This window comes from Congregibacter sp. (genome assembly GCF_965660375.1).
In the GTDB taxonomy this organism is placed as follows: domain Bacteria; phylum Pseudomonadota; class Gammaproteobacteria; order Pseudomonadales; family Halieaceae; genus Congregibacter.
In genome coordinates this window covers 1-44,412 of sequence record NZ_CBFHZO010000048.1, presented here as the reverse complement: position 1 = coordinate 44,412, position 44,412 = coordinate 1, and the positions used below count along the sequence as shown (strand labels likewise).

At 58.7% G+C, this 44,412-nt stretch carries 35 protein-coding genes, 3 tRNA genes and 1 pseudogene; 34 read left to right on the top strand and 5 right to left on the bottom strand.

All coding sequences use genetic code 11. From position 1 onward, the window contains the following. The 3 genes from ACTG3T_RS03900 to ACTG3T_RS03890 all read left to right on the top strand — a co-directional run. Nucleotides 1–1,065: autotransporter assembly complex protein TamA (locus tag ACTG3T_RS03900; protein WP_439100949.1), on the top strand; the 1,065-nt coding region annotated here is incomplete at its 5' end. Then, nucleotides 1,062–4,292 carry a translocation/assembly module TamB domain-containing protein gene (locus tag ACTG3T_RS03895; RefSeq protein ID WP_439100948.1) on the top strand — a complete coding sequence of 1,077 codons (3,231 nt, stop codon included), beginning with the start codon at nucleotides 1,062–1,064 and terminating at the stop codon, nucleotides 4,290–4,292. The genes ACTG3T_RS03900 and ACTG3T_RS03895, both read left to right, overlap by 4 nt. Before the next feature lie 51 nt (nucleotides 4,293–4,343). Further along, the gene (locus ACTG3T_RS03890) at nucleotides 4,344–5,399 is read left to right on the top strand and encodes a metal-dependent hydrolase (RefSeq protein WP_439100947.1); all 1,056 of its coding nucleotides are present in this window, start codon (nucleotides 4,344–4,346) and stop codon (nucleotides 5,397–5,399) included. On the opposite strand, the gene ACTG3T_RS03885 is transcribed toward ACTG3T_RS03890, so the two are convergent. After that, nucleotides 5,378–6,532 (bottom strand): pyridoxal-phosphate-dependent aminotransferase family protein, encoded by a 1,155-nt coding sequence (locus ACTG3T_RS03885; RefSeq protein WP_439100952.1) that lies wholly within the window; start codon nucleotides 6,530–6,532, stop codon nucleotides 5,378–5,380. The genes ACTG3T_RS03890 and ACTG3T_RS03885 overlap by 22 nt on opposite strands. A gap of 222 nt (nucleotides 6,533–6,754) precedes the next feature. Here ACTG3T_RS03885 and ACTG3T_RS03880 point away from each other — a divergent pair, with 222 nt between their 5' ends. The 6 genes from ACTG3T_RS03880 (at nucleotide 6,755) to ACTG3T_RS03855 (ending at nucleotide 12,887) form a co-directional block, all read left to right on the top strand. Continuing rightward, nucleotides 6,755–7,444 (top strand): hypothetical protein, encoded by a 690-nt coding sequence (locus ACTG3T_RS03880; RefSeq protein WP_439100946.1) that lies wholly within the window; start codon nucleotides 6,755–6,757, stop codon nucleotides 7,442–7,444. After that, nucleotides 7,444–8,568, top strand: a complete 1,125-nt coding sequence (locus ACTG3T_RS03875; protein WP_439100945.1) for a hypothetical protein — start codon at nucleotides 7,444–7,446, stop codon at nucleotides 8,566–8,568. Before ACTG3T_RS03880 ends, ACTG3T_RS03875 begins: the two co-directional genes overlap by 1 nt. A 32-nt stretch (nucleotides 8,569–8,600) precedes the next feature. Further along, entirely contained in the window at nucleotides 8,601–9,449 is an 849-nt protein-coding gene (locus ACTG3T_RS03870) for a helix-turn-helix domain-containing protein (protein ID WP_439100944.1), read from the top strand. Beyond that, nucleotides 9,439–11,640 carry a bifunctional 23S rRNA (guanine(2069)-N(7))-methyltransferase RlmK/23S rRNA (guanine(2445)-N(2))-methyltransferase RlmL gene (gene rlmKL / locus ACTG3T_RS03865; protein WP_439100943.1) on the top strand — a complete coding sequence of 734 codons (2,202 nt, stop codon included), beginning with the start codon at nucleotides 9,439–9,441 and terminating at the stop codon, nucleotides 11,638–11,640. The genes ACTG3T_RS03870 and rlmKL overlap by 11 nt, the downstream gene beginning before the upstream one ends. 259 nt (nucleotides 11,641–11,899) lie before the next feature. Further along, nucleotides 11,900–12,343, top strand: coding sequence for a flavodoxin (locus ACTG3T_RS03860; protein WP_439100942.1), 444 nt, complete (start codon nucleotides 11,900–11,902; stop codon nucleotides 12,341–12,343). Nucleotides 12,344–12,380: 37 nt separating this feature from the next. Beyond that, the gene (locus tag ACTG3T_RS03855; protein ID WP_439100941.1) at nucleotides 12,381–12,887 is read left to right on the top strand and encodes a PaaI family thioesterase; all 507 of its coding nucleotides are present in this window, start codon (nucleotides 12,381–12,383) and stop codon (nucleotides 12,885–12,887) included. Here the strand turns inward: ACTG3T_RS03855 and ACTG3T_RS03850 are convergent. Continuing rightward, nucleotides 12,856–13,755 (bottom strand): LysR family transcriptional regulator, encoded by a 900-nt coding sequence (locus ACTG3T_RS03850; RefSeq protein ID WP_439100940.1) that lies wholly within the window; start codon nucleotides 13,753–13,755, stop codon nucleotides 12,856–12,858. The two genes, ACTG3T_RS03855 and ACTG3T_RS03850, sit on opposite strands and share 32 nt — an antisense overlap. Nucleotides 13,756–13,892: 137 nt before the next feature. Between ACTG3T_RS03850 and leuC the strand changes: the two genes are divergently transcribed. The 18 genes and pseudogenes from leuC (at nucleotide 13,893) to ACTG3T_RS03760 (ending at nucleotide 34,989) form a co-directional block, all read left to right on the top strand. Further along, nucleotides 13,893–15,338 carry a 3-isopropylmalate dehydratase large subunit gene (leuC, locus tag ACTG3T_RS03845; protein WP_439100939.1) on the top strand — a complete coding sequence of 482 codons (1,446 nt, stop codon included), beginning with the start codon at nucleotides 13,893–13,895 and terminating at the stop codon, nucleotides 15,336–15,338. Further along, nucleotides 15,335–15,988 carry a 3-isopropylmalate dehydratase small subunit gene (gene leuD / locus ACTG3T_RS03840; protein WP_439100938.1) on the top strand — a complete coding sequence of 218 codons (654 nt, stop codon included), beginning with the start codon at nucleotides 15,335–15,337 and terminating at the stop codon, nucleotides 15,986–15,988. Before leuC ends, leuD begins: the two co-directional genes overlap by 4 nt. Then, nucleotides 15,985–17,094, top strand: coding sequence for a 3-isopropylmalate dehydrogenase (leuB, locus tag ACTG3T_RS03835; RefSeq protein WP_439100937.1), 1,110 nt, complete (start codon nucleotides 15,985–15,987; stop codon nucleotides 17,092–17,094). The genes leuD and leuB overlap by 4 nt, the downstream gene beginning before the upstream one ends. Beyond that, a complete protein-coding gene (locus ACTG3T_RS03830; RefSeq protein ID WP_439100936.1) occupies nucleotides 17,091–18,119 on the top strand; it encodes an aspartate-semialdehyde dehydrogenase in 1,029 nt (342 codons plus the stop codon). The genes leuB and ACTG3T_RS03830 overlap by 4 nt, the downstream gene beginning before the upstream one ends. Nucleotides 18,120–18,453: 334 nt before the next feature. Beyond that, nucleotides 18,454–20,877 carry a FimV/HubP family polar landmark protein gene (locus ACTG3T_RS03825; RefSeq protein WP_439100935.1) on the top strand — a complete coding sequence of 808 codons (2,424 nt, stop codon included), beginning with the start codon at nucleotides 18,454–18,456 and terminating at the stop codon, nucleotides 20,875–20,877. Further along, nucleotides 20,870–21,724 carry a tRNA pseudouridine(38-40) synthase TruA gene (gene truA / locus ACTG3T_RS03820; protein WP_439100934.1) on the top strand — a complete coding sequence of 285 codons (855 nt, stop codon included), beginning with the start codon at nucleotides 20,870–20,872 and terminating at the stop codon, nucleotides 21,722–21,724. The genes ACTG3T_RS03825 and truA overlap by 8 nt, the downstream gene beginning before the upstream one ends. A gap of 61 nt (nucleotides 21,725–21,785) precedes the next feature. Beyond that, nucleotides 21,786–22,427, top strand: coding sequence for a phosphoribosylanthranilate isomerase (locus ACTG3T_RS03815; protein ID WP_439100933.1), 642 nt, complete (start codon nucleotides 21,786–21,788; stop codon nucleotides 22,425–22,427). Then, nucleotides 22,424–23,644 carry a tryptophan synthase subunit beta gene (trpB, locus tag ACTG3T_RS03810; RefSeq protein WP_439100932.1) on the top strand — a complete coding sequence of 407 codons (1,221 nt, stop codon included), beginning with the start codon at nucleotides 22,424–22,426 and terminating at the stop codon, nucleotides 23,642–23,644. Before ACTG3T_RS03815 ends, trpB begins: the two co-directional genes overlap by 4 nt. A 7-nt stretch (nucleotides 23,645–23,651) precedes the next feature. Continuing rightward, entirely contained in the window at nucleotides 23,652–24,482 is an 831-nt protein-coding gene (gene trpA / locus ACTG3T_RS03805) for a tryptophan synthase subunit alpha (RefSeq protein ID WP_439100931.1), read from the top strand. A 51-nt stretch (nucleotides 24,483–24,533) separates the two neighbouring features. After that, nucleotides 24,534–25,376: pseudogene (gene accD / locus ACTG3T_RS03800) on the top strand (acetyl-CoA carboxylase, carboxyltransferase subunit beta); the annotation flags it as partial. A gap of 460 nt (nucleotides 25,377–25,836) precedes the next feature. Then, nucleotides 25,837–27,114: a bifunctional folylpolyglutamate synthase/dihydrofolate synthase gene (locus ACTG3T_RS03795; RefSeq protein WP_439100930.1), complete on the top strand. Its 1,278-nt coding sequence runs from the start codon at nucleotides 25,837–25,839 to the stop codon at nucleotides 27,112–27,114. 13 nt (nucleotides 27,115–27,127) lie between these two features. Further along, entirely contained in the window at nucleotides 27,128–27,730 is a 603-nt protein-coding gene (locus ACTG3T_RS03790) for an SPOR domain-containing protein (RefSeq protein WP_439100929.1), read from the top strand. Then, nucleotides 27,727–28,254, top strand: coding sequence for a CvpA family protein (locus ACTG3T_RS03785; protein ID WP_439100928.1), 528 nt, complete (start codon nucleotides 27,727–27,729; stop codon nucleotides 28,252–28,254). The genes ACTG3T_RS03790 and ACTG3T_RS03785 overlap by 4 nt, the downstream gene beginning before the upstream one ends. A gap of 49 nt (nucleotides 28,255–28,303) precedes the next feature. Next, complete coding sequence (purF, locus tag ACTG3T_RS03780) at nucleotides 28,304–29,824, top strand: amidophosphoribosyltransferase (protein WP_439100927.1); 1,521 nt, start codon at nucleotides 28,304–28,306, stop codon at nucleotides 29,822–29,824. 37 nt (nucleotides 29,825–29,861) lie between these two features. Beyond that, nucleotides 29,862–31,037 carry an O-succinylhomoserine sulfhydrylase gene (locus ACTG3T_RS03775; protein WP_439100951.1) on the top strand — a complete coding sequence of 392 codons (1,176 nt, stop codon included), beginning with the start codon at nucleotides 29,862–29,864 and terminating at the stop codon, nucleotides 31,035–31,037. 4 nt (nucleotides 31,038–31,041) lie between these two features. Next, nucleotides 31,042–31,968: an AAA family ATPase gene (locus tag ACTG3T_RS03770; RefSeq protein WP_439100926.1), complete on the top strand. Its 927-nt coding sequence runs from the start codon at nucleotides 31,042–31,044 to the stop codon at nucleotides 31,966–31,968. After that, the gene (locus ACTG3T_RS03765) at nucleotides 31,949–32,989 is read left to right on the top strand and encodes a DUF58 domain-containing protein (protein WP_439100925.1); all 1,041 of its coding nucleotides are present in this window, start codon (nucleotides 31,949–31,951) and stop codon (nucleotides 32,987–32,989) included. Before ACTG3T_RS03770 ends, ACTG3T_RS03765 begins: the two co-directional genes overlap by 20 nt. Beyond that, nucleotides 32,986–34,989, top strand: coding sequence for a transglutaminase TgpA family protein (locus tag ACTG3T_RS03760; RefSeq protein WP_439100924.1), 2,004 nt, complete (start codon nucleotides 32,986–32,988; stop codon nucleotides 34,987–34,989). The genes ACTG3T_RS03765 and ACTG3T_RS03760 overlap by 4 nt, the downstream gene beginning before the upstream one ends. 63 nt (nucleotides 34,990–35,052) lie before the next feature. Here ACTG3T_RS03760 and acnB read toward each other — a convergent pair whose 3' ends face one another. After that, nucleotides 35,053–37,665, bottom strand: a complete 2,613-nt coding sequence (gene acnB / locus ACTG3T_RS03755) for a bifunctional aconitate hydratase 2/2-methylisocitrate dehydratase (RefSeq protein ID WP_439100923.1) — start codon at nucleotides 37,663–37,665, stop codon at nucleotides 35,053–35,055. Nucleotides 37,666–37,987: 322 nt separating this feature from the next. On the opposite strand from acnB, the gene ACTG3T_RS03750 reads away from it, so the two are divergent. Both ACTG3T_RS03750 and ACTG3T_RS03745 read left to right on the top strand, forming a co-directional pair. Further along, nucleotides 37,988–38,464, top strand: a complete 477-nt coding sequence (locus ACTG3T_RS03750) for a DUF1289 domain-containing protein (protein WP_439100922.1) — start codon at nucleotides 37,988–37,990, stop codon at nucleotides 38,462–38,464. A gap of 5 nt (nucleotides 38,465–38,469) precedes the next feature. Then, nucleotides 38,470–39,102 (top strand): tRNA-(ms[2]io[6]A)-hydroxylase, encoded by a 633-nt coding sequence (locus ACTG3T_RS03745; protein ID WP_439100950.1) that lies wholly within the window; start codon nucleotides 38,470–38,472, stop codon nucleotides 39,100–39,102. 54 nt (nucleotides 39,103–39,156) lie between these two features. Here ACTG3T_RS03745 and ACTG3T_RS03740 read toward each other — a convergent pair whose 3' ends face one another. Both ACTG3T_RS03740 and ACTG3T_RS03735 read right to left on the bottom strand, forming a co-directional pair. Beyond that, nucleotides 39,157–39,876: a UDP-2,3-diacylglucosamine diphosphatase gene (locus tag ACTG3T_RS03740; RefSeq protein ID WP_439100921.1), complete on the bottom strand. Its 720-nt coding sequence runs from the start codon at nucleotides 39,874–39,876 to the stop codon at nucleotides 39,157–39,159. Between the two features lie 57 nt (nucleotides 39,877–39,933). Beyond that, nucleotides 39,934–40,437, bottom strand: a complete 504-nt coding sequence (locus ACTG3T_RS03735; RefSeq protein ID WP_439100920.1) for a peptidylprolyl isomerase — start codon at nucleotides 40,435–40,437, stop codon at nucleotides 39,934–39,936. Between the two features lie 198 nt (nucleotides 40,438–40,635). Here ACTG3T_RS03735 and ACTG3T_RS03730 point away from each other — a divergent pair, with 198 nt between their 5' ends. The 5 genes from ACTG3T_RS03730 to ACTG3T_RS03710 all read left to right on the top strand — a co-directional run bounded on the left by ACTG3T_RS03730 (nucleotide 40,636) and on the right by ACTG3T_RS03710 (nucleotide 44,410). Next, on the top strand, nucleotides 40,636–42,300 hold the full coding sequence (locus ACTG3T_RS03730; RefSeq protein ID WP_439100919.1) for a glutamine--tRNA ligase/YqeY domain fusion protein: 1,665 nt from the start codon (nucleotides 40,636–40,638) through the stop codon (nucleotides 42,298–42,300). Between the two features lie 24 nt (nucleotides 42,301–42,324). Then, nucleotides 42,325–43,713, top strand: coding sequence for a cysteine--tRNA ligase (gene cysS / locus ACTG3T_RS03725; RefSeq protein ID WP_439100918.1), 1,389 nt, complete (start codon nucleotides 42,325–42,327; stop codon nucleotides 43,711–43,713). A gap of 191 nt (nucleotides 43,714–43,904) precedes the next feature. Then, nucleotides 43,905–43,981 (top strand) — tRNA-Pro (locus tag ACTG3T_RS03720). 114 nt (nucleotides 43,982–44,095) lie between these two features. Next, nucleotides 44,096–44,171, top strand: a tRNA-His gene (locus ACTG3T_RS03715). A 162-nt stretch (nucleotides 44,172–44,333) separates the two neighbouring features. Beyond that, nucleotides 44,334–44,410, top strand: a tRNA-Arg gene (locus ACTG3T_RS03710). The last annotated feature ends 2 nt before the right edge of the window (nucleotides 44,411–44,412 follow it).

Below are 44,412 nucleotides of genomic sequence, written 5' to 3'. Positions count from 1 at the left end.
CTGCGCCTGGGATACTTTGGCAGCGTCACGGTGCTGCCCGATCTCCCTAAGCGCAGCTTTCCCGGGGTCCCCATCAACGTTGCGCTGACGACCGCGCCCAGGCATAGCTATGAGGTGGGTGTGGGTTTCAGTACCGATACGCGGCAGCGTCTATCCCTGATCTGGCAGAGTCCCCGCCTTAACCGCTGGGGGCACAGCCAGGAGACGGCGCTTCGCTGGTCGCCGATCAACCCCCAGGCACGGATTACCTACAGTATCCCTCTGGATGACCCGGCAAATGATGTTTTGCAGCTCATCGGCCGCCTCGAAGACAATGAGTTTGGCGATCTTGAGAGCGAGCAACAGGAGTTCCGCCTGCGTCGCGAGCGCACCAGAGAGGGCACGGTGCGCAGCCTGCAGGTTCGCGCCCTCAACGAAAGCTGGGGGGTGTTTGATGATAGTTTCGACGCCCGCTTTTTCCTCGCGGGCGCGAGCATCTCATCCCGCTATCGACGCGGCGATGCGGTAGACCCTAATAGCGGCGTGAGTCAGTTTTACAGTCTCGAGGGCGCCTCGGCCGATGTTGGCTCAGACGAGGATCTTCTGCGTCTCTACGGCAGTGTGCACGGCGTACGGCGTTTTAATGAGCGTTGGCGCGCGGTGGGCCGTCTGGAAGCAGGCACCCTCTGGACCAGCTCTGATCAGGCTGTAGATCTTCCGCCATCCCTCGCTTTTTTTGCCGGTGGTGACAATAGTATCCGGGGGTTTGCCTATCAATCCCTGGGTCGGGAAGTCAGTGTCGGCCGCCGGGATGAGCCGGAGGAGGACCGCTTGGTGGTCGGGGGCACCCGTCTGCTAACGGGATCCCTTGAGTTGCAGCGCTACTTCTCCGACAGCTGGCGCGGCGCTGTGTTTGTGGACGCGGGGGATGCTTTCGATAGCGGTGACTTTGAGGCCAACGTGGGTGTGGGTATTGGTGTGCACTATCTGTCCCCCGTGGGCGCTTTGCGCCTCGAGCTGGCAAATCCCGTGTCCGACAGTAACGGGTCCTGGCGAATCCACGTCAATATTGGAGCGGAGTTTTGAGGCGCCGGATTCTGCGTTATCTTGCCCTGGGCCTGCTGCTGGCCATTCCTCTGCTGCCCCTGTGGCTGGCAGGCAGCGCTTCGGGGCTGCGCTGGGCAATCGATCTTGCCGAGGCGCGACTGCCGGTCACCATGGAAAACCCCGAGGGCTCTTTATGGCGCGGCGTGGTCCTGGGTAAATTTCACTACGAAAGTGATGGTCTGGATTTGAGGATTGAGGGCGCCAGACTCCGTGTGCGGTGGGGCTGTGTGCTGCGCAGCACCGTGTGCATCGAAGAGGCCGCAGCCGACAGGGTAACGGTGATTATCAGCGCCTCGGGGAGCAATTTGTCGGCACAGCCCCCTGAGGCGCCTCTGCCCTGGGTTCCGGTGCTGTTGGACGTGGACCGACTGGCGGTGGAGGAACTGCGCATAGGCCGCGGCGCTGACGATGAGGAGGTCATCAAAAAGCTGCTCCTTTCTGGAGAGGTCAGTGAGCGTCGTGCCCTCGTGGCGCAATTCTCCGGTGAGCACCCCCTGTTGCGCTGGGATGGTGGCGGTACCCTGGGCCGAAACGGTAGCTGGGAGATCGCCGTTGAGACGACGCTGGAGTCGCACGCTATGGAGGGCTGGCCCAACGGGCTTACATCGCGCTACGTCGTTAAGGCCAACGGCGATTTGAGTTCCCTTGATGGGACGCTTCGTGCCGCAGACGATTCCGTGGCACTGGCACTGGCACTGGAACTTGATCGTGATACCGGTGGGGACATGGTGTTTGCGGGGTCGCTGGAGGGCGCGACTGCAATGGTGCCTCAGTTAAATGTCTATCCCGGTGTCAAAGTCGTCGGTCCCCTGAGCTTTCAGGGGCAGCTCAGCGACCCTAAAAACCTCATTCTTGACCTTCACCAGCAGGTAGCAGGGTTATCGCAGTCGCCCATGGATTTGCGGGTCAATCTGGAGCAGTCTGCGGGACTATGGGTATTGGAGGAGGCTGCGCTGCGCGGTGACGCGGATCCTGTGCTACGACTGTCCGGCGCTTTGGGAGCGCTGTCTTCGCTGACGCCCGTTCTTGCCTTCGAAGCTGATGAGTTGCTGCTGCCTCTGGGGCCGGAGAAGCCTCGAATCGTGCTCAGCGGGTCGGGGCAGGGCCAATTTACCCTGGATAATCCCCTGGGCAGTTTCGCCCTCAGTACGCCATCGCTGACTGTTCTCGAAGGGGACACGCGCTGGTCCCTCGCAGGGGACGTTCGTGCCAGTGATTTCCCCCTACTCCCCGTCGGCAAGATTAGGGGCAGCCGGGCGGGACTGCCATTTTCCTACGCACGATCGGACACCCCCGGTGCAGCGGCCATAGTGAATCTTCCCCAAGGGCTCCCCGGGGAGGAGTTCACCGTATCGGTGCTTCAGGCGCGACTGATCCCCGGGGATGTGGCGCAGCTAAGTGTCAGCGCCGAAGGGGATCTCCGTGGGGATCTGAATATCGCTTTTGAGCAGACGGACGGCGGTGCAGAGTTTGAAATAGAACCCTTTGCGCTCTACTTGCGGGATGAGGCGATCAGCTCCAAGGAATCCCTTGTCGGTGCCTGGGACGCCCAACGTTCGGCGATAGCCTTGCAGGGTTTTTGCCTGCAGTGGCGAGCCAACAGGGCCTGCACGGAGCGGGCCTCGCTGGGGCAAAGTGGTGATCTTGATGTGACGGTACAGATTGATGAGGAACTCCAGGGGGCGATTTCAGAGAAGCCCTTTTTTCTGGAAGCCAAAGGCGCGGGAACTACCAAGGTCGCCTGGCGTGACGGCGCTCTGGAGCAAGCCCTCTTTGATGTGAATTTTGACCGCCTCTCTATTGATCCCTATATGTATGAGGGGACGGCCATTCCCATCCGGTGGGAGGAGGCGCGGGCTTTTGGCGCAATTCGTCCCAAGCTGAAGGAAGTGACGCTCGATCTTCAGTCCCAGCGTTTGGGTTCGGTCTTTCTCACATTAAAGGAAGCCGGGTCTGAACTGACCGGCGCGCTGCGCACCCGGGCGCTGGATCTGGCCTCGCTGGGTGACCTGTTGCCCGAGTGGACGCTGGGCAGTGGCAGTATTGAGGCGGATATGACCGTGAGTGGGTCGGGGCAGGATCCTCTGCTCACAGGCCAGCTGGTGTTGAACGACGCCGCTGCGCGCCATCCTGATATTGATACGGCGCTGTCCGATGTGCGCCTGGTGTTGGATGCCCGGGGGAGGGAGTTCACTGTCCATGGCAACGCCCTGTTGGGTGGGGCGCCGCTGACTCTTGCGGGCAGCTGCTGTAATGAGGATACCTTTGAGGCCGTGTTGCAGGGCGTGAGAAATCAGCTACGGATGCCACCCCTGGGTGTGGAGGCTACCCTTTCTCCGGACCTCAATCTGCGACTCACGACGGATAGCGTCATTGTCGGAGGGCAGGTCACGGTGCATGAGGGCGTTTTTGAACATGCCGGGCCCGCAGACGAAGCGATAGAGGTGTCGGATGATTTCTATCGCATTGATGTTCCCCGGAAACCGCCACGCCGTTTTGATGTATCGGTGGATTTGCGGGCGCTTATCGAACCTGGGTTTTCTCTGCGATCCAAGGAGTTGGAAGCAACACTCTCCGGAGATCTCAAGGTCAATCTACAGCCCCGTCAGCCGCCAGCACTGTATGGAGATTTGCAGGTTCTGGGAGGTGAGCTGCGAGCCTACGGTCAGTTGTTGCGACTGACCGAGGGCAGCGTAGGATTTGTGGGGGATCCCGTGAATCCGGCGCTCAACGTCAGTGCCGAACGACGCATCCGCGCCGAGGATTTGCGTGTCGGGTTTCATGTGCGTGGTAGCCTCGAAGAGCCGACCCTCGAGATGTTTTCGGACCCCGTGCGCTCCGAGCGCGAGACGCTGTCCTATCTGCTTCGGGGCCGAGGGCCCGATGCGGGGGCCTCCATGGACGGTACGGCCATGGCCCTATCCCTGGGAACATCAGCGATCAACCAGTCCGGTGCGCTGGAATCCCTGAACTCGATTCCGGGACTGTCGGGAGTGTCGCTGGGAGCGGAGGGAAGCGACGATGATATGGCGGCCACCATCAGCGCCTACGTGGGGGAGCGCCTTTATTTGAGCTACGGCGTCGGGATCTATGAGCCGGTGAATGCCCTGACGGCTCGTCTCTATCTCCGTTCCCGCCTGTGGTTGGAGGTCGTGAGCCGCCTCGAAAGCTCCTTTGATCTGTACTATCGCTTCGATATCGAATGAGGATTTACCGCAAGCAATGAATAGATTCGTGAAGTTGGCTGTGAGTTGTTTATGGATCCGGTAACCCAGGGTACGCTCGGCGCCGCCTTGCCTCAGTCCCTCGCGCGGGCTGAGCGCACAGGGCTTGCCATGCTCTGTGGCATCGCCGGCGGTATGGCGCCGGATCTTGATGTGCTGATCCGCTCCAGCGATGACCCCCTGCTTTTCCTTGAGTACCATCGTCAGTTTACCCATTCCCTGGTTTTCATCCCCTTGGGTGCCTTGCTGGTGACGTTCACGCTGTGGGCGGTTTTCGGACGCCGACGATCCTGGGCATTTCGGGAGATCTATGTTTTTACGGTGCTCGGCTACGCCACCCATGCGCTACTGGACGCCTGCACCAGTTACGGCACCTTGCTGTTTTGGCCGTTCTCGGATCAGCGTTTTGCCTGGAACAATGTGTCCATCATCGATCCCCTGCTAACACTGCCGCTCATAGCGCTGATTATCCTGTCGCGACTTCGGCGTCGCCGCTGGCCCGCAGTTCTCGGCATGCTCTGGGTGGTGAGCTATCTGTCGGCGGGCGTTGTAGCAAGAGACGCCGCTGAAAATGTGGGCCGGCAGATTGCCCTAAGCCGCGGGCATGATCCTCTCGTGGTTGAGGCGAAGCCCAGCTTCGCCAACCTTGTTTTGTGGAAAACAATCTACCGGCAGGGAGATGACTACTATGTTGATGCGGTACGCCTGGGCAGCGAGCCGGTGATTTATTCGGGCTCTACGGTGCCAGCACTTGATCTGCGTAGAGATCTTCCCTGGTTGCAGACGAACTCCTTACAGGCCAGAGACGTGGAGCGCTTCCGCTGGTTCAGCATGGATTATCTGGCGGTAGATCCGCGCTATCCGGATAGAGTGATGGACATTCGTTATTCAATGCTGCCCAATGAGATTCGGCCTCTGTGGAGTATCCAGCTGGATCCTCAGTCGCAGGACAGCGAACATGTGCACTATCGCGTGAGCCGCGAGCGAGGCTCCGATACGTTTCAGCGTTTGTGGCGCATGATCAAGGGGCTGCCTGTAACCGCAAGCCCGCCTGGTTTACTGGACGTTCATTTGCCGGCCAACGATTGATAACAGTCCTTGGCTGCCTGCACGCCGGCACCGCTTTCCAGGGTATAACCCTCCGCCTTTAATGCATTCTCCAGAGCGTTGAGACAGAGAATGACGTTACGCTCACGGCTGGCGTGTCCCATGAGGCCGATGCGCCAGGTCTTGCCGGCCAGGGCGCCGAGACCTGCACCGATTTCCAGATCAAAGTCGCGAAGGAGCCGGCTTCGCACGCGCGCATCATCGACATCTTCGGGAATGCCCACCAGGTTTAACTGCGGCAGACGCCAGGCTTCCTCCACGGCCATGGACAGACCCATAGCCTCCAACCCGGCCACCAGCGCCTGGTGATTCCGCTGGTGTCGGCTGATAGCGTTTTCCAGGCCCTCTTCCTTGAGAATCACCAGAGTTTCGTGAAGGGCATAGAGCGCATTGACCGGCGCGGTGTGGTGATAAGCGCGTTTGCTGTCGCCGCCCCAGTAGCCCATCACCAGCTGCATATCCAGAAACCAGCTCTGGACCTTGTGGGTGCGCGCCTGGATGCGCTCCACGGCGCGGGGACTGAAGGTGACAGGGGAAATGCCCGGAACACAGGACAGACATTTTTGCGATCCCGAATAGACGGCGTCGGCACCCCAGTCGTCGACCTTGAGTTCTATGCCACCCAGGGATGTAACGGTATCCATGATCACCAACACGTCATGTTCCCGGGCTAGCTTGCAGAGGGCCTGGGCGTCGCTGCGCGTTCCCGTAGACGTCTCCGCATGAACAAAGGCCAGTACCGATGCTTCCGGGTGGCTCTCAAGCGCCGCCGCTACTTTCTCGGGATCCACCGGCTTGCCCCAGTCATCCTCAACCATGATTGCAGTGGCACCACAGCGCTCAACGTTTTCCCGCATGCGACCACCAAAGACACCGTTCTGGCAGACGATCGCCGTGTCTCCACAGGACAACAGGTTGACGAAACAGGCTTCCATGCCCGCAGAGCCCGGTGCCGAAATAGGCAGGGTCAGCTCGTTGCTGGTTTGGAAGGCGTACTGAAGAAGCTCCTTGATCTCGTCCATGAGTGAGACAAACAGGGGATCGAGATGACCGATGGTAGGGCGGGCCAGGGAAGCCAGTACGCGGGGTGACACATCCGAGGGACCGGGTCCCATAAGCGTTCGTTGCGGTGGAAAAAAACTCGTGGTCACGGTGTGGCTCCCTGTTTTGGTATTGTCCTGTTGTGGCCAGGGGCGGTTGTCCCTGGCGGGGCGGAAGTATACCGCCGTGAGCTCCCGGGGGCATCGTCACACTTGTTGCTGGCCGGTGCCTGTGTCAGCATCTCTTCCTCCTGCACGGTGTGTGGGAGTTTTTGCCCGTCGATGCTCCGGATATTCATGTTTTCTTCGATTAGTCTCCGTCCACGGCGCCTCTGTGCCTTGCCACTGCTGGTGCTCATGCTCACTGCCTGTGCCGATCAGCCGGTGCAGCAGGAGGTGGCCGCTGATCCCGTCGATATGTCCGGCAACTGGGAACTCGATTACGCGCGCAGCGATAATCTTCAGGCGCAGTTCAATTCCACCATGCGCGGACTTCGCGCCCAGGCAGCGCGCAATGGCAATGACCGGAGTCGCAACACCGTCGGGACACCGCCGACCTCGTCGCAGGAAAGAGTGCTCGCGATGGCGCGCATGGCGGAGATGATCACCGAGTCCCAGCTCCTGGAAATTGAGCAAAGCCGCATTGCCATACGGGTAGAGCGCGAGGGGAATTTTTCCCTGAGCTGTGATTATGGGCCGGACGCGCCGGTGCAGGTGGACTATGGCCTGGGAAGCGAACGCTGCTTCTGGGATGGCCAGCAATTGGTTTTTCAGATTCGCCTGCCCGACGGGCTGGATATCGTGCATCGCCTGTCGGTCTCCCGAACCGGTGAAACTCTGGCGATCGTCACCAGTCTGTTTTCCCGGGGTGTCTCCGATCCTTTTTCCATACGGCGGGTCTATCGACGTTTTGTGCCCGGGAGTAACGGCTACCGTTGTGTGGAAACGCTGACCCGGGGCCGGGTCTGCACCACGGAGGCTCCATAATGTCCCGTCTCCTCAGTCTGACTCTTTTTGCCCTGCTGCTTATCCAGGGCTGCAGCAACAACCGCGGTGTACCAGAAGCGCCCCCGGAGCCTGAGCCCCTCGCACCTCCCGTGGGCTCCGTGGCTCTGGAAACCACAGGAATGTCAGCGGTGCCTCTGGATGTGGGTATCGCGGTATTCGATCAGGGTTTGGATAATCGTCAGGAGGGAACGCGGGTTTTTCCCACGGTGCGTAAGGCGGAGTCTCTGCTCATACCCGTGACGTTGTCGACCTATCTGGAAAATAGCGGTGCCTGGGGGGCCGTGCGCGTCGTGCACTCCGCTGATGTGTTTATGCCCTTGCTGGTGGAGGGGGAGATTCTCCGGGCCGATGGCGCGGTATTGGAGCTGCAGGTGCGTCTTCGCGCTGCCGATGGAGAGCTGCTCCTCGATCGCATTTATCGCGACGAGGCAAATAGCGCAGACTACCCGGTGAAAGCCGGCGGCGAGCCCTTTGAGGATATCTATCGGGCAATCAGTAATGATCTGCTGGCTATGGGACAGTCTTTGAGTGACAACCGGCGGCAGACGCTTCAGCGCCTGGCGCTCATGCGCTTCGCGGCGGGTTTGTCCCCTGCCAGCTTTGATCGTTTTGTGGCAGTGACGGAGCAGGGAAGGTACGCCCTGCTGAGCTTCCCGGCGGAGGGCGACCCCATGCTCCAGCGTCTGGCGCGTGTGCGCCGCCAGGATGATCTGTTTATTGATGCCGTGGATGAGCAATACAGCGACCTGCGCGGCGAAGTCGAAGACAGCTACGCCCTGTGGAGGGAATATAACTACGAGTTACAGCGCTTCGGCGACGATTACCGCAGCACCGCCGCCGAGCGAAAGCTCAACGCCCGCCGGGGCTCCTACGCCGCCATGCAGCAGGTCTACGCCAGCTATCGCAAGGTCAAAATCCAGGAAGAGGATCTTCGGCAGCTGGTAAAGGGCTTTTCCGGTGAGTCCCTGGAGACGGTGCTGGAGGTGGATGACGGGGTGTTTCGCTTGAGTGGCAGCGTGCAGGATCGCTATCTTCAGTGGCGACAGATACTCACCCGCATCAATGCGCTGGAAACGGGAGGTCAACTCCCTAACGCTCCCTAGGGTGGTGGGCCGCCCTGCGTTATGCTCTTACTGTGAAAAACGATCCGAAAAACACGTTCTCCGATGCCGACGATGCTGCCGCATCTTTTGAGTCCTCGCGATCTTCGATCCTGGACACACTGATCAAGCGCGCGGGGAAAGTTGCCGGTGGCACTCTGGACCTTGCCGTGGATGTTGCCACTATGAGTGCCATGTTTGGCGACTCCTGGGTGCGCGATCTGCTTTTCAATGGCGCTTCACCCGAGCGTCTGGAGGCGATGGCGGAGGCGGGGCACTTTCTTCGCGATGCCCGCGAGACCGCTGGCCTGACCATCTCCGAATTGTCGGACCGTCTTGATCTAAAAGACGACGCGGTCCTGGCCGATGTGGAGCGAGGGGAATCTATTTTGCCCCTGGAGGTCATGCTGCGCACGGCTTCGTTGTTGGCTCGGCACGACCCCGTTCCCTTCCTCATCAAGTTCCTGCGAAGTTACAACCCTCAGTTGGAGGCGACCCTGGAGCAATGGGGTATGATGGCTTTGCCGCGCAATTATGAGCGGGAACGTCGCTTCGTTAATCTTTACCGGCAGCACGATTTTCTCAGAGACCTCAGTGACGACGGTTACCAGCGATTTATTGAGTACATGGACTCCTCCACCCAGCTGGTGGTGGAGGTCATGGAGCGCGAAGCGGAAGCCAACAAATCCAAAGGCGGGGCGACCACGGCCAAACCCCGTCGAAAAGCGGCGCCAAAGCCTAAACCCAAAAGCCCAACAGCAAAGCCCCGTCCCGCGGCAAAGAAACCCGCGGCCGCTAAAAACCAAAGCGCAGCGAAAGACAAAGCTGCGCCGGCGGCAAAGCCTGTTGTCCGCAAAGTGAAGCCCCGCAACAGTGATCGCTGACACGCCCCGCGAGTGGCTGGCCACCTGCCCGCGGGCACTGCCGCCGATTCTGGCTGCGGAGCTGGAGGCGCTGGGCGCCGCAGATATTCGGGAGCAGCAGGCGGGTGTGGCCTTCACGGGCACCCGTGCGGTCATGTACCGGGCCTGTCTCTGGTCGCGCATTGCTACCCGGGTGCTGTTACCGGTGGGCGAGGGCGCTGCGAAGAATCCGGATGCCCTCTACGCAACGCTCCTGGAGATACCGTGGTCCGACCACTTGGCTGAAGGCGCGAGTATCGCGGTCAATTTTAACGGTACAAACAGCGAGATCCGCAACACTCGCTTTGGCGCCCAGCGCAGCAAGGATGCCATCCTGGATGCCTATCGCGCCGCGGGCGGGCCACCCCCCAGGGTCAATCCAGAATCCCCGGATATTCAAATTGTGGTGCGCTTGCATCGAGACCATATCGATGTGGCCGTTGATATGGTGGGCGAAAGTCTGCATCGACGCGGTTACCGCCGCGCGGCGGGGGATGCGCCTTTAAAAGAAAATCTCGCGGCGGCGCTTTTGCTTCGCACGGACTGGCCTCGTTTGGCCAAAGAGGGGGCGGCACTGGTGGACCCCATGTGCGGGTCGGCAACCCTGTTGTTGGAGGGCGCGCAGATAGCCGCGGATCAAGCGCCGGCTTTGGGGCGGACGCGTTTTAATTTTATGGCCTGGCAGGGTCATGACCACGAGCAGTGGTCGGCGATTCACAGCGAAGCAAAGGGTCGGGCGGAGCGGGGGCTCGATGCAGGGCTTCCGGAGATACGTGGCTATGATGCGGACCCCAAAGTTATCCGTCGTGCAGAGGAAAATATCCGTGCTGCCGGCATGGCAAAATGGGTTCGTGTGAGCGTAAAGGCCCTGGGGGAAGTGCGTAAACCGACCCACGTGGCCCTGCCAAAGGGCCTGCTTATCACCAACCCGCCTTATGGCGAACGCATCGGGCGCAAAGACAGCCTGCCGCAACTTTATCGCCACCTGGGCGAACTGCTGCATAGAGAGTTTGCTGGCTGGCAGGCCGCAATCCTCGCCGGTGATCGGGAGCATGGCCGGTCCCTGGGGCTGCGCAGCCATAAACAATACCAGCTGTTTAACGGCCGTTTACCGGTCACGCTATTGCTTTTAAACCTTGAGGGAAACCGGCTCATTGACGGTGATGACGGTATCCGCGGCAATGAAACAGTACCCGTGCCTCGCGTGGCGGAGCAGGTTTCCCCGCTCAGCGAAGGAGCGGAGATGTTTGCCAATCGCCTACGCAAAAATCAGCGCAAGCTCGCGTCCTGGATCAAACGCAGCGGCAACGAATGTTATCGACTTTACGATGCAGACATTCCCGAATATGCAGTGGCCGTGGATCGCTATGGGGACTATCTCCACGTTGCCGAGTACAAGGCCCCGGCACAGGTCAGTGAGGCAGCAGCTGCACAGCGTTTGGACGATGTGCGTCACAGTCTGCCCGCAGCAACCAGCGTTAGCGCTGACAAGATTGTGTTTAAACAGCGCGAGCGACAGCGTGGCAAGGCGCAGTATGAGGTCCGCGGCGACGAGGGCGAAATGCTGTCAGTGCGGGAGGGTGATGCCCGGCTGCTGGTCAATCTCCACGATTACCTCGATACGGGTTTGTTTCTGGATCATCGCCCCCTGCGTTTGCGTATCGCCAAAGAGGCGAAGGGGCAGCGCTTTCTGAATCTTTACTGCTACACGGGCTCCGCCACGGTGCATGCGGCGCTGGCCGGCGCCCGGGAGACCGTGAGCGTGGATTTATCCAACAGCTATCTACGCTGGCTGGGGCAGAATCTGGCGCACAACGGTCTGGCGGAAACCCGGAATCATCTGGAGCGGGCGGATGTGATGCAATGGCTGCGAGACGGAGGGGACCACTTCGATCTCATTTTGCTGGACCCGCCTTCTTTTTCTAACTCCCGAAAGGTGCCCGGGAGCTTCGATGTCCAGCGGGATCACGGGGGCCTGCTGAATCTCGCCATGCAGCGCCTTGCTCCCGAGGGTGTGCTGTATTTTTCCAATAATCGGCGTAAGTTCCGTCTGGAGAGCGAGGTAAGTGAACGCTACTCTGTGAAGGACATTACCCGGTCGACATTGGACCCTGATTTTCAGCGAAATCCTGTGCCTCATCAGTGCTGGGAAATACGCCACAAGGTACTGTAGGTCGCGAGGTTTCGTCGAAAAAATAAACTTATCCACAGTGCTTGCAAGAAAAACTGACAGTGTGCTAGTGGAATTTATTTAAATAATTGGCTTTATATAAAGTGTATAAACTTCTGATTTAATTAAACTTATTGCTTATCAATTTTTTTGCATTTGCCCCGTAAATTTACCTGTGAATAACTCTGGAGGTCTTGCATTTTTTTTGCACACTGCTTTATCCACATCCTGGGTCCACTCTTAGGGACAAGAACCAGTTGACATGCTGATCGTTTATCACAGTCAAAGTGGGAGTGCTGCAAAGCTCGCCGCAGCGGGCTTTGAGGGAGCCCTGGAACACGACCCGAAGGTGCGCTTTTTGCGCGCCGCAGACGCCGGCACGGCGGAGGTTCTGGCAAGTACGGGCCTGCTCCTGGTTTGTGCAGAAAATTCGGGGCGCCTGGCCGGCGGTATGAAAGACTTCCTTGATAGGATTTTTTATCCACTCATCGAACAGCAATGCAGCTTGCCTTATGCGCTGCTGGTGTCAGCGGGGAATGACGGGCGTGGAGCTGTGGCCGAGGCGCAACGTATTTTTAAAGGCATTCCGTTTACCGAAGCTTTGGAACCCCTGATCATTCGCGGTGTGCCTGACGATGGGGTGCTGCAAAACGCCCGGGAGTATGGCGCAGGTTTAGCGACCGGGCTGGAAATGGGCATCTTTTAATTCCACGCTGATCAGTATTTTTAAGGACATTGGAGCAATGGCGCAAGAGCAAGAGAACGGCACGACAGTGGTGATTCCCGAGGGGTTTACCCCGGTACCGGAGGGTCTTGGATTCGCCGATAGCCTGCGGCCCTTTTATCGTCGTATTGTGGATAGAGAGGTGAGTTTTGGTCTGCTGGTACAAGAGCAGCATCTCAACCCCATGGGAATCGTGCACGGTGGCGCCCTGATGACCCTGGCGGACATCGCCGCAGCGAATAGCATTCGGGTATTGCGCGATCGACCGGCAGCCTCGCCAACCATCAACCTCAGCTTTGACTTCATGGCGCCCGGACGCCTCGGCCGCTGGCTGGAAACCCGTACGGACCACGTGCAGGCGAAACGACGTTTCGGTTTTTGCAGCGGGGCTGTCTATGATGGTGATAAGGCGATAATGCGCTATAGCGGAACGTTTTATTGCCCGGATCATGGCGGACTGGTGGTCACGGAAGAAAATGCGGAGAAAGCACGGATCATCCTGGGAGACGACGCCCCACAGGACTGACGCCCGCTTCTCGCAACAGAGAGATAAAAGCTGAGGCACTTCGTGACAGGCTTCGCTCCTGATGGTGCACCAGGCCCAGGGATCGGCAGAGCCGCGTGTTTTCAACGCGGAGTTTTTGCAACTCCGGACCCGCCATGGTGGTCGGCAGCACCGTCCATCCCAAACCCACCACCGCCATCATGCGCAGCGTCTCCAGATAGTTCGTGGCCATACGTACTTGCAGTAATGCATCGGCCGCATCAAAGTGCCGGTGAACAATCTGCCCGGTAAAGGTATCCAGACCCGGTAGCACCGCCGGGTGCTCCACAAGCTCCGCAATGCGAACCCGTTGGCGGCCTGCGAGGGCGTGGTCGTCACAAATCATCACAGATAACTCATCGGTCCAGATAACCTCGCTGCGCAGCTGCGTCACGTTTCCCGGCGCCAGGGTGACCACGGCGAGCTCAATATCGCCCACCCGCAGGCGCTCATAAGCCTGCTCCGAGTCCAGAAACTCGATGGCGAGCTGCACCGCGGGGTAGCGACGCTGGAAGGACGACAATACCGGGGGTAATCGATGCAGGCCGATGTGATGGCTCGTTGCAATGCGCAGGGGGCCTGCGATTTCGCCGTTGATATCCCGCACCGCCCGTTCCGCCTGGCGCAGGCTCTGTTCTATTTCGGGAAGGTGCCGTAACAGGGCGCGACCGGCTTCGGTGAGTTCGATCCGGCGGCCCAGACGGTCAAAAAGCGGAGCCTCGAGTTCAGCCTCAAGGACAGCAATGCGTTTGCTCACCGCGGGTTGGGTAATGTGAAGCTGGGTCGCCGCACTGGAAAAGGACTTGCTCTTGGCTACCGCGGCGAAGGCGCGGAGATTTGCGATGTCCATCAATAACCTGCAATAACTTTCGGTAGACCATAATAAACAAAAGTAATCCAGTCTATAAAAATAATAGATTTGAGTTATTGCTTATGCGAGCCTAGGATGGCGCCGTTTTGGGTCAATCGAGTAGAGAAAACACTGCCATGCCGGGTAAAACACTGTACGACAAACTCTGGGAAATGCATCTTGTGGAGGAGCGGGAGGACGGCTCCGCGCTCATCTACATTGATCGGCATCTTATTCACGAGGTCACCTCGCCCCAGGCTTTTGAGGGGCTTCGACTGGCGGGGCGACAGCCCTGGCGTCTGGATGCAAACCTTGCGGTACCGGACCACAACGTGCCCACAGATGCGGCAGAGCGGGCCGGTGGTGTTGCCGGCATCATTGATTCCACCTCCCGGCTGCAGGTACAGACACTGGATGACAACTGCGAGCACTTTGGCATCGAAGAAATCCCCATCAACGATCGGCGCCAGGGTATTGTGCACGTGGTAGGCCCCGAGATGGGCGCAACCCTGCCCGGCATGACGGTGGTTTGCGGTGACTCTCACACCAGCACCCACGGCGCATTGGGTGCCCTGGCTCACGGTATCGGCACCTCCGAAGTAGAGCACGTTCTGGCCACTCAGTGCCTGGTGCAGCAGAAAATGAAAAATCTGCTTATCCGCGTGGATGGACGCCTGCCGCTCGGCGTAACGGCCAAGGATCTCGCCCTGGCGATCATCGGCGAAATAGGTACTGCCGGAGGCACCGGATTTGCTATCGAGTTTGCCGGTGAAGCGGTAGAAGCCCTGAGCATGGAAGGGCGTATGACCCTGTGCAATATGTCCATCGAGGCGGGCGCCCGCATGGGGATGATCGCAGTAGACGATGTCACCCTCGATTACGTTCGCGGCCGGCCCATGGCGCCCAAGGGAGAGCAGTGGGATCTTGCGGTGGTAGCCTGGCGAGAGCTTCACAGCGACACCGACGCGATCTTTGACCGGGAAATCGTCATCAATGCAGCAGACGTAGCGCCGCAGGTGACCTGGGGGACTTCTCCGGAAATGGTCGCCCCGGTGACCGCATCGGTGCCGGATCCCGAGAGTATGACAAATGCTGCGCGACGTGAGTCAACGCTTCGGGCGCTGAGTTATATGGGCTTGGACGGCGGAATACCTATCACGTCGATCCCTGCAGATCGCGTATTTATCGGCTCCTGCACAAACTCCCGTATCGAAGATTTGCGGGAGGCGGCGGCGGTGGTCCGGGGCCGGCAAAAGGCCGCGTCCGTGAAGCAGGCCATGGTGGTGCCGGGATCCGGAGAAGTGAAAGCCCAGGCCGAAGCAGAGGGGCTGCACCAGGTGTTTCTGGATGCGGGGCTTGAATGGCGCGAGCCAGGCTGCTCCATGTGCCTGGCCATGAATGCGGACAAGCTGGGCAAGGGCGAGCACTGTGCGTCTACCTCCAATCGTAATTTCGAGGGTCGTCAGGGCTTTGGCGGACGCACCCACCTGGTCAGCCCGGGTATGGCGGCCGCCGCCGCTATCGCGGGGCACTTTGTGGATGTTCGGGACTTTGCAGCGGTTGCGACGGGAGACCAGGCATGAAGGCTTTTACCGTACACGAGGGACTGGTGGCGCCCATGGATCGCGCCAATGTGGACACGGATCTGATCATCCCCAAACAGTTTTTGAAGTCCATCAAGCGCAGCGGCTTCGGTCCCAACCTTTTCGATGAATTGCGTTACCTCGATGAGGGCGAGCCCGGGCAGGACTGCAGTGAGCGACCCCTCAACACGGACTTTCCCCTGAATTTTCCCCGTTACGCCGGTGCATCGGTGCTCCTGGGACGGGAGAATTTTGGCTGTGGCTCCAGTCGGGAGCACGCCCCCTGGGCTTTGGAGGACTACGGTTTTCGCTGTGTCATTGCCCCGAGCTTCGCGGACATCTTCTACAACAACTGCTTCAAAAATGGCGTGCTGCCGGTGGTGCTCCCAGCAGAACAGGTGGATGAACTGTTTGCCCTGCTGTATGCCGAAGAAGGTTTTCGCATCACTGTGAATCTTGAAGAGCAGGTGGTCGTTCTCGCCGATGGCAGGCGCTGGCCCTTCCCGGTGGAAAACTATCGTCGCCAGTGCCTCCTCGAGGGACTTGATGACATCGGGGTAACGCTGAAAAGCGCAAATGCGATTAAGAGCTATGAGAACAAGCTTCGCGAGCGTTCCCCATGGTTGTTCCGTGCAGGAGTCAACGCATGACCCAGACTGTCCTGCTGTTGCCCGGCGACTATATCGGTCAGGAAATCGTGCCCGAGGCTCAGAAAGTGCTCGCACGAATCTGCGAGCTGTATAAGCTGGATATCACTACGGACTCTGCATTGATCGGTGGCTCTGCTTATGACGCCGAGGGTTATCCGCTGCCCGCGTCGACCCTGGAAAAGGCTCGCGCAGCCGATGCGATATTACTGGGCGCTGTAGGCGGGCCGGCCTACGACGATGTGCATCGGGATTTGCGGCCGGAGAAGGGGCTGCTGCGCATTCGCTCTGAGCTCGGCCTTTTTGGCAATCTTCGCCCGGCGATTATGTATCCCCAGCTAGTGGACGCCTCCAGTCTTAAGCCGGAACTGGTGACGGGGCTCGATATCCTCATAGTCCGCGAGCTCACCGGCGGAATTTACTTCGGTCAGCCCCGGGGTATTCGCGAGCGCGATGACGGTGAGCGCGAGGGCTTCAATACCTATATTTATAGTGAAAATGAAATCCGTCGAATCGCCAGGTTGGCTTTTGAACTGGCGGGCAAGCGCGGCGGTCGCGTTTGCTCCGTGGATAAAGCCAACGTTCTTGAGGCCACGGTGCTTTGGCGTGAAGTGGTCACGGAACTCGCTGTGGAGTATCCGGATGTGGAGCTGGAGCATATGTACGTAGACAATGCGGCTATGCAGTTGGTGCGGGCACCCAAGCAATTCGACGTCATTGTGACCGGCAACATGTTTGGCGATATTTTGTCCGACGCTGCGGCCATGCTTACCGGGTCCATCGGTATGCTGCCTTCCGCGTCGTTGAACGAGAGTGGTCAGGGTATCTATGAGCCCTGCCATGGTTCCGCACCGGATATTGCCGGGCAGGGCAAGGCCAACCCCCTGGCAACGATTTTGTCCGTGGCGATGATGCTGCGTTACTCCCTGGGCTGTCCCGCGGCAGCGGATGCTATTGAGGCGGCGGTGGGCAAGGTGCTCGACGCAGGTCTTCGTACGCCCGATATTGCCGGTGCCGGAGATCCCGTGGTCACCACGACTGAGATGGGCGATGCGGTAGTCGCGGCATTGTCAAAAATTCAAGACGCAGAGGTCTTAGTAAAGTCATGAGTAAAACCTACGATGTAGCGGTAGTGGGCGCCACCGGAGCAGTGGGCGAGGCCATGATCGATATTCTCGAGCAGCGGGACTTCCCTGTGGGCGAGTTGTACCTGCTGGCCTCGGAGCGCTCTGCGGGAAAACGCATAAGCTTTCGGGACAAGCAGATCGCGGTGCAGGATCTTGCAAACTTTGATTTTTCAAAAGTTCAGATCGGTCTGTTCTCTGCGGGGGGCAGCATCTCTGAAGAGTATGCCCCCATCGCTGCGGATGCCGGCTGCATCGTCATTGATAACACGTCACACTTTCGCCGGGATCCCGATGTTCCTCTGGTGGTACCCGAGGTCAACCCCCACGCAGCAGTGGACCTGCATGCGCGGGGAATCATTGCCAATCCCAATTGCTCCACCATACAGATGCTCGTTGCCCTTAAGCCGCTTCACGATGCTGTGGGCATTACGCGCATCAACGTGGCGACCTATCAGGCGGTCTCCGGCACCGGCAAGTCCGCCATTGAAGAGTTGGCAGGGCAGACCGCCCGACTTCTCAATGGCCAGCCCGCAGAGAGCAAGGTTTACCCCCGGCAAATCGCGTTCAATGCGCTGCCGCAAATCGATTCCTTTCAAGAGAACGGCTACACCCGGGAAGAAATGAAGATGGTGTGGGAGACCCACAAGATTTTTGGCGATGAGAGCATCGCTGTTAATCCCACCTGTGTCCGCGTGCCGGTCTTTCACGGCCATTCCGAAGCGGTTCATATCGAAACCCGTGACAAGCTGAGTGCACTCGAAGCGCGACATTTATTGGAATCAGCGCCCGGTGTTACGGTCATCGACGAGCACGAAGATGGCGGTTACGCCACCCCCGTCACCGATGGTGCAGGCCAGGACGCAGTTTTCGTCAGTCGAATCCGAGAAGATATCTCCCATGAACGCGGGCTTAACCTGTGGCTAGTGTCGGATAATCTGCGAAAAGGAGCAGCGCTGAACAGCGTGCAGATCGCTGAATTACTCCTGCGTGAGAATCTTCTCAGTTAGCGCCTGAGCACTGGGTATTCGCTCCTGATGCCATGACTGTGGTGCGCCCCGCACTTGACGCCGCCGCGCGCGCAAGGCTACATTTCTAAAAGTTGCAGCGTTTTGTCGGTAATTTGACGCAAGCTGTTGTGTGAAAAGCCTTTTCTGCCTTCAAGTGCGGTAAAGTCGATGAAAGAGCCTTTGCTTCGAGCGCATCGGGCATAATGGCGAATCAGGGTTATATAAAGGCGGGGCGATGGTGACTAAGTCAGGGGCTGAGTCAGGGGCTGAGTCAGGAAGTAAGCCGGGGGTGCGGGCTGCTGTTCGTGCAGCGGTACTCGCGTATGGGGCGGCAGTGTCGTTGCCAACGCTGGCATTGGGTCTCGGCGAGATCGAGATGCAATCCTTCCTCAATGAGCCTTTGCGTGCCGAGGTAGAGTTGCTTGATACGCGGCAGCTCACGACCGATGACATACGTATCCGTCTTGCCGGTGGCGACGATTTTGATCGTCTGGGCGTTGAACGCAGTTTTTTCCTTACGAGCATCAAGTTCGATATCGTGGTTGATGAACGCAGTGGTCGGGGCGTCATAAAACTCAGCACCGACGAAGCGGTTCTTGAACCTTTTATCGATCTCATTATTGAAGCGCGGTGGCCTAACGGTCGCCTCCTTCGCGAATACACGGTTTTGGTGGATCCTCCGGTATTCCGACAAGACGTTATCACGGTGTCGGCCTCCGAGCGCACCGCCGAAGAGACCAATCTTGAAAAGCCGGCCGTTGCGCGTGAATCGCGCCCTCAGGGGTCTTCCGAGACAGGCCGCACGGACAACAACCTTGCCGTGCGGGAGAGTAATCTTCCTGCAGGGGAAATGCCCAAGCGAGCTTTTTCTGCGGAAACGGCCAACGCGCCGCGCTCCGGCAGTCGCTACATGGTCAAGCGCGATGAAACGCTGTGGCAGATCGCCTCCGAAGGCAAGCCTGGCGGTCTTTCCGTGCAACAGGCCATGCTGGAGATTCAGCGACTGAACCCCGAAGCGTTCATTAACGGCAACATCAATCGCATAAAGGCGGGATACATTATTTATCTGCCCGCGATTGGGGAAGTGAGTTCTGATGATCTTGCCCGGGCCCTCGATGAGGTGCGTGAGCAGAATCAGGCATGGCGAGAGGGGCAGGGCGCCCCCGGTGTCACTGCCGCGGCAACCTTGCGGGTATCAGCGGACAGCAGCGTCGATACCTCTACCCGGAACAGTGAAGACAAGGATGAAAGCTTATCAGCTGATTCGGGAGGCAGTTCTCAGGGGCGATCAGCAAGCACTGCAGCGTCGACCACAGATGCGCCAGCCGACGAACCGGACACGGCCACACCTGCAGAGGAAACATCAGGCTCTTCGGAGCTGGCGGCACAGTTGGACGCCATGTCCTCACGCCTCGATACCCTCGAGCAAATTGTATCGCTGAAAGATGAACAGATTGCGACCCTGGAACAGGCCCTCCGCGAAGCGCGGGAAGCGGCCGCGGCGGCAGCCGCTGCCCCCGCACCACAGCTAACGACACCGGCACCCACAGCCAGCGCGCCGCAATCCGCACCGCAAGCTGTTCCTCAATCCGGTACAACAACGGCGACGGGTGGTATTCCCTGGCTACCCATCTCCGGCGGCCTTCTGGCAATCGCAGCGGCGGTGGTATTGCTTTTGCGCCGACGAGCGAGCGGTAGCAAAGAGGAAGCGCCGGGACGCGCTACGGCAGCCGGACAGATGGATGAAGATGACGTTTTCGAGGGTGTAAACCTAAAGACAGAAACCTTCGACGGCGATGACGCCCCTGCCATTGACGCTGATACAGTAACAGCAGTGGCCGCAGCGGAAGAAGGTAACGTAACCGGCGATCGTGGGGAGAAGAGTTCTCGCGGTGGCAGCCGAGGCTATGGCGAGCGCAAGCACGATGACTATATCGATGAGGGAGCCGCTGGCGATGCCCTTGCAGAGGCGGATATCTACATCGCCTACGGACGTTATCTCCAGGCTATCGAACTTCTGGAAACAGCAATTGGTAATGATCCGGGTAATGGCCTCTATCATGTCAAACTGATTGAGCTATACGTCGACATGGGCGAAGAGGATAAAGCGGCAGAGCAGCTTGAAGAATTGCGCAAGCATGGTAGCCCCGACACCATTGTTCGGGGTGAAGCGCTTGTGGGCGGTGCGGTTAGCACGGCGGCAACCGCACCCGGGTTTGATCTTGAGAGCCCCGTTGCGGACGCAGCACCGGCACTGGATCTTGCTGATGATCTGGATCTCGAGCCGGAGATGGACGGTGATGCCGAAACTGCGTCCGTTGATGTTGCCGATTCCCTGGAGCTTAGCCTGGAGAATGCGGAGTCGGACGATGCCAGCGGCGCCGACGCACTGGAAGACGACGATCTCGATTCCATCGAGTTTGAGCACCTGGAGATTGAAGAGGATTCACCCCCGGAAGCGCGTGGTGATGAGATCGACTTTGCGACCGCTGATGAGGAACTCGACCTTTCGGATGCGTTGGTATCTTCGGAAGATTCTGTCAGCGATGAGGACTTCAGCCCAGCGGACTCAGCAGACAGCGAGGAGCTGCTCATTGCCGATGATGCGGATCAAATGGCCACGAAGCTTGATCTGGCAAGGGCCTATCTTGATATGGGGGATAGCGACGGTGCCCGCGGTATTCTGCAGGAGGTTATCGAGAAAGGCACTGAGGAGCAGCAGCAGGAGTCCCGGGATCTCCTGACACGCATTGGCTGAGTCTCCCCTCAAGCCTTTCCCCACCGATACGCTGCCTCAAGGGCAGCGTATCGCTATTAAGGTTGAGTATGACGGCAGTGCCTACAGCGGCTGGCAGTCTCAGCCCCATCTACCCCGCGTCCGCACGGTGCAGTCCGATGTTGAAAGTGCGCTGACGCTGATAGCCAATTCCCCGGTGCGCGTGTTCTGCGCTGGACGGACCGATACCGGAGTACATGCCATTGCCCAGTGGATACATTTTGACGCGCCCTGTGCCCGCAGTCTTAAAGCCTGGGTTTTTGGTGGCAATGCCCAGCTTCCCTCGAGCATACGCCTAGTCGACGCCCGCGCGGTGGGCGAGGGGTTCCATGCACGCCATAGTGCTACAGCACGACAGTATGATTACCTCATTGCCAACTCCCCGGTGCCCTCGGCCTTACTGGCAAACCGCCTTCTTTGCGTTCAACCGCCCCTTGATCACCATCGTATGCACCGCAGTCTACTGCCGCTGCTGGGCGAGCAGGACTTTTCTGCCTTCCGCGCCGCATCCTGCCAATCCACTACGCCCATGCGGTTCATGGAAGCAGTGGAGACCTTCCGCTGTGGCGACATCGTGCAGATTCGCGTGGTGGCAAATGCCTTCCTTCATCATATGGTGCGCAATATTGTCGGTTCCTGTCTGCAGGTGGGTCTGGGGGAGAAACCCGAAGACTGGCTGGGCGAGCTGCTGGCCCTGCGCGATCGCACCCGGGCCGCGGCGACGGCACCGCCTCACGGGCTTTATTTGAGCGGTGTGCGTTACCCCGAAAATACCGGGTTGAGCATCATGGGCGAGCTGCCATTTTTCCCCTCGGCGACGCAGGAATAAGCAGTCGCTTCTGCTATCATTGCGCGCTTTTCCGGTCCTGTTAGTAAGGCACAGATAAACGATGACCCGGGTCAAAATATGTGGCGTGCGCAGCGCGGATATGGCGGAGGCGGCCAGTGCGGCGGGAGCGGATGCCATCGGTCTGGTCTTTTACAACCGGAGCAGTCGCTCGGTGACGGCCCTGGAGGCTGCCACCGTCGTTCGAGCCACGCCGGCCCTGGTTACCACCGTGGGCTTGTTTGTTAATGCGACTGCGGAGGAAGTGGCGCGGATACTGGATCGCTGTCCCCTGGACTGCCTGCAGTTTCACGGCGGCGAGTCCGCGGCGTTTTGTCGGCAGTTCGGCCGGCCCTACATCAAAGTCATCAGTATGCGGCCCGAGGTTGATGTTCAGACGGAGCTTCAAGAGCACAGTGAGGCGCGGGCGGTACTTTTCGACGCGTGGCGTCCCGATGCTCCGGGAGGTACGGGCGATACCTTTGCCTGGGGCCGGCTTCCGGCTCTGCAAAGGCCCTGGATACTGGCTGGGGGGCTCACTGCGGATAACGTAGGCACGGCTATAGCCCAGGTTGCGCCACCGGCAGTTGATGTGAGCGGTGGTGTGGAGAGTGCGCCCGGCGAGAAGGACCCGATACGCATGCGTGAATTCGTTCATGCGGTGCGCAAAGCAGATAAACGCAAGCATGAGGATGCAGCGGCATGACTATTGATTTAAATCCCTTGAGTTTTTCCAATCAGCCGGATGCTGACGGCCGCTTTGGATCCTATGGCGGAAAATACGTGGCAGAGACGCTCATGTCGGCGCTTGCAGAGCTGGAGGCGGTCTACCGCCAGCTGTCCCAAGACGCGGATTTTCAGGCGGAGTTTGATCATGATCTGGCCCATTACGTCGGACGCCCGTCACCGCTTTACGAAGCGCGTCGCTGGTCCGACGAGATCGGCGGGGCGAGGATCTTCTTCAAGCGGGAAGATCTGAATCACACGGGTGCGCACAAGGTGAACAACACCGTCGGGCAGGCCCTTCTCGCAAAGCACATGGGTAAGCCCCGCGTCATCGCAGAGACCGGTGCGGGACAGCATGGGGTGGCGACGGCAACCATTGCCGCCCGTCTGGGCCTGGACTGTCATGTGTTTATGGGCGCGGAGGATGTTCAGCGCCAGTCCCTGAATGTGTACCGCATGAAGCTTTTGGGTGCGACGGTGGTTCCCGTGACCTCAGGCTCGGCAACATTGAAAGACGCCATGAACGAAGCCATGCGGGACTGGGTGACCAACGTGGACGACACCTTTTACATCATCGGCACCGTTGCGGGACCTCATCCATACCCAATGTTGGTACGGGATTTTCAGTGCGTCATCGGCCGCGAGGCTCGGGCCCAGTGCCTCGCTCAGAACGGTAAGCTGCCCGATGCCCTGGTTGCCTGTGTCGGCGGGGGATCTAATGCCATTGGCTTGTTCCATCCTTTCCTGAACGACGAGTCCGTTGCCATGTACGGTGTGGAAGCGGGCGGTTTGGGCATCGAAAGCGGAGAACATGCAGCACCGTTGTCCGCCGGTTCCCCGGGTGTCCTCCACGGCAACCGCACCTATCTCATGCAGGATGAAGACGGTCAGATCACGCATACCCACTCAGTGTCTGCCGGGCTCGACTACCCTGGCGTGGGTCCTGAACATTCCTGGCTTAAGGATATCGGCCGCGTGAATTACGTCTCTGCCAATGATGAAGAGGCGCTGGCCGCGTTTCATAAAACCACGCGGGTAGAGGGCATTATGCCCGCGTTGGAAACAGCCCATGCACTGGCCTACGCTGAGCGGTTGGCCGCCACGATGACCCCTGAGCAACACATTGTGGTGAATCTCTCCGGACGGGGCGACAAAGATATTCTGACGGTGGCCCGTCTCGAAGGCATTGAGGTCTGATCAGGCGATGAGTCGAATAGCGGCGTGTTTTGCGGATCTCAAAGCACGAAATCGAAAAGCAGTGATTCCCTACATTGTTGCCGGCGATCCCGGGGTAGAGATTACCGTGGACCTCATGCTGGCGCTGGTGGAAGCCGGCGCGGATATCATCGAGTTGGGTGTGCCTTTTTCTGATCCCATGTCCGAAGGCCCGGTGATCCAGCGGAGCCACGAGCGCGCTCTGGATCGCGGGGTTCGTCTGCGCGGTGTGTTGGAGCTCATGGTGGAGTTTCGCAAGCATAACCAGACAACCCCCGTGCTTCTCATGGGTTATGCCAACCCCGTGGAGCACATGGGGCACGCGCAGTTTGCCGATCGTGCCGCAGCGAGTGGTGTGGATGCGCTACTGAGTGTGGATATTCCCCCCGAAGAAGTGGCGATGCTCAACCGGGAGCTGCGCCGCGTAGAGATGGACAATATCTTTCTTATTGCGCCCACCACGCCGAGTGAGCGCATGGCGCTCATCGCGGAGGAGGCCAGTGGCTTCATCTACTACGTATCGCTCAAGGGCGTCACGGGTGCCGGCAACCTGGACCAGGATGCCGTAGCCCGCTCCCTGGAAGAGATTCGCACTCACACGGATCTTCCTGTGTGCGTGGGCTTTGGCATTAAGGATGGTCCGTCGGCGGCAGCGGTGGCGGAAGTGGCCGATGGCGTTGTGGTGGGCTCGGCTCTGGTGCAGCGTCTTGCAGACGTGGCCGAAGAGGGAGGTGACAAGACGCAGATTCTTCAAGCCGCCAAAGCGATGCTCGCTGACATTCGCGAGCATGTGGATCGCATCACCGCCGACGGGACCTAAGCCTCTACGGATGCGTATAATGCGGCCTTACCACCTGCTGGAGAGCGCTCTATGAGCTGGATCGACAAAATTCTGCCTTCGGGTATCAGCAAGGCCGAAGGTACCAAGCGAGCAACGGTACCAGAGGGTGTCTGGACCAAGTGTATTAAATGCGAGGCAGTGCTTTACCGGCCCGATCTTGAGCGCAACGCCAACGTCTGTCCCAAGTGTGATCATCACATGCGCCTCAGTGCCCGTAAGCGTCTGAATATCTTTTTGGACGAGGAGGGGCGTGAGGAAGTGTTCACCAATATTGAACCGGTGGACCGTCTGCGCTTTCGTGACAAGAAGAAATACTCTGCCCGTTTATCCGCAGCACAAAAGTCTACCGGAGAGCGCGATGCCCTCATCGCTATGCGCGGTGCTTTGCATGGAATTCCGGTGGTTGCCGTAGCCTTTGAATTTGGTTTTCACGGCGGATCCATGGGGCAGGCGGTGGGGGAGAAGTTCTCCCAGGCGGCGCAGCTTGCCTTAAAAGAACGTATGCCGCTGATCTGCTTTGCTGCATCCGGTGGTGCCCGTATGCAGGAAGCACTTATCTCTCTCATGCAAATGGCGAAAACCAGTGCAGTGATTGAGCGCATGCACTCCGAATCTGTGCCCTACGTGTCGGTGCTCACGGATCCCATTTACGGCGGTGTATCTGCTTCGCTGGCGCTATTGGGCGACCTGAATATTGCAGAACCTGATGCTCGCGCGGGTTTTGCCGGTCCTAATATTATCGAGCAGACGATCAGGCAAAAGTTGCCCAAGGGCTTTCAGCGCAGTGAATTTCTGCTGGAGCACGGGGCCATCGACATGATCGTTCCCCGCCTGGAGCTGCGCGATACCATTGCGCGCAACCTTGCCAAGCTCATGAATGTTCCGGCGCTGTCCTCTCTGGAAACCGTGGTCGACGTTGAGGCTGTCTCGGCGGTGGTCCTCGATACGGAGCGTGCGGCCAATGAGGGTGACGATGAGGCGGAAAAAACAGGCCAGGTAGGCGCGTCCCCCGCAGACCTTGAGTCAAAAGATACAGGGGCCGGCCAGAGCGATTCGGAGTCCGCAGCTGGGAAAGAGGTTCCCGATGCGCTCGATCAAGCAGATATCGCTGGTCACGATTCTGCGGAGTCCGACGATGTTCCTGACGATCCGGCGGAGAATTCGTCCCGCGATGAATCCATGGAGGGCGCTGATACCGTCGATGGTGATCCGCACGATGAGCTTGACGAGGCCGATGAGGGCATCGTCAGCGATGACCTTACCGGTTCGGATAGGGATAGCGCGGACGATGCTGCGTCCGATGGCAACGGGGAGCCGGTGAACAAAAAGTCGGATGCCTGAACGCTCCCTGGGCGAATGGCTGCGTTACCTTGAGCAGCTTCACCCGGTAGATATTGATCTGGGGCTGGCGCGGGTCCGCACAGCCGCGGAGCGGCTGGCCTTGCTCCCCTATGGCCCCGAGGTCATCACTGTCGCCGGCACCAACGGCAAGGGCAGTGTGGTCTATAGCACCGACTGTATTCTTCGTTCCCACGGCAGGCGTACCGGTCGCTATACGTCGCCTCATCTTCTGAGTTTTAACGAACGCATTGCCGTAGATGGCCGTCCGGTGACCGACGGGCAAATCGTTGCCGCGTTCGATGCCATTGAAGCGGCGAGGGGAGACGTTACGCTGACCTACTTTGAATTTGCGACTCTGGCGGCCTTCTGGATTTTCAGGGAGCTCTGCGTGGATGTGGCGGTCATGGAAGTAGGTCTGGGCGGACGTCTGGACGCGGTCAACCTGGTGGATTCGGACATCGCTGTAATCACCGCCATAGATCTGGATCATCAGCACTGGCTTGGCGACACCGTAGAGCAGATAGCGCCGGAGAAGGCTGCCGTAGCTCGCGCTCAATGTCCGGTAGTGTTAGCCGAAGGTGACTATCCGGCTACGCTGTTTCAGACCCTCGACGCTATTGGTGCCGTCGCCCTTCGAGCAGGGCGGGAGTGGTCCTGGGCCTATGAGGATAAGCTGCGCGTTGCTTTGTATAAGCATGGGCAGCCTCTGGCGTTTTTAGTCCCGGATGGGCTGCGTCCATCCAATCTTGGAGCCGCGCTGCAGGCTAGTGCCTGTTCCCTGGGCGATGCTTTCGACCCGCAAAAGACCCGGGAAGCGCTTCAGTATCTTTCTGTGCCGGCGCGGCGGCAGACAATCAATTTTGCTAACCGTGAGCTGATCCTCGATGTTGCTCATAATCCAGCGGCCATGGACGCCTTGGTGGAGCACCTGCGCACGCGATCGGTCTCCGGCAAAACCTTTGCAGCCCTGGGACTCATGAAAGATAAAGACCTGCCCCGCATGGCCCGGTCCCTCGCCTCCGCAGTGGATGGGGCCTGTGCCCTCGCCATCCCCGGCATAGACCGGGCTGCGGCCCCGGAGGCGGTATGGGAGGCGCTGGATGATCTGGATATCGCGATTCCCCAGGGGGAATTCACCGCCGACGCCGTGTGGAGGCAGTTACTTGAAGGCAGTGCGCCGGGTGATCGTCTGGTGGTATGCGGCTCTTTCCACAGCGTTGCGGGTATAATGGCTTTATTGAATATCGAACTTCCCAAAACCCCAGTGTGAGCAGTTAAGATCGGTGGATAGTCTCGTTAAACAGCGTCTGGTGGGCGCACTTATTCTCGTCGCGCTGGCCGTTGTATTCTGGCCGATTATTTTTGTGCCGGGAAGCGAGGAGAGCTCCGATCTCCGTGTGACCGTTCCCTCGGCGCCCCCAGTGGACCTTACACCCTTGCCGGAGCCTGATAGCCTCGGTTTGAGAACCGGAACCCGGGCTGAGGCGCAGGGTCAGGAGACCCCCGATGTGGAGTTTCCCGTGGGTGATCGCGAAACAGACCTGGAGCCTGCAGCTCTCCCTTCCCGGGAAGTGACCATGCCTGGGTTGGAATTGGACGAGGCGCGTATTGCGTTAAAGTCGCCGGCCATGGATGAAGATGGCTTGCCTGTCGCTTATTCCCTGCAGGTCGCTACCATGGGAGACAAGGCGCGTGCGGATACCCTTCGCGATGAGCTGGTTGCCGCTGGTTACAAAGGGTATGTAAAGCGCATGCGTCGTGATGATCGGGTGCTTTATCGGGTCCTGGTGGGGCCCCGTTACAGCAAGGATGAGCTCCGCCCCGTGAAGAATTCGGTGGATAAAGCCTGGCGCGTTGAATCCCTGATAATACGGTACCTCCCATGAGTGACTGGCCTCAGCTTGGATCCTTCAACGGTTTTGATTGGGTCGTTATGGTAATTATCACCCTCTCGGCCCTGCTCAGTTTGTGGCGAGGCTTTGTGCGGGAGGCTATCTCTCTAGCTGGATGGGTCGTCGCGTTCATTGTCGCAAACCTGCTGGCGGTCACCGTTGCGGACCAGATCGGTGACCTCATCGCCAATCGCACGGGGCGCTTTATCGTCGCCTGGTCACTGTTGTTTGTTCTGACCCTCGTGGCAAGTTCTCTGTCGGCAAAACTTTTTGCGAGCCTTATCAAGGCATCGGGCCTTGGGGTGCTGGATCGACTGCTGGGGTCGGTTTTCGGGGTCCTTCGTGGCGCCCTGATTGTGATGGCCCTGGTGTTTGTCGTTCGGGAGATCGTGCCCAAAAGTGAACAGAGCCTGCTGGCCGATTCAGAACTCATGCCGCATATCGACGTCATGCTGTCCTGGAGCATGCGTCTCTTCGATGAGTTCCGTGATGTCGAGATTAAGGGGCTGAACGCATGACGGCGCAATGCTGCGAATATCTGGTATCTGATCTGGAGGGCCCGATTAAGTGTGTGGTTTAACCGGCATTGTCGGCAAGGGAAGAGTGGCCCCTGATATCTATGATGCACTGACCGTACTGCAGCATAGAGGGCAGGATGCCGCGGGCATCATGACCTGCAGTGAAGATCGCTTTCACCAGCGCAAGAGCGTGGGGCTGGTGCGGGACGTGTTTCGTCAACATCACATGCAGCGTTTGGACGGCAACATTGGTATCGGTCACGTGCGCTATCCCACGGCGGGGAGTCCCGGTGCCGCGAATGCACAGCCCTTTTATGTCAATTCTCCCTACGGTATTGCCCTGGCCCATAACGGCAATCTCACCAATTCCCGGGAGCTGCGTCAGGAGCTGTTCGAAAGCGAGATGCGCCATCTGAATACCGATTCGGACTCCGAGGTGCTGCTCAATGTGTTTGCCTACGAGCTCCAGCGGCGTGCCAAACTGCACCCGGAGCCCGATGATTTGTTTGCTGCGGTTTCGGCGGTGCACCGTCGCTGTCGCGGTGGCTACGCAGCGGTAGCCATGCTGGTGAATTACGGCGTGATTGCCTTTCGCGACCCCTTTGGTATCCGCCCCCTGGTAGTCGGTTATCGCGGCGAGGGGAGCGAACGGGAGTACATGGTGGCCTCTGAAAGCGTCGCTTTAGATGTACTGGGGTTTCGTCTCCTCAGCGATGTGGCCCCCGGCGAAGCGGTCTACATCGATTCGAATCGCCAGCTGCATATGCGCCAGTGTGCCGATGCACCAATGCTGCGTCCCTGTATTTTTGAGCACGTCTATTTCGCGCGCCCGGACAGCCTCATTGATGAAATATCCGTATACAAAACCCGGGCGCGACAGGGCGAGGCTCTGGCACGAAAAATCCTTAGAGAAAGGCCGGACCACGACATAGATGTGGTCATCCCCATACCCGACAGCAGCCGCACCGCAGGCCTTGCCCTGGCTCAATCCCTGGGCATTAAGTACCGCGAGGCCTTCGTGAAAAACCGTTACATCGGACGGACTTTTATTATGCCCGGGCAGCAGCAGCGCCGGAAATCAGTGCGTCAGAAGCTCAACCCCATCCGTTTGGAGTTTGAGGGCAAGAACGTCATGCTGGTGGATGATTCTATTGTCCGCGGCACGACGTCCCGGGAGATTATTCAGATGGCCAGGGATGCCGGGGCTGCCCGAGTGTATGTCGCATCGGCAGCGCCGCCGGTGCGCTTCCCCAATGTCTACGGTATCGACATGCCATCGCCCGGTGAGCTCATCGCCCACGATAAAACGGTGGAAGAAATCGGCGCGTTGATCAATGCGGACTGGCTTGTGTACCAGGATCTCGATGAGCTCATCAGCTGCTCTCGTGAGGGCAATCCTCTGGTGGACGCCTTTGACTGCTCGGTGTTCGATGGTAACTACGTCACCGGTGATGTGGATGAAGCTTATCTTGCGTTGCTGGATGCGGAGCGTAACGACGAAGCCCAGAGTATGGATCGTCAGTCCGGCGACGGAGATGGCGTGGGTATCTACAACGAGACCGTGTCGTGAGTGAAACAGTATCGTGAGTAAGAGAGACGATCCGAAAATGGACGAGCTGCACTGGCAGAGCCTGGCGGTGAGAAGCGGAATCAACCGCTCCCCTGAAGGCGAACACAGCGAAGCGCTGTTCATGACATCCAGCTATGTGTTCGATGACGCGGCCCACGCGGCAGCGCGTTTTGCCGGGGATGATCCCGGTAACGTTTATTCGCGCTACACCAATCCCACGGTGAGAGGCTTTGAAGATCGCCTCGCCGCTCTTGAGGGTGCTGAAGCCTGTGTCGCCACGGCCTCTGGTATGTCGGCAATCTTGAGTGCCTGCATGGCGCTGCTCAAGGCCGGTGATCACGTGCTGTGTTCTCGGGATGTGTTTGGCACGACCCGGACTCTCTTTGCCAAATACCTCGCCAATTTTGGTGTCGAGGTCACCTTTGTGCCGCTGCTTCCCGTGGACGGCTGGCAGACGGCGCTTCAGGACAACACGAAACTTCTTTATCTCGAAACGCCGTCCAACCCCCTTTGTGAGGTGGCGGATATGCAGAGCATGGCCGCGATGGCGCAGGCTGCAGATGCATTGCTGGTGGTAGATAACTGCTTTTGCTCTCCGGCGCTGCAGCAGCCTCTGGCCTTCGGGGCGGATATTGTTATTCACTCGGCGACCAAGTATCTCGATGGTCAGGGTCGCTGTGTGGGCGGGGCAGTGCTCGGCCGTCAGGACCTCATGGATCAGGTATTGGGTTTTTTGCGCAGTTGTGGACCTACCATGAGCGCGTTCAACGCCTGGGTGTTTTTAAAAGGGCTCGAGACCTTGTCGCTGCGCATGCGAGCGCACAGCGCGTCTGCGCTGGAGCTGGCGACCTGGCTCGAGGCACACCCGCAAGTCGAGGCGGTTTTTTATGCCGGCCTTGAGAGCCATCCGGGCCATGCCCTGGCGGCGAAGCAGCAATCGGCTTTTGGCGGCGTTTTATCTTTTCGGGTGCGCGGCGCTCAGGCACAGGCCTGGCAGGTCATTGATAGCACGCGCCTGATGTCGCTTACTGCGAATCTTGGCGATGCTAAAACAACAATAGTGCACCCCGCGACCACCACGCACAGCCGTATCTCGGCCGAAGAGCGGCAGGCGGCGGGGATCACCGATAACCTGATTCGCGTTGCCGTAGGTCTTGAAGATATTGATGATTTGAAAGCGGATCTTGCTCGAGGGCTCGACGCCCTTGGCTAAAATCGTGAGCAGCGGCACAAAGGCTCTGGTCGATGCAGCGGTCGAAGAGATCGCAACGGTGCTTCTGGGCAAAGAGCCGCAGCTGCGTCAGGCGATTTGTTGTCTGCTGGCAAGGGGGCATCTTCTCATTGAAGACCTGCCCGGCATGGGTAAGACGACACTGTCCCATGCCCTTGCGCAGGTACTTGGTCTGTCCTATCAGCGAGTGCAATTTACCTCGGATCTGCTGCCTGCGGATATTCTGGGGTTATCCATTTACCACAGTGCAGAGCAGCGTTTTGAGTTTCATCCCGGCCCAATCTTTACCCAGGTATTACTCGCGGACGAGATTAACCGGAGTACGCCGCGAACCCAGAGCGCGCTGCTGGAGGCCATGGCAGAAGGACAGGTGACGCTAGAAGGCGATACGCGCCCTTTGCCCCAGCCCTTCTTCGTTATTGCGACCCAGAACCCCCTCGAGCAGAGCGGGACCTATCCGCTGCCTGAGTCCCAGCTCGACCGTTTTCTCATGCGTATCGAGTTGGGCTATCCCGATGCCCTCGCCGAGCGTGAAATGCTCCGCTCCTCCCGGGGCGCCATCCAAAAACCCTCCCTGAAGCGATGCATCGACGAGTCCGCTCTCGAGGCCATTCGTGCGGCGGTGGATGAGGTCCATGCCTCGGATTCTCTGCTGGACTACGTGCAACGCATCGCGGCGCGATCCCGAGAGGGTGGGGAATTCGCCGTTGGATTGTCGCCTCGGGGCGTGCTGGCGCTGCTGCGATCGGCCAAGACCTGGGCACTGATGGATGATCGGGATCATGTCCTTCCCGACGACGTGCAGGCGGTGCTCCCGGGGGTGACTGCTCACCGCCTGCAACCCGGTGGTGGATTCTCCGGTGATGGAATGGCGCTGGTAGCGCTGCTGCAGCGTGACGTCGACGTGGTCTGAGGTGGTGAGTCAGCGCTGGATGCGCTGGCTGGACAGGCGGATTCCCCGCGCGCGGTCCGTGACGCTCAGCCAGCGGCAGATTTTTATCTTTCCGTCGCGTACGGGATTCTTTTTTGCCCTGTGTTTGCTGGTCATGCTCATAGCGGCCATCAACTATCAGAACAATATGAGCTATGCGCTGACTTTTCTGCTGGCCAACCTCTTCGTCGTGGCCGTGCTGCATACCTACGCTAATTTATCGGGACTTACCATCACCGCCGTCAGGGCTGGAGATGCCTTTGCCGGGCAGCGCAGCGGTTTCCATCTGCGCTTTTCCTCGAGCAACAAGCGAGGACACCATGCCTTGCTGGTGGGCTGGCCTGAGGCGCCTGAGATGCGTCGACGTCGGCGCCTGTTTACCGATCTGCTGTCCAGCCCCGCCATGGTCGCCGTGGAAGAAATCGATATGGAGCCCGGTGCCAGTCGTGACCTGGTGCTCCATATTCCTGTGGGTCGGCGCGGCTGGTACCGGCCGGAGCGCCTGCGCATCGAGAGCAGTTATCCTCTGGGTCTTCTTCGTTGCTGGACCTGGGTGGATCTCGATCAGTGTGCCCTTGTGTACCCAGCGCCCCTGGTCGCAGCAGAGCCCGAGGGTGCAGCGGGCGATTCCCCGGATGGGCGCTGGCTATCGGGGAAGGGCGATGATGAGTTTTATGGTATCCGTGATTACCGCGCCGGTGACAATCCCCGGCGGGTCTACTGGAAAGGTCTGGCCCGGGGACAGACACTCCAGACCAAGGACTACGCCAGTGCTGTGGCCGACGCCCGTTGGCTGGAATGGGATCAGTTTTCCGGTCTTGACCGGGAGCGTCGTTTGTCCGCCCTGTGTCACTGGGTGCTGGACTATCACCGACGGGAATTTGAGTTTGGCCTGCGCATTCCCGGCGTCGAAATCGCGCCGTCTGCCGGTGATCGCCAGCGTGATGAGGCCCTGCGGGCACTGGCGCTGTTTGGGCTCAACGACGCTGAGCATACCGCATGAAGCAATCGGAGCAACTTCCCCGTCCTGCGCTGCTGTGGATTATCGTGGCGCAGGCCCTGTTGCTGTTGCCTCACCTTCCAAGATTGCCCCTCTGGGTTGCGGCGGTGTACTTACTGGCCTTTATCTGGCGCGTACAGGCTTTTCGAGGCCGCGTAGAACTGCCCGGTCGATGGCTTAAAGTCGTCCTTGCCATCGCCGCCGCGGGAGGGATTGTGCTGAGCTATGGCTCCCTGCTGGGAATGGAACCGATGGTGGCTTTTCTGCTTACAGCTTTTGCTCTCAAGCTCACAGAAATGCGCTCCCGCAAGGACGCCTACGTCGTTATTTTTCTGGGCTACTTTGTCTGCCTTACGGAGTTTTTGTTTACTCAGGATCTGCTTATTGTTGCCTACTCCCTGGTGCTCGTGTGGATTCTGACCTCGGCGCTGGTGAGTGTGCATCGTCCCGCAGGTCGACTCCGGGACTTTCAGCCCCTGCGCACGGCCGGCGTGATGCTGTTGCAGTCTGTGCCACTGATGCTGGTACTGTTTTTTCTCTTTCCGAGAATCGGCCCTTTGTGGTCCGTGCCCATGAAAAGCCACACTGCCCAGACCGGCATGAGCGACCGCCTTCGACCCGGCGATGTGTCCAATTTAAGCCAATCGGATGCGGTGGCCTTTAGAGCAGAATTTGACGGGGAAATCCCCCCCGCATCGGAACTGTATTGGCGGGGCATTGTGCTCAGCGCGCTGGAAGAGGGAACCTGGCGTAGCCTTCGCTATTTTGAGATTCCCGCAGAGGAACGTCGCGCTCCCACGGCTAGCACGGACGGCGACCCTTTGCGCTACAGCATCATCATGGCGCCCACGCAGCAGAACTGGTTGTTTGCCCTGCGCTACGCGCGCACACAAAAGCCGGAGGTCATGGAGCTCCATGACTATCGTCTCTATTCCCCGGTCATCATTGAAAACGAATATCAATACTCGGTGCAGAGTTGGCCCGACGCGACATTGCAGAATATGCTGAGTGACTGGCGCCGAGACAAAGAGACGGCGCTGCCGCTTGAGGACAACCCGGAAACCCGAGCGCTTGCCGCCTCACTCTATGCTGAGGCAGGCTCGACCTCTGCATTTGTGGATGCGGTGCTGGCGTACTTTCGGAATCAGTCCTTCTTTTACACGCTCCAACCGCCCCTGCTGGGCAATGACGATGCCATGGATGAATTTCTCTTTGCCAGTCGTCGGGGCTTTTGCGAACACTATGCTTACGCCTTTGCGGTCATGATGCGCAGTGTGGGAATCCCGACCCGCATTGTCGGCGGCTATCTCGGTGGCGAGGTGAATCCGGTCAACCGAACGGTGATCGTTCATCAGTTTGATGCCCATGCCTGGAATGAGGTGTGGTTGGAGGGGCGCGGCTGGGTGCGCGTAGACCCCACCGCTGCGGTATCCCCGGACAGAATTCTCTACGGGCTTGAACGTGCTGTGGCTGCGGAGGGGAGCTTTCTGTCGGAGTCGCCTCTGTCACCCCTCAGATACCGGGGGGTGAACTGGGTAAACTCCTTGCGGCTACGTTATGACGCGCTGACCTACCGCTGGCAAAGCTGGGTGACGGGCTTTGACGGACAGGCCCAGTTTGATTTGCTGCGGGTTGTCCTCGGTGAAATCTCTGTCAGTCGTTCCCTTGGAGTGCTGTTGGGTTGCGGGGCGCTGACCATGGCATTGGTGTCGCTGTTTTTGTTTCGTGGGGCGCGGCCCGCACCGCGGCCGGTTTTTGAAGAGGAACTGCTGCGCTTTCAGCGCGCGCTGTGGCGGCGGGGTCTACCGGAGCAACCGGGAGAAACCCCGGCGCAGCTCACCGAGCGGGCGGCGGAGCGCTGGCCGGCGCAGGCGGAGTCCCTGCGTTCCCTGTATCGGCTGCTGGCCCTGTGTGTGTATGGCCCGGCCGCAGAATCCCAGGATAGGGAGCGGCTGCGTCGAGAGCTGCGCAAACGCATCCGGGGAATACAGTTCTCTCTTTAAAAGCCAGACCGCGACCAGGGGACGAGGGACTGACGCGAGCGCTCTTAGCTCGCTGGACGCCCCTTAGGCGACTTCGCTGACCTCCACCGCCGCAATCCGCTTGCCGTCTTCCGCCAGCTTCTGGAACTCCACAATCTGGTCGAAGTTCATGTAGCGATAGATCTCAGCACTCATAGCTTTGAGGTTCTTCGCGTACTCCATGTACTCCTCCGGCGTGGGCAGCTTGCCCAGTATGGAGCCCACCGCGGCAAGCTCTGCCGATGTCAGGTAGACATTCGCGCCATCGCCCAGACGGTTGGGGAAGTTACGGGTGCTGGTGCTGAGCACCGTGGAGTTGGCCGCTACCCGGGCCTGGTTGCCCATACACAGGCTGCAACCTGGCATCTCCGTGCGCGCTCCGGCGGCGCCAAAGATGTTGTAGTAGCCTTCTTCCATGAGCAGATGCTCATCCATGCGTGTGGGCGGAACCACCCACAGGCGAGTGTTGATGGTGCCTTTGTATTGCTCCAGCAACTTACCCGCCGCGCGGAAGTGGCCGATGTTGGTCATGCAGGAGCCGATAAACACCTCATCAACCTTGTCGCCGGCCACTTCAGACAGCAGGCGCGCATCGTCAGGATCGTTGGGCGCACACACGATGGGCTCAGTGACATCCGCCAGATCGATCTCAATAACGGCCGTGTATTCCGCGTCCTTGTCGGCGCGCATGAGCGTCGGATTCGCCAGCCACTCTTCCATCTTTTGTGCGCGACGCTCGAGCGTACGGGAATCCCCGTAGCCTTCAGAGATCATGGCGCGCAGCAGGGTGATGTTCGAGCGCAGGGATTCCGCAACGGTCTCTTCTGACAGATCAATGGTGCACCCGGCACAGGACCGCTCGGCAGACGCATCGGACAGCTCAAAGGCCTGCTCCAGGGTCAGGTCCGGGAGGCCTTCGATCTCCAGAATCCTGCCTGAGAAGATGTTCTTCTTGCCCTTTTTGTCGACGGTGAGATGCCCTTCCTGGATCGCGTAGTAGGGGATGGCATGGACCAGGTCACGCAAAGTAATACCGGGCTGCATCTCGCCCTTAAAACGCACCAGCACCGACTCGGGCATGTCCAGAGGCATTACGCCGGTGGCGGCGGCAAAGGCCACGAGGCCCGAACCGGCGGGGAAGGAAATCCCCATGGGAAAACGCGTGTGAGAATCACCCCCGGTGCCTACCGTGTCGGGGAGGAGCATGCGGTTCAGCCAGCTGTGAATAATACCGTCGCCGGGGCGCAGGGATACACCACCGCGGGTCATAATGAAATCGGGCAGGGAGTGCTGGGTATCTATATCCACAGGCTTGGGGTAAGCCGCGGTGTGACAGAAGCTCTGCATGGTCAGGTCCGCAGAGAAGCCCAGACAGGCAAGGTCTTTAAGTTCATCGCGGGTCATGGGGCCGGTCGTGTCCTGGGAGCCTACGGTAGTCATTAGAGGTTCGCAGTAGGTGCCGGGCCGCACGCCTTCCATGCCGCAGGCTTTACCGACCATTTTCTGGGCGAGGGTGTAACCCTTGCCGGTGTCGGCGGGTTGCTCCGGTGTGCGGAACAATTCTGATGGGGGCATCTCCAGTGCTTCTCGCGCGCGAGTGGTGAGGCCTCGGCCAATGATCAGATTGATACGACCGCCAGCCTGCACCTCGTCCAGGAGTACCTGAGATTTCAGTTCAAACTCGGAGAGGGTATCTCCTGATTCGCTGAGGATTTTGCCATCATAGGGGCGAATTTCGATAACATCGCCCATGCCAATGTCGTCTACCGGGGCTTCAAAAACCAGTGCGCCGGCATCTTCCATGGTGTTGTAAAAGATTGGCGCAACTTTGCCGCCAATGCAGATACCACCCGCTTTTTTGTTGGGCACACCCGACACGTCGTCACCAAAGAACCACAATACGGAGTTGGTGGCGGATTTGCGTGAGGAACCGGTGCCTACAACGTCGCCCACAAACGCGACGGGGTATCCCTTCTCCTGGATTTCTTTGATCTGTCCCATGGGGCCGGTTACCCCGTGTTCCTCGGGGGTGAGCCCGTCGCGAGTCATCTTGTACATGGCCAGCGCGTGAAGAGGGATGTCAGGGCGGCTCCAGGCATCGGGAGCAGGGGAGAGATCGTCGGTGTTGGTTTCTCCCGTGACTTTAAACACAGCGACCTTGATGGACTCGGGTACTGCATCACGATTGGTGAACCATTCGCCCTCTGCCCAGCTTTGCATCACGCCCTGTGCGTGGGCATTGCCATTTTTGGCAAGCTCCGCCACGTCGTGAAATGCGTCGAACACCAGGAGGGTGTGTTTCAGCTCGTCGGCCGCCATAGCAGCGAGGGCGTCATCGCTCAGGAGCGTCACCAGCGTTTCGATATTGTAGCCACCGTGCATGTTGCCCAGCAGTTTTACCGCATCCTCGCGGCTGATGAGCGGGCATTCGGATTCGCCTTTAGCTATGGCGGATAGAAAGCCGGCTTTAACGTAGGCCGCCTCATCGACGCCAGGCGGCACGCGATCCGCAAGGAGTGACAGCAAAAACGCTTCTTCTCCGGCGGGGGGAGCCTTGATTAACTCGATGAGCTCAGCCACCTGCTCCGCGAGAAGAGGTTTGGCGGGAATGCCTTGGGCAGCGCGTTCGGCTTCGTGTTGGCGGTAAGCGTCGAGCATGTATAACTCCTTGATCTTGGGTGATTTAAGGGGCTTTGAGGGCGTTTTGCTCAGGCCCGTGACCCTAAATTAACGCGACAGATTATAGACTAGACGTGCAAATCACACCAGAAATCAGAGGTTTATGGGTGCTATTCATCATGTAAATGACATGCGCGGCGTGGGGCCTTTTTGGGAATGTTGCTGTGTATTTTTTGAGCTCTTTTGTGTAATTGCGTTGAGTTAGCGAGTCTTGATCCCGCAAATGACGATTCAGCGGTGCATCTTCAGGGCAGAGTCATTATCCTTGCGTCCTAATAGTGCTTGAGACTGACAACCTGCGATGCAACGCCTTCCCCGCATCAAAACACCCTGCATTGGTGTCTGTTCCACAGGCATTGGCGATAGCGTGTGCCGGGGCTGCAAGCGCTTTGCCCATGAGGTGATCCACTGGAACGGCTACAGCGAAGAACAAAAGCGCATTGTGGATGCGCGCCTGGCGCAGTTTCTGGCACAGTGCGTGCAAAACCGCCTGCGCGTCACCGACAGCAGTCTCCTGGCCTGGCAGCTGCAGACCCAGCAGATTCGCCACAACCCGGATCACGATCCGCACTGCTGGTTATTTGCGCTTTTGAAAGCGGGAGCGGGGCAAATAGAAGACCCCACGGCCTTTGGCTTTGAAGTGGACTTAAAACATCGCGACAGCTCACTCCTGGAGCTGCGGGAGCAGATTGATCAGGAGTACTACGCACTGTCGAGCGCCCATTACGAGCGCTACCACCTGCTCCCCGATTTGTTTACCGAGGAGCGTGCGTCGTGACCGCCATGATGGTAGCGGGGGTCGATATGGCGCCCATCAAAGATTTTCTGTTTTGCGATACGCCTACCGAATGGATAGTGGCGGCGGGCGCACCAGAAAATCTTCCTGTATTGCTCATCGATCATGCCAATTGCGAGAAGAAGGCCGCGTCTACAGCTCTGAACCTCATGTATCGCTACGTGGAGCACCCGGCCTTGCTGCACAAGCTGTCCCGGTTAGCGCGGGAAGAGCTGCGCCATTTTGAGCAGGTGCTGGCGATTATTGAAAAGCGCGGCATGGACTACCCGCAGCTGAGCGCATCGCGCTACGCGGCGGGACTAAGAGCGCAGGTGGCCAAAAACGAGCCCCAGCGACTGGTGGATACCTTGTTGGTGGGTGCAATCATCGAAGCTCGGTCCTGTGAGCGTTTTGCGGCGGTGCAGCCTGTGGTGGGTGCGGTGAACGAAGAGCTGGGGCGGTTTTATGCCAGCCTCCTGCGCTCCGAGTCCCGACACTTTATGGATTACCTGACTCTGGCGCGGGAGCTGGCACCCTCAGTGGATGTTGAAGAAAGGCTGACCCCTCTTCTGGAGGCGGAGAGGAAGCTGATCGAGAGTGAGGATGAGGAGTTTCGTTTTCACTCCGGTGTGCCTAAGTAGCGATGTTACCGTAGCGTATGCCATCTATAATCACTGTGAAAATTTGCCTTTAAGCTACTGATTTATATTGAATTCAATCAGCTTTAATTCGCCGCGTTCCAGCTGCAGATACCAGCCCGTTTTGTCCCAGTCGCCCAGCACCCATCGCATGCCCGTCGCTTCTTTGTGGGTTGCCGGCCGATGCGTGTGTCCGTGAATAAGCGTGGCGCACTGCGTGGACGCCATAACGGCCGTCACTTCTTCGTCGGTGACATCCATGATGTCATCTGCTTTGCGACTGCCGGCGTCGCGGCTTGTTTTGCGAAGCTGTTGCGCAAGTGCCCGCCGTGTTTCCAGGCTTTGGGAAAGCATCTCTGCCTGCCAGTTTGGGTCCCGGGCAAGGTTACGAAAAGCCTGATAATCCGTATCGCGGGTGCAAAGACTGTCGCCGTGCATGAGTAACAGTCGCTGGCCATCGATCTCGACAACGCTCGGATCGGGAAGCAGCTGGCCGCCCACCGCCGCCACAAAACGCTCGCCGAGCAAAAAATCACGGTTACCGTGCATGAGGTAAAGCTCAGGGCCCGCTTGCTGATACTCGCGGAGGATTCGCGCGACTTCCATGGCGATGGGAGTGTCATCGTCATCACCAATCCAGAACTCAAAAAGATCGCCCAGAATATAAAGCGCCGCCGCATCCCGGTGCTCATGAAGAAATGCCTCGAGAGCGGCCGTTACACAGGGCCGGGACTCATCGAGGTGCAGGTCGGAGATAAAAAAGCAGCGCTGGCTCATGATGCTGGCGCTGCTTTGCCTAACGTAGCGTTACTTAATTTAATACCTTAAATCAGCTTAGCTTTCGTCTTCGTCAATATCTACCGACTCGATAATGACCGTTTCGGCAGGAACGTCCTGATGACCGCCCCGGGAGGTGGTCGGGACTGCGCGGATCTTGTCCAGCACCTCGTCACCATCAACGACCTTGCCAAAAACGGCGTAGCCCCAGCCCTGCATGGTTTTGCCGCTGTGATTCAGAAAGTCGTTGTCCTTGACGTTGATAAAGAACTGGGCCGTGGCGGAGTGGGGGTCCATGGTGCGGGCCATGGCGACGGTGCCAAAATCGTTTTTGAGGCCGTTATCTGCTTCGTTCTCGATGGGCTCCTTGGTCTCTTTTTGCTGCATATCTGCATCAAAGCCACCGCCCTGAATCATGAAGTTATCAATGACCCGGTGAAAAATAGTCCCATCGTACAGCCCCTCACGAGCATACATCATAAAGTTAGCCACCGTAGCGGGGGCTTTCTCTTCGTTTAGCTCGATCTTGATAGGGCCGTAGGTAGTGTTGAGGGTGACCATAAAGAATCCTTGTGTGTTGCGTATTCAGGTTTTTCAGAAGGGTGGCGATGGTACTGGTTTTGACGGACAGAGAGAACCTTTTGGACAGTTTCTGGTGCTTAATTTGTCCGCGCAGGCCCGTGGCAATCTTGCTTACTGACTGTCTGTGGCCGCTGCCGGTATACTACGCCGCTTTTTGAAGGGCGGAGGCCCCCTATCGTGGAATCTGGTACTGCCAGCAACAATTTTTTGCGCTCGCTAATCGCCGAGGATCTGCGGTCAGAGAAAGTACCTCAGATCGTCACCCGGTTTCCGCCGGAGCCCAATGGCTATCTGCACATCGGCCACGCAAAATCCATCAGCGTCAATTTTGGCCTGGCGGAAGAGTTCGGTGGCATCTGCCGTCTGCGCTTTGACGACACCAACCCCGAAAAAGAGAGCCAGGAGTTTATTGAGTCCATACAGGCCGATGTGGCCTGGCTGGGTTACAGCTGGGAGGGGCCGGTGCGCTTTGCCTCCAGCTACTTCGATACGCTCTATGGCTGGGCCGAGTACCTGGTGGAGCAGGGCAAGGCCTATGTCGATGACTTGAGTCCCGATGAAGCCCGGGAGTATCGCGGCACTCTGACGGAGCCTGGACGCAACAGTCCCTTTCGGGAACGATCTGCGGAGGAGAACCTGGATCTGCTTCGGCGTATGCGCGCCGGCGAATTTGCCGATGGCGAGCGCGTCCTGCGCGCCAAAATCGACATGACTCACCCGAACATGAACATGCGCGACCCCATTCTCTACCGCATTCGCAAGGCCCACCATCACCAGACCGGTGACGCCTGGCCCATTTATCCGACCTACGATTTTGCCCACGGTCAGGAAGATGCCATCGAGGGGGTGACCCACTCTATCTGCACCCTGGAGTTTGAAGATCACCGTCCCTTGTACGACTGGTTTATCAGCAACCTTCCCGTCGAGAGCCAGCCGCGGCAGTATGAGTTCGGGCGTCTGAATACCAGCTACACCATCACCAGCAAGCGCAAGCTCAAGCAGCTTGTTGATGAAGGTATTGTGAGTGCCTGGGATGATCCGCGAATGCCCACCGTAGCCGGAATGCGTCGCCGTGGTTACACGCCTGCCGCCATTCGGCACTTTTGTGAAATGGTGGGAACCTCGCGCTCCGATGGCGTGGTGGATGTGGCCATGCTGGAGCATGCCATTCGCGACGATCTCAACCAGAATGCGCCCCGGGCCATGTGCGTGCTCAATCCACTGAAGCTCACTCTGCGCAATGTGCCGGCCGATCACGCGGCCATTACTGCAGCGGCGCATCCGTCCCGGGAAGACCTGGGCGAGCGCAGCCTGCCGTTCTCCGGCAATCTGTTTATCGATGCCGAGGATTTTCGGGAAGAGGCCAATAAAAAGTTCAAGCGCCTGGTGCTTGGCAAGCGGGTAAGGCTGCGTAACGCCTATGTGATTGAGGCCGTGGATGTGGAGAAGAATGCCGACGGAGAGGTGGTGGGCGTTATTGCAGACCTTATTGAAGGCACTCTGGGCAATGACCCGGGGGATGGCGTTAAACCCAAGGGCGTTATTCATTGGGTAGAGGCGTCATCGGCGGTTCCGGCTACGGTACGGCTATATGACCGCCTGTTTACGGACCCGGCGCCGGATCGTGGCGGTGCTGACTTTATGAGTTTTCTGAATGCGGAGTCGCTCCGAACCATTGATGGAGTGCTGGTGGAGCCGGGAGCGGCGGTGGCGGATCCCGAATCGCGATTCCAGTTTGAGCGCGAGGGCTATTTCGTGGCAGATCGCTTTGATCACAGTCCCGAAGCCCCCGTATTCAATCAGACCATCGGTCTTCGCGACGTTTGGGCCAGCAAAACCTAAGTTCAGTTTGAGGAAGTAATGACCGTGGACCTGCAGCTTTACAACACGCGTGCCAAGGGCAAGGAAGTATTCAGTCCCGTAAATCCGGATCGCGTGACCATGTATGTGTGTGGCCCGACGGTGTACAACCTGGCGCATATTGGCAATGCCCGCCCCGTGGTGGTGTTTGACACCCTGTTTAGGCTGCTGCAAACCCGCTACGATGAGGTTGTGTACGCGCGCAATATCACGGACATCGACGACAAGATTATGCTGGCGGCCCGGGAGCAGGGTGTGCCCATCGACGTCATCGCCGGGGAGTTCACAGAAAAATATCGCGAGGACACAGCGCAGCTCAACGCCTTGCCGCCAACCCTTGAACCCCACGCGACGGACAACATCGGCCCAATGATCGCGCTCACGGAAACGCTTATTGACAAGGGCCACGCCTATGCCTCCCAAGGGCATGTGCTTTTTGCCGTGACCTCCATGGAAGACTACGGCCAGCTCTCGGGTCGCTCCCTGGACGATATGCTGGCCGGCGCCCGGGTAGAGGTGGCGGATTACAAGCGGCACCCTGGGGATTTTGTTCTGTGGAAGCCCTCCAGCGACGACGAACCCGGATGGGACAGCCCCTGGGGGCGGGTACGACCGGGCTGGCATCTCGAGTGCTCGGCAATGATTAGGGAGCATTTGGGGCCCACCATTGATATTCATGGCGGCGGCAGGGACCTTATTTTTCCTCACCATGAGAACGAGCTTGCCCAAAGCTGCTGTGCCTTTGGCGATGAGTTTGTGCGGGTCTGGATGCACAACGCCTTCTTGGACATGGACGGCGAGAAGATGTCCAAGTCCCTGGGTAATGTCGCAACCATCCGGGAGCTGCTCACGCGCTACCGTGGTGAGGTGCTGCGCTTTGCCTTACTGTCTGCCCACTATCGATCACCGCTGAATTTCTCGGATGCGCTCCTCGCGCAGGCCGAACAGACACTCACGAATTTCTACAATACCCTGCGCAGCGTGCAACACATCGAGTTGGATACGGAAGTGAGTCTGGAGGGCGAGGCGTTTTACGCAGCGCTCTGTGATGATCTGAACACACCGCTGGCGATCAGTGAGCTTCACGTACTTGCCCGGGACATCAACAAGGCGTCGGATGACGATAAGCCCGTGCTCAAGGCCCGATTGTTGGCAGCGGGGAATCTTCTGGGCATTCTTCAGCAGGATCCTTTGGAGTGGCTGCAGGGCGACAGAGCCACCACCGAAGATAGTTTGGATGCAGCTGCGATTGATGCCCTCATCGCCGAGCGGGCCGCAGCCAAAACAGCCAAGAATTACGCCCGGGCCGATGAGATTCGCGAGGAGTTAACCGCGGCGGGTATTGTCCTGGAGGACTCTGCCGAAGGGACTCTCTGGCGTAGGGTAAACAGTTAGGTTTTTCATTGACGAGGGTGGGGCGGATGAGTAAGATTCGCGCTCCCTAAATCGGGCTTAATCGCAGATCGCGGTGATTTGAGCAAACGCGACAAAACGCAGCAAGAGAGGCGTGTTGAAACGCTTGTTGTAATCGTTGGTATTAGAGTGGCGTGATCAGCGGGTTAGGGGTAAGGTTTTAAAGGTTACATCGGGGTATAGCGCAGTCTGGTAGCGCGCCTGCTTTGGGAGCAGGATGTCGGGAGTTCGAATCTCTCTACCCCGACCACTTTTACCTGAACCTTTCCATCTTCCAAAAGCACCGCCAAGCCGGCATTCATTGAGCCTTGCTCAGACTGAATTGCCCCAGGGTTTGACGGTGTTGTCAGGAAACCGTTTAGTGGTGGCCGTAGCTCACCAGGTAGAGCACCGGATTGTGACTCCGGAGGTAGCGGGTTCAAGACCCGTCGGCCACCCCATTTCCTTTCGCCTCTGACCATCGCCTTTTCACCAACTTTGTTATGGGTGTTTGTCAATGGTGTGTTTCGGCCTTCGTTCGGCTCGCGGGTTGTTTGATGGTTCCATCGGCGTCCCGCAACACCTACAATTGCCCGGCATTTTGTACACGACAGTTTTCACACGCGCTCATAGCTCAGCTGGATAGAGCATCGGCCTTCTAAGCCGGCGGTCGGGGGTTCGAATCCTCCTGGGCGCGCCAAT

Excerpts from the sequence above, each read along its gene's own strand:
- ACTG3T_RS03850 (WP_439100940.1), bottom strand. The coding sequence starts at position 13,755 with ATGGACATCGCAAATCTCCGCGCCTTCGCCGCGGTAGCCAAGAGCAAG.
- ACTG3T_RS03775 (WP_439100951.1), top strand. The coding sequence starts at position 29,862 with ATGGACGAGCTGCACTGGCAGAGCCTGGCGGTGAGAAGCGGAATCAAC.
- ACTG3T_RS03880 (WP_439100946.1), top strand. The coding sequence starts at position 6,755 with ATGTTTTCTTCGATTAGTCTCCGTCCACGGCGCCTCTGTGCCTTGCCA.
- leuD (WP_439100938.1), top strand. The coding sequence starts at position 15,335 with ATGAAGGCTTTTACCGTACACGAGGGACTGGTGGCGCCCATGGATCGC.
- ACTG3T_RS03760 (WP_439100924.1), top strand. The coding sequence starts at position 32,986 with ATGAAGCAATCGGAGCAACTTCCCCGTCCTGCGCTGCTGTGGATTATC.
- ACTG3T_RS03855 (WP_439100941.1), top strand. The coding sequence starts at position 12,381 with ATGGCGCAAGAGCAAGAGAACGGCACGACAGTGGTGATTCCCGAGGGG.
- ACTG3T_RS03750 (WP_439100922.1), top strand. The coding sequence starts at position 37,988 with ATGCAACGCCTTCCCCGCATCAAAACACCCTGCATTGGTGTCTGTTCC.
- ACTG3T_RS03875 (WP_439100945.1), top strand. The coding sequence starts at position 7,444 with ATGTCCCGTCTCCTCAGTCTGACTCTTTTTGCCCTGCTGCTTATCCAG.
- trpB (WP_439100932.1), top strand. The coding sequence starts at position 22,424 with ATGACTATTGATTTAAATCCCTTGAGTTTTTCCAATCAGCCGGATGCT.
- ACTG3T_RS03735 (WP_439100920.1), bottom strand. The coding sequence starts at position 40,437 with ATGGTCACCCTCAACACTACCTACGGCCCTATCAAGATCGAGCTAAAC.
- ACTG3T_RS03860 (WP_439100942.1), top strand. The coding sequence starts at position 11,900 with ATGCTGATCGTTTATCACAGTCAAAGTGGGAGTGCTGCAAAGCTCGCC.
- ACTG3T_RS03795 (WP_439100930.1), top strand. The coding sequence starts at position 25,837 with ATGCCTGAACGCTCCCTGGGCGAATGGCTGCGTTACCTTGAGCAGCTT.
- leuC (WP_439100939.1), top strand. The coding sequence starts at position 13,893 with ATGCCGGGTAAAACACTGTACGACAAACTCTGGGAAATGCATCTTGTG.
- trpA (WP_439100931.1), top strand. The coding sequence starts at position 23,652 with ATGAGTCGAATAGCGGCGTGTTTTGCGGATCTCAAAGCACGAAATCGA.
- ACTG3T_RS03815 (WP_439100933.1), top strand. The coding sequence starts at position 21,786 with ATGACCCGGGTCAAAATATGTGGCGTGCGCAGCGCGGATATGGCGGAG.
- leuB (WP_439100937.1), top strand. The coding sequence starts at position 15,985 with ATGACCCAGACTGTCCTGCTGTTGCCCGGCGACTATATCGGTCAGGAA.
- ACTG3T_RS03830 (WP_439100936.1), top strand. The coding sequence starts at position 17,091 with ATGAGTAAAACCTACGATGTAGCGGTAGTGGGCGCCACCGGAGCAGTG.
- ACTG3T_RS03885 (WP_439100952.1), bottom strand. The coding sequence starts at position 6,532 with ATGGGACCCGGTCCCTCGGATGTGTCACCCCGCGTACTGGCTTCCCTG.
- ACTG3T_RS03745 (WP_439100950.1), top strand. The coding sequence starts at position 38,470 with ATGATGGTAGCGGGGGTCGATATGGCGCCCATCAAAGATTTTCTGTTT.
- acnB (WP_439100923.1), bottom strand. The coding sequence starts at position 37,665 with ATGCTCGACGCTTACCGCCAACACGAAGCCGAACGCGCTGCCCAAGGC.
- ACTG3T_RS03890 (WP_439100947.1), top strand. The coding sequence starts at position 4,344 with ATGGATCCGGTAACCCAGGGTACGCTCGGCGCCGCCTTGCCTCAGTCC.
- ACTG3T_RS03740 (WP_439100921.1), bottom strand. The coding sequence starts at position 39,876 with ATGAGCCAGCGCTGCTTTTTTATCTCCGACCTGCACCTCGATGAGTCC.
- ACTG3T_RS03785 (WP_439100928.1), top strand. The coding sequence starts at position 27,727 with ATGAGTGACTGGCCTCAGCTTGGATCCTTCAACGGTTTTGATTGGGTC.